This window comes from Caldicoprobacter guelmensis (assembly GCF_016908415.1).
Lineage (GTDB): Bacteria > Bacillota > Clostridia > Caldicoprobacterales > Caldicoprobacteraceae > Caldicoprobacter > Caldicoprobacter guelmensis.
The window spans coordinates 1-56959 of the sequence record NZ_JAFBDW010000008.1; the positions used below are offsets into that span (position 1 = coordinate 1).

At 39.7% G+C, this 56959-nt stretch carries 59 protein-coding genes; 21 read left to right on the forward strand and 38 right to left on the reverse strand.

Going from position 1 to position 56959, the window contains the following annotated elements; all coding sequences use genetic code 11:
* Positions 1-259, forward strand: a 259-nt coding sequence (locus JOD02_RS10230; protein ID WP_394355761.1) for an RNA polymerase sigma factor, incomplete at its 5' end; no start/stop codon positions are given.
* Between the two features lie 193 nt (positions 260-452).
* On the opposite strand, the gene JOD02_RS10235 is transcribed toward JOD02_RS10230, so the two are convergent.
* The 16 genes from JOD02_RS10235 to zwf form a co-directional block, all read right to left on the reverse strand.
* A complete protein-coding gene (locus JOD02_RS10235) occupies positions 453-887 on the reverse strand; it encodes a PPC domain-containing DNA-binding protein (RefSeq protein WP_204489289.1) in 435 nt (144 codons plus the stop codon).
* Positions 888-956: 69 nt separating this feature from the next.
* Positions 957-2483: a xylulokinase gene (gene xylB, locus JOD02_RS10240; RefSeq protein WP_204489290.1), complete on the reverse strand. Its 1527-nt coding sequence runs from the start codon at positions 2481-2483 to the stop codon at positions 957-959.
* Between the two features lie 28 nt (positions 2484-2511).
* A complete protein-coding gene (locus tag JOD02_RS10245; protein WP_204489291.1) occupies positions 2512-3954 on the reverse strand; it encodes an NAD-dependent succinate-semialdehyde dehydrogenase in 1443 nt (480 codons plus the stop codon).
* Positions 3951-4343 carry a dimethylsulfonioproprionate lyase family protein gene (locus JOD02_RS10250; RefSeq protein ID WP_204489292.1) on the reverse strand — a complete coding sequence of 131 codons (393 nt, stop codon included), beginning with the start codon at positions 4341-4343 and terminating at the stop codon, positions 3951-3953. The genes JOD02_RS10245 and JOD02_RS10250 overlap by 4 nt, the downstream gene beginning before the upstream one ends.
* Positions 4344-4363: 20 nt before the next feature.
* Positions 4364-5152: an HAD-IA family hydrolase gene (locus tag JOD02_RS10255; RefSeq protein WP_204489293.1), complete on the reverse strand. Its 789-nt coding sequence runs from the start codon at positions 5150-5152 to the stop codon at positions 4364-4366.
* Positions 5145-6110 carry a hydroxyacid dehydrogenase gene (locus JOD02_RS10260; RefSeq protein ID WP_204489294.1) on the reverse strand — a complete coding sequence of 322 codons (966 nt, stop codon included), beginning with the start codon at positions 6108-6110 and terminating at the stop codon, positions 5145-5147. The genes JOD02_RS10255 and JOD02_RS10260 overlap by 8 nt, the downstream gene beginning before the upstream one ends.
* 28 nt (positions 6111-6138) lie before the next feature.
* Positions 6139-7035: a dihydrodipicolinate synthase family protein gene (locus tag JOD02_RS10265; RefSeq protein WP_204489295.1), complete on the reverse strand. Its 897-nt coding sequence runs from the start codon at positions 7033-7035 to the stop codon at positions 6139-6141.
* 18 nt (positions 7036-7053) lie between these two features.
* A complete protein-coding gene (locus JOD02_RS10270; RefSeq protein ID WP_204489296.1) occupies positions 7054-7911 on the reverse strand; it encodes a class II fructose-bisphosphate aldolase in 858 nt (285 codons plus the stop codon).
* 10 nt (positions 7912-7921) lie between these two features.
* Positions 7922-8401, reverse strand: coding sequence for a VOC family protein (locus JOD02_RS10275; RefSeq protein WP_243426509.1), 480 nt, complete (start codon positions 8399-8401; stop codon positions 7922-7924).
* Positions 8401-9093 (reverse strand): RraA family protein, encoded by a 693-nt coding sequence (locus JOD02_RS10280; protein WP_204489357.1) that lies wholly within the window; start codon positions 9091-9093, stop codon positions 8401-8403. Before JOD02_RS10280 ends, JOD02_RS10275 begins: the two co-directional genes overlap by 1 nt.
* 49 nt (positions 9094-9142) lie before the next feature.
* A complete protein-coding gene (locus JOD02_RS10285; protein ID WP_394355762.1) occupies positions 9143-9955 on the reverse strand; it encodes a carbohydrate ABC transporter permease in 813 nt (270 codons plus the stop codon).
* A gap of 49 nt (positions 9956-10004) precedes the next feature.
* Positions 10005-10889, reverse strand: a complete 885-nt coding sequence (locus tag JOD02_RS10290) for a carbohydrate ABC transporter permease (RefSeq protein WP_204489298.1) — start codon at positions 10887-10889, stop codon at positions 10005-10007.
* Positions 10890-10981: 92 nt separating this feature from the next.
* Positions 10982-12373 carry an ABC transporter substrate-binding protein gene (locus JOD02_RS10295; protein ID WP_204489300.1) on the reverse strand — a complete coding sequence of 464 codons (1392 nt, stop codon included), beginning with the start codon at positions 12371-12373 and terminating at the stop codon, positions 10982-10984.
* A gap of 94 nt (positions 12374-12467) precedes the next feature.
* Positions 12468-12812: a TIM-barrel domain-containing protein gene (locus tag JOD02_RS11935; RefSeq protein WP_204489301.1), complete on the reverse strand. Its 345-nt coding sequence runs from the start codon at positions 12810-12812 to the stop codon at positions 12468-12470.
* A gap of 423 nt (positions 12813-13235) precedes the next feature.
* The gene (locus JOD02_RS10305) at positions 13236-14252 is read right to left on the reverse strand and encodes a LacI family DNA-binding transcriptional regulator (protein ID WP_204489303.1); all 1017 of its coding nucleotides are present in this window, start codon (positions 14250-14252) and stop codon (positions 13236-13238) included.
* Positions 14253-14388: 136 nt separating this feature from the next.
* Positions 14389-15867: a glucose-6-phosphate dehydrogenase gene (gene zwf / locus JOD02_RS10310; protein ID WP_243426505.1), complete on the reverse strand. Its 1479-nt coding sequence runs from the start codon at positions 15865-15867 to the stop codon at positions 14389-14391.
* Positions 15868-16155: 288 nt separating this feature from the next.
* On the opposite strand from zwf, the gene JOD02_RS10315 reads away from it, so the two are divergent.
* Entirely contained in the window at positions 16156-16332 is a 177-nt protein-coding gene (locus JOD02_RS10315; protein WP_204489306.1) for an aspartyl-phosphate phosphatase Spo0E family protein, read from the forward strand.
* Between the two features lie 9 nt (positions 16333-16341).
* Here the strand turns inward: JOD02_RS10315 and JOD02_RS10320 are convergent, their stop codons facing one another.
* Genes JOD02_RS10320 through JOD02_RS10330 form a run of 3 tightly spaced genes read right to left on the reverse strand, consistent with a single transcriptional unit; the run spans position 16342 to position 18162 of the window.
* Positions 16342-16539, reverse strand: a complete 198-nt coding sequence (locus tag JOD02_RS10320; protein WP_204489307.1) for a DUF951 domain-containing protein — start codon at positions 16537-16539, stop codon at positions 16342-16344.
* Positions 16539-17414 (reverse strand): mechanosensitive ion channel family protein, encoded by an 876-nt coding sequence (locus JOD02_RS10325; RefSeq protein WP_204489309.1) that lies wholly within the window; start codon positions 17412-17414, stop codon positions 16539-16541. The genes JOD02_RS10320 and JOD02_RS10325 overlap by 1 nt, the downstream gene beginning before the upstream one ends.
* Positions 17415-17448: 34 nt before the next feature.
* Complete coding sequence (locus JOD02_RS10330) at positions 17449-18162, reverse strand: gamma-glutamyl-gamma-aminobutyrate hydrolase family protein (protein WP_204489311.1); 714 nt, start codon at positions 18160-18162, stop codon at positions 17449-17451.
* A 331-nt stretch (positions 18163-18493) separates the two neighbouring features.
* Between JOD02_RS10330 and JOD02_RS10335 the strand changes: the two genes are divergently transcribed.
* Positions 18494-19408, forward strand: a complete 915-nt coding sequence (locus JOD02_RS10335; RefSeq protein ID WP_204489312.1) for a cation diffusion facilitator family transporter — start codon at positions 18494-18496, stop codon at positions 19406-19408.
* A 4-nt stretch (positions 19409-19412) separates the two neighbouring features.
* Here JOD02_RS10335 and JOD02_RS10340 read toward each other — a convergent pair whose 3' ends face one another.
* The 3 genes from JOD02_RS10340 to JOD02_RS10350 are packed head-to-tail and all read right to left on the reverse strand — an operon-like array spanning position 19413 to position 22809.
* Positions 19413-20747 carry a hypothetical protein gene (locus JOD02_RS10340; RefSeq protein ID WP_204489314.1) on the reverse strand — a complete coding sequence of 445 codons (1335 nt, stop codon included), beginning with the start codon at positions 20745-20747 and terminating at the stop codon, positions 19413-19415.
* The gene (locus JOD02_RS10345) at positions 20719-21837 is read right to left on the reverse strand and encodes a DUF58 domain-containing protein (protein WP_204489315.1); all 1119 of its coding nucleotides are present in this window, start codon (positions 21835-21837) and stop codon (positions 20719-20721) included. The genes JOD02_RS10340 and JOD02_RS10345 overlap by 29 nt, the downstream gene beginning before the upstream one ends.
* Positions 21838-21840: 3 nt before the next feature.
* Positions 21841-22809: an AAA family ATPase gene (locus JOD02_RS10350; RefSeq protein ID WP_204489317.1), complete on the reverse strand. Its 969-nt coding sequence runs from the start codon at positions 22807-22809 to the stop codon at positions 21841-21843.
* 262 nt (positions 22810-23071) lie between these two features.
* Between JOD02_RS10350 and JOD02_RS10355 the strand changes: the two genes are divergently transcribed.
* From JOD02_RS10355 to JOD02_RS10375, 5 genes are all read left to right on the forward strand, one after another.
* Positions 23072-24226 (forward strand): MFS transporter, encoded by a 1155-nt coding sequence (locus JOD02_RS10355; RefSeq protein ID WP_204489319.1) that lies wholly within the window; start codon positions 23072-23074, stop codon positions 24224-24226.
* Positions 24227-24309: 83 nt separating this feature from the next.
* Entirely contained in the window at positions 24310-25641 is a 1332-nt protein-coding gene (locus JOD02_RS10360; protein WP_204489320.1) for a hypothetical protein, read from the forward strand.
* 23 nt (positions 25642-25664) lie between these two features.
* Positions 25665-26537, forward strand: a complete 873-nt coding sequence (locus JOD02_RS10365) for a diacylglycerol/lipid kinase family protein (protein WP_204489322.1) — start codon at positions 25665-25667, stop codon at positions 26535-26537.
* Positions 26538-26561: 24 nt separating this feature from the next.
* The gene (locus tag JOD02_RS10370; RefSeq protein ID WP_204489324.1) at positions 26562-27077 is read left to right on the forward strand and encodes a DUF4446 family protein; all 516 of its coding nucleotides are present in this window, start codon (positions 26562-26564) and stop codon (positions 27075-27077) included.
* A gap of 72 nt (positions 27078-27149) precedes the next feature.
* A complete protein-coding gene (locus tag JOD02_RS10375) occupies positions 27150-27443 on the forward strand; it encodes a YkuS family protein (RefSeq protein WP_204489325.1) in 294 nt (97 codons plus the stop codon).
* Here the strand turns inward: JOD02_RS10375 and yyaC are convergent.
* Positions 27435-28046 (reverse strand): spore protease YyaC, encoded by a 612-nt coding sequence (yyaC, locus tag JOD02_RS10380; RefSeq protein ID WP_204489327.1) that lies wholly within the window; start codon positions 28044-28046, stop codon positions 27435-27437. The genes JOD02_RS10375 and yyaC overlap by 9 nt on opposite strands.
* A 169-nt stretch (positions 28047-28215) precedes the next feature.
* Here yyaC and JOD02_RS10385 point away from each other — a divergent pair, with 169 nt between their 5' ends.
* Positions 28216-29352 (forward strand): hypothetical protein, encoded by a 1137-nt coding sequence (locus JOD02_RS10385; RefSeq protein ID WP_204489329.1) that lies wholly within the window; start codon positions 28216-28218, stop codon positions 29350-29352.
* Between the two features lie 2 nt (positions 29353-29354).
* Positions 29355-30059: a CvpA family protein gene (locus JOD02_RS10390; RefSeq protein ID WP_204489330.1), complete on the forward strand. Its 705-nt coding sequence runs from the start codon at positions 29355-29357 to the stop codon at positions 30057-30059.
* 73 nt (positions 30060-30132) lie between these two features.
* Here the strand turns inward: JOD02_RS10390 and JOD02_RS10395 are convergent, their stop codons facing one another.
* The 11 genes from JOD02_RS10395 to rpmH form a co-directional block, all read right to left on the reverse strand.
* Positions 30133-30999, reverse strand: a complete 867-nt coding sequence (locus tag JOD02_RS10395; RefSeq protein WP_204489331.1) for a ParB/RepB/Spo0J family partition protein — start codon at positions 30997-30999, stop codon at positions 30133-30135.
* Complete coding sequence (locus JOD02_RS10400) at positions 31000-31773, reverse strand: ParA family protein (RefSeq protein WP_204489332.1); 774 nt, start codon at positions 31771-31773, stop codon at positions 31000-31002.
* Between the two features lie 157 nt (positions 31774-31930).
* The gene (noc, locus tag JOD02_RS10405) at positions 31931-32761 is read right to left on the reverse strand and encodes a nucleoid occlusion protein (protein ID WP_204489333.1); all 831 of its coding nucleotides are present in this window, start codon (positions 32759-32761) and stop codon (positions 31931-31933) included.
* Positions 32762-32939: 178 nt separating this feature from the next.
* Complete coding sequence (gene rsmG / locus JOD02_RS10410) at positions 32940-33665, reverse strand: 16S rRNA (guanine(527)-N(7))-methyltransferase RsmG (RefSeq protein WP_243426506.1); 726 nt, start codon at positions 33663-33665, stop codon at positions 32940-32942.
* A complete protein-coding gene (gene mnmG, locus JOD02_RS10415; protein ID WP_204489334.1) occupies positions 33649-35544 on the reverse strand; it encodes a tRNA uridine-5-carboxymethylaminomethyl(34) synthesis enzyme MnmG in 1896 nt (631 codons plus the stop codon). Before mnmG ends, rsmG begins: the two co-directional genes overlap by 17 nt.
* 15 nt (positions 35545-35559) lie before the next feature.
* A complete protein-coding gene (mnmE, locus tag JOD02_RS10420) occupies positions 35560-36933 on the reverse strand; it encodes a tRNA uridine-5-carboxymethylaminomethyl(34) synthesis GTPase MnmE (RefSeq protein ID WP_204489361.1) in 1374 nt (457 codons plus the stop codon).
* Between the two features lie 137 nt (positions 36934-37070).
* The gene (jag, locus tag JOD02_RS10425; protein WP_204489335.1) at positions 37071-37688 is read right to left on the reverse strand and encodes an RNA-binding cell elongation regulator Jag/EloR; all 618 of its coding nucleotides are present in this window, start codon (positions 37686-37688) and stop codon (positions 37071-37073) included.
* Entirely contained in the window at positions 37685-38701 is a 1017-nt protein-coding gene (locus JOD02_RS10430; protein WP_204489336.1) for a YidC/Oxa1 family membrane protein insertase, read from the reverse strand. Before JOD02_RS10430 ends, jag begins: the two co-directional genes overlap by 4 nt.
* A gap of 21 nt (positions 38702-38722) precedes the next feature.
* A complete protein-coding gene (gene yidD, locus JOD02_RS10435) occupies positions 38723-38935 on the reverse strand; it encodes a membrane protein insertion efficiency factor YidD (RefSeq protein ID WP_204489363.1) in 213 nt (70 codons plus the stop codon).
* Between the two features lie 13 nt (positions 38936-38948).
* Entirely contained in the window at positions 38949-39293 is a 345-nt protein-coding gene (rnpA, locus tag JOD02_RS10440) for a ribonuclease P protein component (protein ID WP_204489337.1), read from the reverse strand.
* 59 nt (positions 39294-39352) lie between these two features.
* Positions 39353-39487 (reverse strand): 50S ribosomal protein L34, encoded by a 135-nt coding sequence (gene rpmH / locus JOD02_RS10445; protein ID WP_025748740.1) that lies wholly within the window; start codon positions 39485-39487, stop codon positions 39353-39355.
* A 408-nt stretch (positions 39488-39895) separates the two neighbouring features.
* On the opposite strand from rpmH, the gene dnaA reads away from it, so the two are divergent.
* From dnaA to JOD02_RS10485, 8 genes are all read left to right on the forward strand, one after another.
* A complete protein-coding gene (dnaA, locus tag JOD02_RS10450) occupies positions 39896-41227 on the forward strand; it encodes a chromosomal replication initiator protein DnaA (RefSeq protein ID WP_204489338.1) in 1332 nt (443 codons plus the stop codon).
* Between the two features lie 174 nt (positions 41228-41401).
* The gene (gene dnaN / locus JOD02_RS10455) at positions 41402-42508 is read left to right on the forward strand and encodes a DNA polymerase III subunit beta (protein ID WP_204489340.1); all 1107 of its coding nucleotides are present in this window, start codon (positions 41402-41404) and stop codon (positions 42506-42508) included.
* An 11-nt stretch (positions 42509-42519) separates the two neighbouring features.
* Positions 42520-42774 (forward strand): RNA-binding S4 domain-containing protein, encoded by a 255-nt coding sequence (locus JOD02_RS10460; protein WP_204489342.1) that lies wholly within the window; start codon positions 42520-42522, stop codon positions 42772-42774.
* Positions 42746-43864 carry a DNA replication/repair protein RecF gene (gene recF / locus JOD02_RS10465; RefSeq protein ID WP_204489344.1) on the forward strand — a complete coding sequence of 373 codons (1119 nt, stop codon included), beginning with the start codon at positions 42746-42748 and terminating at the stop codon, positions 43862-43864. The genes JOD02_RS10460 and recF overlap by 29 nt, the downstream gene beginning before the upstream one ends.
* Before the next feature lie 100 nt (positions 43865-43964).
* The gene (remB, locus tag JOD02_RS10470) at positions 43965-44270 is read left to right on the forward strand and encodes an extracellular matrix regulator RemB (protein WP_204489346.1); all 306 of its coding nucleotides are present in this window, start codon (positions 43965-43967) and stop codon (positions 44268-44270) included.
* Positions 44257-46173, forward strand: a complete 1917-nt coding sequence (gene gyrB, locus JOD02_RS10475) for a DNA topoisomerase (ATP-hydrolyzing) subunit B (protein WP_204489348.1) — start codon at positions 44257-44259, stop codon at positions 46171-46173. The genes remB and gyrB overlap by 14 nt, the downstream gene beginning before the upstream one ends.
* A gap of 28 nt (positions 46174-46201) precedes the next feature.
* Entirely contained in the window at positions 46202-48631 is a 2430-nt protein-coding gene (gyrA, locus tag JOD02_RS10480; protein WP_204489349.1) for a DNA gyrase subunit A, read from the forward strand.
* 130 nt (positions 48632-48761) lie between these two features.
* Complete coding sequence (locus tag JOD02_RS10485; protein ID WP_204489351.1) at positions 48762-49832, forward strand: branched-chain amino acid aminotransferase; 1071 nt, start codon at positions 48762-48764, stop codon at positions 49830-49832.
* 45 nt (positions 49833-49877) lie between these two features.
* Here JOD02_RS10485 and JOD02_RS10490 read toward each other — a convergent pair whose 3' ends face one another.
* The 4 genes from JOD02_RS10490 to argS form a co-directional block, all read right to left on the reverse strand.
* The gene (locus JOD02_RS10490; protein ID WP_204489352.1) at positions 49878-50192 is read right to left on the reverse strand and encodes a spore coat protein; all 315 of its coding nucleotides are present in this window, start codon (positions 50190-50192) and stop codon (positions 49878-49880) included.
* 24 nt (positions 50193-50216) lie between these two features.
* Positions 50217-50429, reverse strand: coding sequence for a ferritin-like domain-containing protein (locus JOD02_RS10495; RefSeq protein ID WP_204489353.1), 213 nt, complete (start codon positions 50427-50429; stop codon positions 50217-50219).
* Positions 50430-50530: 101 nt separating this feature from the next.
* A complete protein-coding gene (locus JOD02_RS10500) occupies positions 50531-51595 on the reverse strand; it encodes an undecaprenyldiphospho-muramoylpentapeptide beta-N-acetylglucosaminyltransferase (protein WP_204489354.1) in 1065 nt (354 codons plus the stop codon).
* Positions 51596-51605: 10 nt separating this feature from the next.
* Complete coding sequence (gene argS, locus JOD02_RS10505; protein ID WP_207754296.1) at positions 51606-53303, reverse strand: arginine--tRNA ligase; 1698 nt, start codon at positions 53301-53303, stop codon at positions 51606-51608.
* A gap of 386 nt (positions 53304-53689) precedes the next feature.
* Here argS and gltX point away from each other — a divergent pair, with 386 nt between their 5' ends.
* From gltX to JOD02_RS10520, 3 genes are all read left to right on the forward strand, one after another.
* Positions 53690-55150, forward strand: a complete 1461-nt coding sequence (gene gltX / locus JOD02_RS10510; RefSeq protein WP_204489367.1) for a glutamate--tRNA ligase — start codon at positions 53690-53692, stop codon at positions 55148-55150.
* A gap of 229 nt (positions 55151-55379) precedes the next feature.
* The gene (locus JOD02_RS10515; protein WP_204489355.1) at positions 55380-55931 is read left to right on the forward strand and encodes an ECF transporter S component; all 552 of its coding nucleotides are present in this window, start codon (positions 55380-55382) and stop codon (positions 55929-55931) included.
* Positions 55921-56511 carry a class I SAM-dependent methyltransferase gene (locus JOD02_RS10520; protein WP_204489356.1) on the forward strand — a complete coding sequence of 197 codons (591 nt, stop codon included), beginning with the start codon at positions 55921-55923 and terminating at the stop codon, positions 56509-56511. The genes JOD02_RS10515 and JOD02_RS10520 overlap by 11 nt, the downstream gene beginning before the upstream one ends.
* The last annotated feature ends 448 nt before the right edge of the window (positions 56512-56959 follow it).

Consider the following 56959-nt stretch of genomic DNA (forward strand, 5'->3'; position numbering starts at 1 on the left):
CTGTTCAGTTTTCAAGGACCATTCCCCCACCGCCCTCCCCAGAGCGGCGAATTATATACTACCAAATCATCTTACCTTTGTCAATACCCTTTTTTTGTCCCTTGCCAGGGTTAAAGAAGGTGACAAACAAGCCTTTGAACAGCTTTATAACGAATACGCAAAATATGCTATACGTACGGCATTTGCCATCACCAAAAACAGCACCGGTGTGTCCGATGTTGTTCAAGAAGCCTTTATAATCACAAAAGTAATCTTATAGCACAAAAAGAGGGTGGTAAATCATCCTCTTTTTGTGCTATATATTTCCTCTGAAAGTCTCTCTTACATCCTTCCTCACCTTTATCGAGGAAAACTTACGAAAAACTTCCTATCCTAGTTTAATGATAAAATTACCTACATCCCCATCTTATAGTCATCGTCTATAGAATTTGCCTAATAATCATTCATACCTGTTATTTGCGGCTTATAAGCCTTAAAATGTTCTTATCATTAGGTATCCTAATAAGGTCCAGAGATTTAACCTCCATTATCACTATTTCTGCCAAATACAAAACCCTGCAGCCGCTCTCAAGATGACCCGCATATGCCTTTTCATGGTCAGATACCACGGCATGCAAATGTGGCTTTCCATCCGCTATTATGCCGTCTATTGAGGCAAGCTCCAAAGGTTTGTCCTCCCAGCGTTCAAAACGCTCAACCGGTGGATAACTGGTTGTCATCACCATATGTAGTGTGCACCTATCCAGCGTCCCTATGCCGGATACCACTACGGCATCTTTAATCCCTTCCTTGACGATCAGCTCATTTATGCTCTCAAGCACCATGTCACCTTGGTCTAGCCTTAGTATAAATATTCTACCAATTTCCTGTGTTGAAAAGTACTCCATTTTATGATACCTCCCTTTAATTTAAAAAATTTTACCAATATTAATGCCCTCTTTGTTTAATACCAAATATTAACCAAATAGATTAGCCAACCTATTGAAAGCTGGTTTATTAATTAAATACAAGTTTTTATAAACCTCAAATAATGAATCATACAGCTCTTTATTCTTTTTATCAGGCAAGGTTTCTGTCTCTATTTTTAATATCTTCACGGCTTCAAACACATCCGGCCATATACCACATCCTATTCCTGCAATTAAAGCTGCTCCAAAAGCTCCTCCGTGTTCTCCACCGCTTACGGTTACAACCGGTAACTGAAATACATCTGCCTGAATCTGCCTCCACAGCTCACTTTTTGAACCTCCACCAGAAGTCCGAACTTCCGAAATTGGAACATTGCTGCACTCAGTTATTAACTCGGCAACCTGTTTTAAGCTGAACACCACTCCCTCAAGCACAGCCCTAATTATATCTGATTTCTGGTGTTTATATGTTAGGCCAATAAACGTGCCTCGGGCTGAAGGGTCTGCATATGGACAGCGTTCTCCAAACAAATACGGTAAAAATATAAGGCCATTGCTACCAGCAGGGGAATCAGCTGCCAATTTATCCATATCTTTATATACATTACTACTAAAATTTTGCTCATACAGCACGTTCTTAAGCCATTCAAGAGAGGCGCCTGCACTAAGCGTAACCCCCATTGCATGCCATGTGCCTGGATAATTATTACAAAATATCTGCAAGGCACCCCGCCTATTAAATTTGTAACTATTCAGTCCCATCGCAACAATTCCGGCAGTACCAATAATAATACCCAATACTCCTTCCTGTACTAAGCCAGTACCAGTAGTTTGTATTACAGCATCCCCCCCACCGGCTACGACAGGTAATCCTTTAGGAAGGCCGGTACATTCACTAGCAGCATTGGTGATATAACCTGTAATTTCAGTCGATTCAAAACATTTGGGTAAAAATTCTTTTTGAATTCCTAGAATGGATAATAATTTCTCGTTCCAACATCGCCTTCTCACATCAAATAAGCCAGTACCTGATGCATCCGAAACGTCTGTTGCAAAATTGCCGGTTAGCTTATATCTTATATAGTCTTTTGGATTGAGAAACATGCAGGCTTTATCAAATATATAAGGCTCATTTTCAGCCAGCCAAAGAATTTTACTCGCTGTATAACCTGGCAACATGTCATTGTTTATCATCTTAAGTAGGTTCTCTTTCCCGCCCACCATCTCAACTATACGTTGGCACTGTTCAGCGGACCTCTGGTCGTTCCATAATATCGCCGGTCTTAGGACCTTCCCCTGTATATCCAAAGCAACAAGTCCGTGCATTTGCCCAGAGAGACCCATACCAACCAGTTGCTCAGTATCTATATTACTCTTATTTAATACTTGCCGTATGCTTAATGTAACCGCTTGCTCCCAATCTGCAGGATCCTGTTCTACCCAGTTTGCATGAGGCATATAAACGGGGTAACCAACAGAAGAATCGGCTATTATCTGCCCTGTTTCATCAATCAATATACTTTTACAGCTGGATGTCCCCAAATCTACCCCTAAAACATACTTTTTTCGCTTCATACAAAAATTCACTTCCCTACATACGCAATTATAAATATCGTATCCTTATATGTTTTATATGCAGATATTCGTATAATCCTTCAGGACCATGCTCAAAACCAAATCCGCTGTCTTTCCAACCTCCGTAGGGCGCATTTATTACTCCAGCATCCACATTATTCACCGCTACATTACCAGCCTCAATATCTCGGCACAGACGCCTTGCAGTACTGATATCTTGAGTAAACACTATTGCTGCCAACCCATATCGTGTATCGTTGGCCAATTCTACGGCTTCGTCCAGCGTATCAAAAGGCATAACACCCACTAAGGGACCAAAAGTCTCTTCCTGCATAACTAGCATGCTGTGATTCACATCACGCAATATCGTAGGCTCGAAGAAATATCCTTTTTCGAATTTGGAACCTTCTGGCCTTTTGCCTCCACATACAATCTTTGCCCCTTTTTCAATAGCATCCTGTATATGGGTTATAGTCTTTTTTACTCCTGCCAGAGTACACATTGGCCCCAAATCACATTTATCAGTTAAACCATTTCCTATTACAAGCTTTTTAGTAGCTTGCGCAAACCTTTCTATAAACTCCTCGTATATCTCACGCTCCACATATATTCTATTAATGGCTATGCAGATCTGTCCCATATTGCGGAAGGAACGCCTAACTGCCCCCGAAACAGCAGCATCTAGATTACAATCTTTACACACAATCATCGGCAAGCTACCACCTAATTCCAAAGAAACCTTTTTAAGGGTATCAGCACTACCTTTTAAAACCTCTCGACCAACTTCTGTAGAACCGGTAAAGGCAATTTTTTTAACAATAGGACTGCTGATTAATACGGAACCAATCACAGAACCAGGTCCTGTAACAGCATTAAGAACACCCTCAGGAAGCCCAACATCAACAAGGCATTTAATAAACGCTAAAGGAGAAAGAGGAGTTTCAGATGGAAGCTTGGCTACAAGCGTACAACCAGCAGCCAATGCCGCTCCCACCTTCCAGGCCAAAAGCTCGACAGGATAGTTCCACGGAGATATAGCCGCTGCTACACCAATAGGCTGATATATAACCATGCTTTCAAAGTCAGGTTCCTCATTAGCAATGATGCGGCCATATATCCTCTCTCCTTCTTCAGCGTAGTAGCGGAGAATATTAGCACTTTTTATTACCTCCCCTTCTGCTTCAGCAAGTGGTTTGCCCTGCTCCATGGTAAGAACTCTAGCTATATCTTTAGAACGCTTTAGAACCAGTTCACTGGCCTTTCGCAAATATTTTCCTCTTTCAAAAGGCGACAAGCGGCTCCAAGACAAAAATGCAGAATCCGCCGCATTTACGGCATCCTCTACATCAGACTTATCGGCAAGTGGTACATCAGCAAATATCTCTTCAGTAGCTGGGTTAATAACCTCAATAACATCTCCCTTTTTTGATTCAACCCATTTACCACCTATCAACATTTTTTCGTGTATCATTTTTCGCATTCCTCCGGATCCAGTTTTCCTGTTACCCATAAAACAACCAAAGGCATATTTCCTTTCTGATAGGTAGTATGAAATTCTCGTGGAGGCACATACAACGCATCGCCGGCTTTTATAGGAAACTCATCTTCCCCTACAACCATTACTCCCTCACCAGAAATGACATAATAGACTTCCTCTTCATTATGGGAATGACCTGTAGTCGTCCCGGTAGGATAAATAATGGTATAACCCATTTTAAGCCTTCGAGATGGGGATTCCTCAGGATCTATAAGAAAATAAGTATCTCTTAAGACCGCCTTATCGCGATCCTTCACTCTAGCCCTAAGAGACCGCGGGTCAATATCAGGTTGTTTTGATTGAACATTAACCACGTATTTCATTTTAACAAAATACCCCCTTTTTACAACATTTTTTCCAAAGTATCTATATTGATATATTTTGTTGACGAAACATCTATATTTGGATGCCCCTTTATAACCTTTACTGGCAAATCGGGTTCACCAAGTGACGAGACAACTAAATCGGCTTCTGAAAAATCCTCGTGTTGCGAATAAAAGCTTATTGTTATTAGACAATGCATCCCCGCTGCCTTCGCAGCCAGCAAACCATTCCTGCTATCCTCTACAACAAAACATTCTGAACCCTTTAGGTTAAATCTTTCTTTCACCAGATTATAGATATCAGGAGCTGGTTTTTTAGCTTTTACAATATCACCAGCAAAAATACCATTAAACCAGTTCAAACGTTGTGAACCCAAGACAGCCTGTAAAAGCGATACCACACTTTTTTCATTAGAAGTAGAGCAAACCGCCAAAATAATACCTCTTTCATGGGCCTCATCAATTATTCGCCTAATTCCGGGCCTTATAGGTAGCTCCCCTTTGGCGCTCATATCCATAAATATTTCAGTTTTTCGCTTATGTAACTTATTTATAAATTCATCATTAAAACGTTCTGGCGGGTAAATATCAGGATGTCTTTGAAAATATGCCTTCATCCTCTCTTTACCACCCGCAATTTTGACAAGCTCCCCGTATTCCTCTATATTCCACTCAACATCAAGCCCAGCTTCTTTAAAGGCCCTGTTAAACGCCACTCTATGGCCATCCCTTTCGGTCTCTGCTATCACCCCATCGCAGTCAAAAATTAAAGCCTTAAGCTTATTTTGAGTGCCCATCAAATTACTCAAGGTTAAGCTCCCTCCTGTTCACAATGTATTTCGGCATTCTTCCTTCTAAATAGTCAATAACTTGTTTAACTGCTTCTACGGCCATTTTCACGCCCGATTCCTTGGTCAAGGCTGCAACATGAGGCGTTAGTATTACATTATCAAGTTCCAACAATGGATTGTCTGGTTCTAGAGGTTCCTTATGAAAAACATCCAACGCTGCTCCAGCTATCCTTCGTTCTTTTAATGCTTTAACCAATGCATCTTGATCAATTACTTCCCCTCTACTTGTATTGATAATATAGGCAGTAGGTTTCATTAGATCTATTAATTGTTTTGTCACCATTCCGCGTGTCTCAGTTATATTAGGGACATGTAATGTTATAATATCAGCTTTGGAAAATATTTCGTCCAGGCTATTGCAAAATTGGATATCATTGCTATTAAATTGTTGTTTGTCAATATATGGGTCATAACCCAAGATATTCATCCCTAGAGCTTTACACCGAACTAAAACTTCCCGTCCAATTTTACCCAAACCTATTATTCCAACATTTTTACCTACCACTTCCTCAGCAATAAGCTCATTTCTTTTATGCCATTGTTTATTACGGACATAACTATCCATTTTGGGTATCTGCTTCACTAATGCCAACATAAGTGCTATAGTGTGTTCAGCTACTGGCACACTATTTATCCCCGGCAAATTACATACCATTACACCGTATTGCGTGGCAGCCTCCACATCTATGTTGTCGTACCCTGCACCCGTTCTTGAAATAATCTTTAACTTAGGTGCTGCCTCAATAATCCTTCGCGTAATTTTTGCTCTACTTCTTAAAATTATCGCAAATGCATCATGAACTTCATTAATTATGGTCTGCTCGGTGATATCATCTAATATGACAACTTCCACTTTGCTTTTTAATAACTGTAGCGCTTCATCAATAATTTTTTCTGGCAACAATACCTTTTTCATATCCCATCTCTTCCTGTAAATAAATTTATCAATCGTTCAATTTTAAATAACCGGCTTCAATAAAGGCCTTTTCTATTTCTTTTCTTTGTTGCTCATTACAGTCTATAAGCGGATTTCTGACCTCTCCACCTTTGTAACCGAAAATATCACAGCTTGCTTTTACTCCCGCCACGCCATATTTATCAGTCGCATTCTTGCTTAACCTGATCAACTCATCACTTAACCTTTCCGCCTCGGCTATATTTCCCTGTTTAAACATTTCATACAATAAACAACACGCTTCAGGCAGATAATTGGCCATCGACAATACGCCACCAGAAGCGCCTGCTTTCAAGCCTTCCAAAAAATTAGTTATACTGCCTGCCAATACATCGAAATTTTCATCCTTTACCGCAAGATACTTGGATATATTACCGGTCGAGGTATCCTTCATTCCCATAATATTGGGATGGCTTGATAATATCTTCACTACTTCAGGAGATATAGTAACGCCTGAAGCAAATTTGGGGCAATTGTACATAAGCACCGGGATAGATAAAGCATCAGCTATTACTGTATAATATTTTATAAGTGCCGTATCATTCATAAATGAAGCAAAATAATTTGGTGTCAATATCGAGACAAAGTCTGCTCCAATGTCTTCTATACGCTTGCCAAATTCAATAGTTGAATATGCTGACTGCCGTGCTATCCCTGCTATAAGCACCTTGTCTTTTGCTGCATTTTCTTTTACGGTTTTATAAACCAATAGCTGTTCTTCATCGCTCATATGTGCAAATTCTCCATTACTGCCTAGAGGCATGTAACCTCTGACAGGCGTCTGGTTCGCTTTCTGTATGTTAAACGCTAATTTCCCAAGGTCCACTTTTTGATCGGTAAAAGGTGTAACAACAGGTATAAATACACCTGCTAACTTGTCATTCATAACATTCACTCCTTATATTTAAAGCACCCTATTTGTGCTGCCAAATATGTCTATAAAATCCTCAATTCGCTTAGTTATGTTTTGTTCTAAATATTTAATCATCTTAACAGGTTCATAATCATCAGGATTAGCTTTATAATATTCTTCAATGGAATTACGAAAAATGTACTTGAGTTCTGTTGAAACATTTATTTTACTTCCGCCATTAGCTATACATTTTTTGAGTATCTCTTCCGAAAGCCCAGTACCCCCATGAATTGCCAAAGGAACATCGACCCGCCGCGCAATTTCGCTTAAAAGATTAAAGTTTACATTTGGCTGCCTACGATACAAACCATGCGCCGTACCTATAGCAGGAGCCAGGACATCCACCCCAGTAGCATTTACATATTTTTCGCATGTATCAGGATCCGCTAAATAACTTTGGGAATCCTTTACAAATATATCATCTTCCACTCCTGCTATAACTCCAAGCTCGCCTTCAACAGTCACATTCTTAGGCTTAGCCATGGCTACTACTTTTTTTGTCAGCTCAATATTTTCTTCTAATGGCAAAGAAGAAGCATCGATCATAACAGAACTCCAACCGGCTTCAATACAATTTTTAATCATGTCTAAATCTTTGCAGTGATCAAGATGTAAAGCAACTGGCACGGCTGAATCGACAGCTAAAGCTTTAACCCAAGCAACTATGGATTTATATCCATATAACGATACTGTCTTTGCTGATGTTTGTATAATAACAGGGGATTTTTTGTTTTCAGCAGCCTTGATAACAGCTGCCATTGTTGCATAATCAACTATGTTAAAAGCACCTACAGCATATCCATTTTTTTTAGCATCCAAGAGCATTTCTTTTAAATTTACGTATCCCATAATCTCACCTCTACAATTCTTCAACAAGTTCTATACGCTCTCCACTGGGACCATATATAAAAGTGTGTCTTATGCCATTCCAAAAAGTAGGTATTTCCTCTATATAATCAGGAGTAAAATTTACACCCTTAGATTTAAGCAATTTTACAACCTTATCTATATCTGATACTCTCAAAGCTACGTGCTGTACAGGGCCAGCCTGTTGAGATACCAATTTGGCATCCGATGGTTGAACCAACTCGATAATGCAATTACCCTTTTTTACCACAGCAACTGGTATTTTCCCCATTGTGGGGTGGTTAACAATCCCTTGCCATTCCTTATCAAACCCAAGTATTTCAATATAGAATTCCATTGAACGTTCGATATTCTTGGTATAAACTCCTATGTGATATAGACCTTCAATCACAGCACAGCATTCCTTTCTCTCAAATTTTCTAGGAGGATTGAGGCAACGCGTCAAAATGGCGCGTTGCCTCAAAATATTCATCACTTAACAGTATCATCGAGTTCCCATCCTAAAGCCTCATAAAGTTTTCTCCTACCTATCTTGTCATTATTTAATTCTTGCCTCGCGTATTTTGCTACATCATATGCTTTATCCCGTGGTACAACAATCACACCATCACCATCAGCAACGATGATATCACCAGGATGTACAATAACACCACCAACACATACTGGAATATCCTTAGCATCATAACGCAATCTTCCTTGCACCATTGATTGAGACACAAATTTTGACCAAACAGGAACCTTTTGTAAAATCAATTCATCTGTATCCCTTACGCCACCTTCTATTACATATCCTCTTGCTCCCTTCATATATCCATATAAGGAGTTGTTCGAACCCATAAGTCCAGCATTTACTCCGCTTTGATCGATGACAATAACGTCACCGGGTTCGATTTCTTCCATCCATGGATAAATGCAAATATTGTCATAGTACCACTTTACCCATTCTGTATACTCATCAGGCGTCATCTTGGGAATAGGTCCGTCATAAGGTAAATAACGCACTGTCCTAGCTATGCCAACTATTCTAGTCCTGAAAAGAGGTCGCATATCATATGACATACTGCCATACCCATGCATCATGTTCCAATCCATGCCATCTCTTACATCTGCCACTCGTAATCCTTCAAAAAGTTTTAATAATTCCTCTCTTTCGGTTTTTGACATACTCATCGTTTTTCTTCCTCCTTTTTTGTTTTTATTTAAATTTTAATTTTTACCCTTTTATACTTCCTGTCATTATACCTTCTATTAAATAACGCTGGAAAAATATAAAAATTAGTAATAAAGGTAACAAGGAAAGACAAGACATAGCAAATAGGGCTCCCCACGAACTAGTACCCGTCGCATCTACAAACATCCGTAACGCAAGTGAAACTGTAAACTTCTTTGGAGCACTTATATATATCATTTGAGAGAAAAAGTCATTCCAGGTCCAAATGAAAGTAAAAATAGCTACGGTAACCAAAGCCGGCATCGATAAAGGCATAATAAAGTTAATATATATGGAAAATGTTCCACAACCATCAATCCTAGGAGCCTCTAACAATTCATTTGAAATAGTACGCATAAACTGTACAAGCATAAATATGAAAAATCCTTCTACTGCGAAAAACTTAGGTACAGTTAATGGCAAATAAGTATTAACCCAACCTATTTTATTAAACACAATATATTGTGGGATTAACCTAACATGAAACGGCAACATAAGAGTTATCATCATAATTGAAAAAAATAAATTTTTAAATTTAAAATCAAGTTTGGCAAATGCATATGCAGCCATAGAACACGATATGATATTTGCAATAATACTTATCGACGCTATAAAGAGCGAATTTAGGAAAAATTTACCAAAACTTACGCCTGACACACCTTTCCACCCATAGATGTAATTATTTATAGTAAACTTTTTGGGGATAAAACTAGCACTTTGAAATATTTCTACATCTGGTTTAAAGGAAGAACTCAGCATCCACAAAAGTGGATAAAGCATAATTAAACCACACAATATAATTATGAGATGAAACATTATTTTTCTTATTCGCCTCTTTTTCACAATACCACATCCTTTACTACCATCACTCATCATAATATACCCAGTATTTACCTATTAAGAACATAGTAGCCGTAATACCTGCTATAATAACTAACAATATCCATGCTAAAGCCGAAGCATATCCCATAGAAAAGTGACGAAATCCTTTAATGTATAGATATAGAGTATAAAATAGAGTTGAGTCAACTGGCGCTCCTGTTCCTCCGCTAATTATATATGAAGGCGTAAATGCCTGAAAAGCATTTATAATGGTCATAACTACATTAAAGAATACCATAGGGGTAAGAAGAGGTAACGTAATATAGAAAAATGTCTTTATTTTCCCACAACCATCTATTTCTGCTGCTTCATAATAATCTTGGGATATTTGCTTTAAACCTCCTAAAAATATAACCATAGGTGAACCAAATTGCCAAATTGCCAATAAAATTAAAGTATATAAAGCAGTGCTGGGAGTAGCAATCCAATTCATACCTTCGATACCTATAAGTGCAAGTATTTTATTTATCGCGCCTTCTTTATTAAAAAGTTGACGCCACAAAATCGCGACTGCAACACTGCCACCAAACAGCGAAGGCAAATAATATATTGCTCTGTAAACACGAACACCAGGAATATCCTTTTTAAGAACAACTGCTAAAATAAGAGCAAATGTTAACTGAAAAGGTACTCCCAATACTACGTAGGTAGCTGTCACGCGCAAGCTTTTATAAAAACGGGGATCGCGAAATATGTCCACATAATTTTTTAAACCTATCCACTTAGGTGGTGTCATTATGTCATAATAAGTAAACGAAAAATACAAAGACAATATCATGGGAATAACAGTAAAACACAGAAAACCCGTTATCCAAGGAGCTAGAAACGCATATCCTTCCCACGGCCTATTAAATCTATATCCTTTCATAATCTACCTTCTCCTCACAGCACAAGCTTTGTCTCACAAATTTCTACTGTGGAGGTATCAGTTATTGCTGATACCTCCACAATTCTTTAAATTTACTGTTTTTTCGATGCAAGTATTTTTTTAGCCTCAGCAACTAACTCAGCAGCAGCTGCTTCGGGCGTTTTTTGGTTAAACCTCACGCTTTCAGCAATAGTCTGGAATAATGCATCAATTTCAGAAGCGCCAGCAGGCGGAAAAGTAGTGGGTCTAGCAATCTTTGAAACCTTATTAACATACTCTACAATGACCTTGTCTTTATCATCTAACAGCGGTATTATGAATTCGGCCATCTTGGTATTTGCTGGAACACCCTGATCCAATTTGTAAATCTCCATCGAAGATTCCGAATTTACCCAGAAATTGAGCAGTTTTGCTGCAGCCACCTTCTTTTCGGGGGTAGTTTTGGCGGAAATGGCAAAGTGTGCGCCTTCTATATACTCTCCGATTTGCCCATCTTTCATTGCAGGATGTCGAACAATTATTATTTCAGAGTCTGGTACAGCATTGCAATATAGCTTATATTGATTCGCGGGAACACTAGTAGCTGCAATTTTCTTCTTTGCAAACAAGCTATCCTCAAGAGTAGCTTTTGCATATTCAGTAGTGGTAGCAGCATCTGGCACCACGCCACTTTCTCTTAACTCATTCCACATTTTAAACCACGTCACCAAATCTTCTTCGTCATAACCTAAATCACCTTCTGCAGTATACAAATCTCCTCCCCTTTGACGTGCCCAATAACGGAAGAACTGATACGCACCAGAACCATCACCAGCAAACCATCTGTCTTTTTGACCTTTAGCATCTAGGGCTTTTCTAACTTCAAGTCCTAAGGACTTAAAATCATCCCAGGTCCAATCGAAGTTAGGTACTTGTATGCCCAAATCCTTCAAGAAAGTGGCATTAACGAACATCGAGGCTGCAGTCAATCCCATTGAAACCATATAAATAGTACCGTTAACTTTACCACTATTTATAGCCGCTTCTGAGAAATTGCTTAAATCGATAACACCATCTTTAACATACTTATCTAATGGTTCAATCACTCCCCTCCCCACATAATCGCTAGCAAATTGAGGATGCATTCCCATAAAATCAGGAGCTTCACCACTGGCACTCTGTACCGTCAATTTATCCCAATAATCTACCCAGCTAACAGGCTCTCTTACAACTTTTATACCAGGATTTGCTGCTTCAAACCGATCAATAATTTGGTTATACAACTCATGTCGTTTCGTATCTCCCCACCAAGCAGCACGTATTTCTACATTTTGGTTGGAAGTAGAATTGCCTGTTTGTTCTTTACCGATATTTCCTTCATTAGTATTTTCATTTGACTTTGTGTCGTCAGAGGGTGTACTAGACTTCTTTTCCCCACAACCGCTTAGCAACACAATAGATACCATCATCAACACACATAATAGCAGCGCAATAAACTTTTTCATGCATCATACCTCCCTATAGATAATTTTTTATAGACAACAAGTAGAAAGTTCTACTTGTTCGTCCCCACTTTTTTACAACATAATTTAGCATTGATTAAAAGTTCCCTTTCAAACTTACAACCTTCAATAGGCAATAACAATGGTATTGTATCCAGTGGTGCTTCATACTCCATATATTACCCACCATTGTACAATTTTGCTGCCCTAACCTCCTTTCATTGTGCTCCTTTTGGTAAATAAATTTATCTGTCTCAAACATAAACTCATCTTCAATGTCCCAGCCAGTTTCATCATTCGGAAAGTCGTAAAACAGCGGTCTCATCGGAGGTGTATCCTTTTTATGTACCAATATCATCTGTTGCATCATATAAAAGATGTAGCTTTTTTGTAAGAACAAATATTTTTTAGAATTTCGTATGCTTCCTCCCCAAAACTCCATGTCTCATTAGGGCCACAGGTCTCAAAACCTTTTTCATCTGAATCCTTAGCTCCTGAAAATTTTTTAGGTGTAATACACACCTTTATAAAACCATGTAATCTAAAGAGAATAAAAGATCGTTTTATACATCGAAACCTCAAACTCTTAGGCCCCCATTATCTGCATCCTTTCTTCATCGTATTTCAATATCAGACAATTTTCTTTTGCTTGGAAATACCCCATTTTTCCACTCCTTTGGTAACGTTTACTGTATATTTTAAATTTTTAATTTTCAATCATTACTTTACTTTAACTAATATTTTAATGGGGTTAATATATTAGTTAGTGATCTCTGTTATTTAGTTTATCTAAATTGTTTATGTAAATAACACGTTTGTTTAGTAAACGATTACTTAAGCTATACATTTATATTTTTTTGAGAAGTTATACCTTTTTGACGCTATTCCCTTCTATAAGTTGAGGCACAAATATAACTTCCCTACTTCCAATCTTTTTATTTCTTATACGTTCCAAAATCATTTCTCCTGCTTTATTGCCTATGGACCAAGGATCCAATGTAACTATAGTGGGTTGTACGTATAATAAATCCGAATTATCGATATTGCCATAAGCTACGATAGATACATCCTCTGGCACCCTTATATTGTTAGCTCTAAAATATTTCAAAGCCCCTATAGCCATAACATTGTTCATTACTACTATTGCTGAGGGCTTTTCGGGCATGCTAACCATCTTAGCCGCCCCTTGATAACCAGATTCTATCGTAAAATCTCCATCATATCTATAAGGATAATTTTCATCCACACATACTCCAATTTCCGACATTGCCCTTTCAAATCCTTTAAATCTTTCCTTACCAGTACTAACGCTTAGTGTACCATTTATAACTCCAATCCTTCTGTGCCCCATAGATAACAGATAAGTCACCAATTTATATGCACCTTCTATGTTATCGCTATCTATAAAATCTCCTTTGAAATCTTGATTGTATATTCTTCTATTAACTAATACTATGGGTAATCTGTCACTCAACTTCGCTATAAAATCATCATTTTCTCCTGTCGTGTTAAGAATTAACCCATCTACTTTTTTACTTACTAATAGTTTAAGATATACAAGTTCCCTTCTCTTTATATCATTGGTACTACATACTATAAGACTGTAACCCTCTTTATGTACAACTTCTTCTACCGCCTTTGCCATAATGGTAAAATAATTATTGGAGATATCGGATACTACAAAGCCTATGGTATGAGTTGTTGAGTCATTTTTTAAACTTCTAGCTACAGAATTTGGATAATAATTTAACTCTTCTATAGCCCGTAGAACCTTTTCTTTGATCTCCGGACTCACATAATAATTATTATTTATTACCCGTGAAACTGTAGCTATAGAAACCCCTGCTCGCTTAGCAACATCCTTTATAGTAACATCAGCCATATTTGCACCCACACAGTAAATACTTTTATAAGCACTTTGTGTAAACGTATTCTTGACAATTCTTATTATAATGGAATGAAAGTTTATTTGTCAATAGGAGTTTGAATAAAATTTTATTTTACTCAAATATACTATCCTATTCCATCATCCTCCACCTTCTCCCATCCCTTTCTATCAGCTCCTTAGCTGCAGGAGGGCCCCATGTCCCAGCCGGATAGTTTGGAAAATCAGGCTCTTCCTCTGCCCACACTTTTGCAATATTATCCACAAACCGCCAGGCATATTCCACCTCATCCCAACGCGTAAAAAGCGCAGAATCACCTTTCATGGCATCCAACAAAAGCCGCTCATATGCATCAGGGGAGATAGCATCGACAGCACAGTTCTGGCAGAAATCCATTCCTACCTGTATTATCTCGTTTTTAACTCCAGGTTTTTTAGCGTTAAAATACAGTTCAACTCCTTCACGAGGTTGAATGCGTATTAAAAGGGTGTTGGGTTTAAGCCCCTTCAGCTCTTTAAAATAGAGTACTTCGGGCAGTGATATAAACTGTATTACTACCTCTGTAAATCTCTCTGGCAATCTCTTGCCGGTCAGCAGGTAAAATGGCACACCACCCCATCTGAAATTCTCAACCTCAACCTTCATGGCCACAAAAGTTTCGGTATTGGAAAAAGGCGACACCCTGCTCTCCTCTCTATAACCTACAACAGGTTTCCCGTCTATATAACCTCTGCCGTACTGCCCTCTCACCACATCTCGATACACCTTTGCAGGAGTCATCTCCGACAACGATTTTAGCACCTTGACTTTTTCATCCCTTATGGATTCAGTATCCAGCTTTGCAGGAGGTTCCATGGCAATCAGCATCAAAAGCTGGAGCATGTGATTTTGTATCATATCCCTCAGTGCTCCTGCTTTTTCATAATAAGGTCCTCTATTCTCAACACCCACTGTCTCGCTGGATATAATTTGTATGTGGTCTATATATTTATTATTCCACAACGGCTCAAACAAGGCATTGGCAAAGCGTATGGCCATAATGTTCTGAAGCATTTCTTTACCCAAATAATGGTCTATCCTGTATATATGTTTTTCACTAAATACGCCTGTTATGACATTGTTCAAAGCCATTGCAGAGTTTAAATCGCTTCCAAAAGGCTTCTCTATGACCAGCCGCTGCCAGCTCAACCCATCATTTATCACCATATCGGCAGCTTTGAGGTTGTGAACTATCACTTTAAAATGTTCAGGCGCCACTGCCAGATAATACAACCTGTTGCCCTGGGTTCCATAAAGTTTATCCAGCTTAATCAAAAACTCTTTTAAACTCATATATCCATTAGTATCCGTTATATCCAGTTTATGGTAATAAAACCTGGATACAACGGCAATTAAATCTTCATCCGTGCCACTGTTGGGCCTTGAAAACCTCTTTATGGCCTCAATAGCATCTTGCCTGAACTCCTCATCGGTTTTCTCCCTGCGCCCCACCGAAACCACGGCAAAACGCTGGGGCAACTGTCCCGATACAAACAAATTATAAACAGCTGGATAAAGCTTCCGATGAGCCAAATCACCTGTACCACCAAATATGACCAGCAAACAATTCATGTTTTCACCCCAATACATTAACATTTAAATCCTACTTCAAGGGGATAATTTTATATTAAGTATAACCGCCATCCCTATTCCTGAAACTCCTTTTTTGAAGCCGTAAATTTTTCAAAATTTTCATTCTTGCGACAAAATAAACGATACGTTATGTCATTTAAAGGCGAAAAAGCTCATTAATTTTTTGTTAAAACTTTGTAAATAATGCTGTTTTACATCTTGACCTTATCGTATTTTTAAGATAAAATTCGATTCGTTGACCCTTGATAAAGAAAGAGTGAGGATCTTATGGAATTGATAACAGAAATAAATACGTTGCGCCAAGAACTTCACAATGTAATATCAAAAAACCCAAAGCTGTGTAGCGAATCGGTAGTCAAACACAGCCAAAAGCTGGACAAGTTGCTAGAGCTTTACTATTCCCAAATGTTCAACACACTAAAAAAAGGAGGTTCAAAAGAGTAACCCCCTTTTTTATTTTTCCTCTTTTTTATTTATCACTTTTTTAACCCTCTTTTCAAACCTTTCCCTGTCCATCATAACTATCCTGCCGCACTTTAAACATTTTATCTTAAAATCAGCACCTACACGTATTACTTCCCACTGGTCATTGCCGCAAGGGTGTTGTTTTCGGGTCTGAACAATATCACCTACCGAATACTGATTTGGCATCATTTTTCCTCCTTTTCGGACTGAATTATAACCCTGCGAGGATAAGGCACCCCTACATCATTTTCATCAAAAGCCTCTTTGATTCGCTTTTTCAACTCCCGTTCCACTTCCCAATGTTTTAATGGGAGAGTACGAACCACAGCACGAATGGTTATCTGGGAATCACCCATATCCATAACCCCTAAAACCTGTGGTTGTTCAACTATGTTCTTGTTTTCTTGGGCGTATTTATTTGCCACATCCTGTATGAGCCCAATTGCCTTATCAATATCAGTTTCATAGGGCACGTTTATATCCACCACTGCCAACATATTACCCCTTGTATAATTTACCACTTTTTGTATCTGTCCATTAGGGATAATGGTTAAATCACCTTTGAAACCTCGTATCTTTGTAATTCTTAACCCTATCTCCTCTACCGTACCCGTCGTATCGCCTATGGTAACAAAATCCCCCACCGCGTACTGGTCCTCAAACAATATAAAAAATCCGTTAATCACATCCTTCACCAAACTCTGCGCTCCAAAACCTATAGCCAGTCCGCCTATGCCGGCCGTGGCTAAAATGGAAGTGGTATCCACAAATTGACCCAAAAGAGTAAGGCCTGCCACAAAATATACAGTATATTTCAATACGCTATGAGACAAAGCGCGTAGGGTATTTATCTTTCTTACATCTATGCCAATTTTCATCTGAATCTGTGCATTGAAAAATCTATCTATTAAAATTCTTCCTACCTTATACACAATAACCGCCAAAAATAATATGGCCGATATTTTTAAAATTACAAATGCCACATGCTGATAATTCTGAAGTTTAAATCCCTCAACCCAGCTATTTAGTTTGGTACCAACGCTGATCAAAAAATCATACATAATATTAAGCCCTCCTTTGACTCAAAAACTTCTTTTATTTACTCTTCCTGCATGCCTCTACAAAAGCCTTAAACAACATCAACATGTTCTTGTGATACTTATACATCCTCTCTGGATGCCACTGGACCCCTACCGCAAAGGTATGTTCTTTGGATTCGATGACCTCAATCACTCCGTCATCGCTTCGGCCGGCAACATAAAAAGGAGGGGCTACTTCTTTTACAGCCTGATGATGAAAACTGTTTACCCGTATGTTCTGGTGCCCCATTATACGGCTTATAATAGAATCGACTTCAAGCCTGACTCCATGACAGGGTTGCCATCCAGGTGCTGTCTGGCGGTGGTTTACGACAATTTCGCACTTCATCTGAGCAACTATATCCTGATAAAGCGTCCCACCCATTGCAACGTTCATTACCTGAATACCCCGACATATACCCAGTACGGGCTTATCATTAGACATAGCCCATGCACAAAGCCTTATCTCAGCTTCATCACGGACCGGATTTACCTGCCCTAAAGCATAATGAGGAAGCTCACCGAAATAATGAGGATCTACATCTCCACCTCCTGTAAACATGATGCCATCCAGCCTCGATGCCAAAAAACAAAGATCTTCAATATCAACATAAGGCAGCATTACAGGCATTCCGCCAGCCGCATATATGGCCTGACAGTAATCGTTATGTAACCGTAATCTGTCAGCTGCAATGTCGTAATCACAGGTAATGCCTATCAAAGGCTTCATAGCATCTACACTCCCATCATAAATATATCTTCTTACTATGCATTCCGCAATACCTCTTTACTTTGTAAATCTTCATTATAGCACCACTCTTTAACTCAAAAAGCTTCTTTATACAAAAATTATTTTACCATATTTTTACGCTTCGTACCTCACTTCTTGAAAACGCGTAAGTTCAATAATTATTCTCAATTGATAATGAGGGGCATTATCTTTTATTGGGTATTAAAATAATTTTTATTGATTTTTCAAGATTTTATGTTGCATTTATCGGTAAAATGGAATAATATAATAGTAATTTCGTTCTTAATTGAAAATGGAAGGAGTTTTGATCATGGAAAACATTCGATACGATGAAGGCCAAAAAGCCAATAAAGTAGGTATTATTACCAACATCCTTTTAACGCTGATAAAGTTATTAGCAGGCTTTATAGCCCATAGCACCGCCATGATAGCCGATGCCGTTGAATCGGCTTCAGATATATTGACTACTATCATTGTAGCTCTGGGATTGAAAATAGCAACCAAACCAGCTGACCCTGAGCACCCGTATGGACATGAAAAGGCTGAAGCTATATCAGCAAAATTCGTTGCAGGATTCTTGCTGATAGCAGGCCTGGCAATTGGCTGGAAAGCAGTACAACATCTCATTACAGGCGACGTAGAACCCCCCGGTGCGCTTGCCCTTTACGCCGCCATCTTAACCATAATCATCAAGGAAACTCTGTTTCAATACACCATCTTAACCGCTAAAAAGATAAACAGTACAGCGCTTAAAGCCAATGCCTGGCATTACCGGTCGGATGCCTTGACCTCTATAATAACCCTAATAGGTATTGGTGCAGCTAGGTTAGGCTATGCTGTCGCCGACCCAATAGCAGCCCTAGTGGGTACCATGCTAATTCTGAAGATGGCATACGAGATATATGCAAGGTCCATTTCGGAACTGATGGACTCCTCAGCTTCTCAAGAAAAAGTGGAAGCCATACGCCAAATTATACTTTCAGTCCCCAAGGTGAAAGGGATAGACCTTTTAAAGACACGTAGGCATGGCAATATGATATACGTAGATGTAGACATAGTCGTTGATCGCCATATGAGTGTGCTCGATGGCCATAACATCGCCGATGAAGTAAAAAACGCTGTAACATCAAAGATTGAAGATGTAAAAGACGTCATGGTGCACGTAAATCCTTGTCATCCAACTTCTCCCAATTCCCCATGCCAAAATTGCGATAAATCGTGTTAAAATATTAACCACCAAAGCGGTTATCTATCATTTTTGCCAGATCGTTGAGTTTATCTTGGTCAATGAGCTGACCAGCACTATTGCCGTATTTCACAAGGTTGTATAGCGGAACCAACACCTCAGCCTGACGCCCCTTTGCCTCGTCCCACCCTTTTAAATCCTCTTTTATCTCATTGGGTGTCATATAATCTTTGGGATGATATCCCAGGTCCATGCAACTAATCAAAAACCGCCTATAAAGATACCGTACCTTCTCGACAACATCAGATAAGTCTTCCCAGCGAGGTTCCTTCTTAATCAAAGAGGCCAACCAATCTTTCCACCTATTGACATATTCCTTGCTCAAGGTTTTAATGTCCGTTACCTTTTCTTTTACATCTACATATCCGGCATCAGCCTCTATCCAGTCGTCCTGCTTTATTAACTCTACCAATAGCTTAATGAGCCTCTTTGTTATTCTATACAACATTATGACAAGCGCAACCACCAACGCAACTACAAAGGCTATCGCTAACACATAAGCCAAAATCTCAAATAGGTAGTCAAAGATATTTGGAGCCCTAGGCTCTGCCTCAGGGAGCATATCCAACATCCCTTTATCAGGCGGCACTTCTCCTCCTAAATCATCCATAGGCACAAGATTGCTTAAAAATAATATAACCTTGAGGATCAACAGCATTATGGAATTAACCAACCACAAAACCACCTGTTTAAAACGATTAAGGTTTGTCAAAATGATTATCACTAAAAAAGTAATGACAATTAACAATCGATTGTGGATTAAAACCGTCACAGGTAGTGAAGGCTCGTCTTCTTTAGACAACGTTGCAGTTTTAAGCTGCTGCACATTAAACACGATAAGGCTTATACCGATATAGACAAAGCCCATCCACTCAATTAAGTCTGCATAGGACATGAGCACCGTTGAATGCTTAAAAAAGAAGTATGATATAAAATAAATCAGTATTCCCACCCATAGGGCAACAGGGGGGAAAACCCCCTCCCATCCGCGCTCAACAAGGAATACGCCTCTGAAAAGCAGTATACTCCCTAGGATATAGGAACCCCACAGCAAAAGGCCCCCTCTAAAAGCGACATATGCTACCAAAAATGTAATGATAATACCTGGCAGTACAGCCGTAATCCTGGGCTTCTTTCTTAAAATAGACCTCAAAAGGATTCCTATAATATAACACACCGCCAAAAAGGCCGCCCACCCAAACGCCAGAGGTTCAGGAATGGTAAAAACTGCTAACATCAAAATAAGAGGAAAAAAGGCAATTAGCTCTATTACCGCCTGTATAATTCGTTTAATAAGCATCAATATTCGATTTCTCATGACCTACACTCCTTATATCCTCTTGGGGATGCAACCATAAGAACCTTACCGTATTGCCGTACTCTTCCAATTTCTTTATCTGGTTCTCCATTCTGGGACTTATATAAGAAGTGATAATGAGAAAATCCATCCCAGTTATCCCAGATGCCAGGTCTTGTTCCAAAAATGTAAAGAATGTTACACTCCTTGCGATGATAAGTTTCGCCAGGACTTCGTAAATTAAAGTAAGATGTTCCATACTGCATCTTGGCTCAATGCGCACAGGTTCGCCTGGCTTATCTATAAGGTATCCATTGCTCCCAAATCCTACCTCTATTCCCCGGGAAATAACATGGTACGCAATCGAAGCTGCGTAGGATATACCCTTTTCAATCCTTTCAGGTTCAGTAACAGCACTCCACATATCATCGGAAATATCAACATTTAAATATATCATCAATTTCGGATTTGCAGTAAAATCTAGCTTGTTAACCTTTATCTTGCCTGTACGAGCAGTAGCTTTCCAATTGATCCGGTTTAAAGGATCACCATATGCATAATCCCTCACCCCTGCTACCATAAAAGGGTCTTCTACTATCCAACGCTTAACGGTCACATCTCCCTGCCAGCTGTGAGACGGCAGAGAAATTTCCTCCATGCGCAAGGGCTTGGGATATACCAATAACTGTACTGATAGTTGAAATTCTTTCGACACTTCCTGGAAACCAAACAAGTCACCACAAGTCATGGTAACCGAATTGAGATAATAACATCCTCTTTTCAAGCACCTAACTTTATGTCTTCTAATGATTCGGGTATACGGCATTAAACTAAATATACTCCTGTGAAACTGTTGATGCTGGATATCCAGATTAAACTGTTTTTGAAACTTTAGATTGGCACTGATTTTAGATTCTATCCGGAGCCACGGGACAGGCAAGAGCTTTTCATTGGATATAACCTCAATCATTTCCACCTCTTGTCCCTCAAACACAGCCGGCACACTGAAATACCGATGATATTTGACGTTCTTAAGCCCCCACCTTCTGAAAATCAATCCCTGTATCACCACAACAACAAGAGTTGTAAATATAAACCATTGGATAGACATGGTTTACCCTTCTCTCTTCCATAGTTGCTCTTCAGTAGGCACTGGAACCTGCCGCAATATTTGCTCAATGATTTCATCTTGCTGACCGCTCTTGGCAGCAATTACATTCCTTAAAATCATCCTATGCCTAAGCACCGGCTTTGCCATCGCCTTTACATCATCAGGAATGACATAGTCCCTTCCCTGAAGTATTGCATACACCTGTGATGCCCTAAGGAGAGCCTGGCTTCCGCGGGGACTTACACCTAAATGCACGTCATTGTGTTTTCTGGTCATCTCGATGATATTCACTATGTACTTGAGAATATCATCGCTTACATAGACGTTTACACAATCTCTTTGGGCAGCAATAATCTCCTCTCGACTGACAACAGCGGAAATTTCTTCAAATGGATTTTTTTCTTTAAACCTCTTCAATATTTCAATCCCCTCTGCAGTAGATGGATAACCCATCTGGACCTTTATTAAAAACCGATCCAATTGGGCCTCAGGCAAAGGAAATGTTCCCTGAATCTCTATGGGGTTTTGGGTGGCAATGACCATAAAAGGCTGCTGCAGCTTCATGGTCTCCCCGTCAATGGTAACCTGCCTCTCTTCCATACATTCGAGGAGGCTGGACTGGGTTCTGGGCGTGGCCCTGTTTATCTCATCGGCCAGCAGTATATTTGTAAAAATCGGACCAGGCCTGAATTCAAACTCACCGATCTTTTGATTAAAATAGTTTATACCACTCAAATCGCTGGGCAGAAGGTCAGGCGTGAACTGAACCCTTTTAAAAGTACAATCCAGTGATTTTGCCAAGCATTTGGCAAGTAAGGTCTTCCCCATTCCCGGCACATCCTCTAAAAGCACATGTCCCGAAGAAATCAAAGCTATCAGCAGAAGGTCTATTATATTCTCTTTCCCTACAATTACCCGCTGTATATTTGATTTCACCTTTTGTGCCAATTCATAGATATGAGCAAATCGCATTTGCTAATCATCTCCTTTTTCGGTGTCAATTTATTATATTCGCCACAGCTCACTTAATTCCTTGTACATTCCTCACCATGTTTTAAACTTTTTTTATCTCAGAAACCCATTAAATGGCTAAAAATTCTGTTGACCACCAACCACATGGTTTAAAAAGAAAAATACCGTCTGGTCATGTTTTACTAGATTTTGGGTATAGTTAGCGGTATAATTAAAATTACCAACTTAACAAAGTACTAAAATGTAATTGTTGGGGGTAACAATGAACAAATATTTTTACCGAATACCGCTGTTTTGCATTGTAACCAGCTTATATTGGTTTTCAATGTATTCCTACGTGCCTATCTTATCACCTTATGCCGAATCTCTAGGAGCATCCTATAGGATGATAGGTGTCATCGTAGGGTCATACGGTTTTACGCAAATGCTTTTAAGGATTCCCTTGGGCATCCTTTCTGATAGAAGAGGCAATCGGAAATTGTTTATAATCATGGGCGTTGCCATTTCCCTAATAAGTGCGGCTGGCTTGTGGTTTTCCACATCTCCTCTAGGATTGTTGGCCTTTCGTGGTTTGTCAGGCATAGCTGCCTCAGCCTGGGTGGCATATACAGTCCTTTTCCCAACTTATTTTGCTCAGCAAGAGTCTTCTAAAGCCGTCGGAATTATAAACTCCTTTACCACAATAGGCCAAGTATCGGCCACGCTGATAGGAGGCTATATGGCGCAACGCTTTGGGCCACGCAGTACCTTTTTAGTAGCGATCATAGGCGGCCTCATTGGGTTACTATTGAGCTTGTTCGTAGTAGAAAACAAAAATATAGATCGTCAACCCTTTACCATTCCACAGCTTCTTTCGGTGTCAAAAAATCGTGAATTATTGTTGGTATCTGGACTTGCAATACTGGTCCAGTTTATAACCTTTGCAACCACTTATGGCTTTACTCCAGTGGTGGCAAAAAACATAGGGGCCAGTGATGCACAGCTAGGAATTCTGGTCACCGTCTCCGCTCTTCCTGCAGTATTTTCTTCAGCTGCCAGTGGCTCTTTCTTCACAAAGCACTATGGCGAAAAAAGAACTATTATTGGGGGGTTTATAATTATTTCTCTCGCCTGTGCATCAATCCCATTTATCAAAAACATACACTTGTTATACATATCACAGGCCTTTGGAGGAATAGGCCGCGGGCTTGTATATCCTTTGCTTATGGCGCTGAGCATAAAGTCGGTGGATGACTCCAAAAGAGCTACGGCCATGGGCTTTTTCCAGGCTATATATGGCATAGGAATGTTTTTAGGACCGGCTTTTACAGGTTTTGTAAGCAATGTGTGGGGCTTGTCAATAGGATTTGCATTGACCGCTGTATTAGGATTTTTAGGCGCTTTGATTGCAAAAGGATTCATAAAACAAGCAAACTAAAACCATCCTTGTCCATTGGGATAAGTTGTGTTAGACTAATTAAAAAAGCATTGCCTTAGGGCTTAACAAAGGGGGGATAATTGGTGCTAAAAAAGCTCTTAGTATGGGGTATGGTTTTTACTTTTATGTCTCTGTTTGTAATTCCCGTATATGCTATACAAGTACCAGTAGAAATATCCAGAAGAAGGGCATACCCTATCCAAAGCAATGATATAACATTAGTATCATTTCAGGCAACTTTGAGAGTTGAACCAAATTTTACTACCGTCAATGCATCCATGGTCATAAGAAATGACAGTTCCTCAGAGGCAAACATCACAATCGGTATACCATCTAAGTATGATGACATAGTAACCATCAAACAGCCGGCAGTGTCAGTTGAGGGTCAAAATCAAAAGCTTATTACAATACGCTCCACTCAAAACCAAGAAATATCCGATATGTTTTTGCCCCCCAACTGGATTACCTTTGCAGTTAAATTAGCCCCTGGCCAATTTAAGGTCATAAAATCTACTTTTACAATAAATAACAGATATGATCAGGCTGAACTTAGAACCATATATTTCCCTTTAAGGCTTCTTAACCTTTGGAATAAACCCCTCAATTACGTACAGATCACAGCAGACCTGGATTTTTATCCCCCCTATGCGTTTGAGCCTAACCCCTCTATTCCTCCCTCTGAATATGATACACAAGGCAGATTAGTATGGCGCTTTTTAGATTTAAGGCAAGCCGAAGACCTTCAAATTCACTTTTACCCTGTGGAGTTGGCTGTGGCAAGTTATTTAAAACAAAAATTACAGGGCAATCCAGATATAATTAATATAATAAACTTATATGAAAAAATGGACTATGACGATGCTATATTGTCTATTGCCAATTTTCTGGAAGCAAATCCTTCCTTTGAATTAAACAAAGAGTTGAAATATTTGAAAGCCCTGTGTCATATGGAACTTTTTCAGCCAGGGATGGCCCTTGAAATATTTAACCAGCTTGAACCCTCCCCTGGGTTTGAAGAACCCCTTTCCAATGTAATACGCAATAAGATAATTTATGACAAGGTATACCTGTTAAAGATTATGGGAAAAGAGCAAGAAATTTTGGACTACCTCAAAGAGATCCAACCTTCTTTAACAAACAACGAGATTTTTATAAAATGGGTAGAGGATGAGATCAAAAGACTATCTCCCCCGCCGCCTCCCTCTGAAGAAAAGAACGAAATAAATGAGCCTATAGATGAGCAAAATCAATCTCAAGACAGCATTAAGGGTCAAGATTATGATGTTAAATATATTCGCATATTAGGCTACAACGTTCCGATAGAGCTAATTTTTATAGGTACTTTGATACTGATTGTGTTAATATATATTATACGCAAACGGAAAAAACGAAGGAAAAAGAGATATATATTTTAAGAAACAGGGGAGTAAGTAAAAATATGAAAGAGCTACTGTTTATTGTAAATCCAATCGCAGGAAAGGGAGCGGCACTAAACAGTGTCCCTTTAATTGAATCTTTTTGTAAACAACGCCATTTTAAATATGAAATAGTAAAGACCCAATACAAAGGCCACGCTACCGCTTTGGCAAAAGATGTAAGTTCTTCGTCATATGACGCCGTTGTGGCGGTGGGCGGTGATGGTACCGTCATGGAAGTCGCAAATGGACTGGTGGGCTCATCAATCCCTATGGGCATTCTGCCTACAGGAACAGGGAATGACCTTTCAAAAAGCCTTAATATTCCTTCTAAAATCGACCAAGCATTGTCCATTATTGCGTACGGCAAACCTAAATATATAGATGCAATTTCCTACGGCAACGGTTATTTTTTCAATGTGGCCAGCGTAGGTTTTGATGCCGAGATAGCCCGGGACATACAAAAGATAAAGCGCTGGATTCCTGGGAAGGCGGCTTACTATGTGTCAGTGTTCCTTAAGTTTATCACTTATAAACACAAAGACGTCGTGGTTGAAATTGATGATACCAAAATTAGTACTAAAATACTGCTTTTTGCCGTTGCAAACGGCACCTATTATGGAGGTGGAATGCTTGTAAATCCAAAGGGTTCGATAGACGATGGGTACATTGATGCTATATTGATAACGCCTGTGCCACGATTTAAATTTCCCTTTTTATTCTGGAAATTCGTCTCGGGGAAATACCTGGATTTACCTTATGTTAGGACTTATAAATGCAAAGAAGTAAAGGTATTCAGTAAAGAAAATCTACCGGTAAACGGCGACGGGGATATTATCACAACAACTCCCGTTCAATTTTCCGTATCAAGTCGCGCTATACTCGTACTTTGCTAGATATTTTGAAAGGGAGAGAGCAATATGGATTTGTACGTCATAGTAGAAAAATATAATCTCTTGATCACAGGCATTTCGGCTGGATTAGCTATACTCGCTTTTTTAATCGTAATAGTTTATTCCATAAAAACTAGAAAAATTATAAGAAAATACAAACGCTTGATGAGAGGTGTAGACAACAAAAATCTTGAGGCATTACTCATGCATTACCTTGATCGCGTCAAAAACAACGAGCTTAAAATCCAGGATTTAGAATATCTGTATAAAAATATAGAAAAAGAACTAGAGTCCTGCATACAGAGAGTAGGAATCATAAGATATAACCCATTCGAGCAAATGGGCAGCGACCTCAGCTTTTCAATCGCCTTTTTAGACAAAAATAACAATGGAGTGGTGCTGACAGGGCTATTTACCCGAAACTCGTCTTCCATCTATGCAAAACCTATTGAAAAGGGAACTTCTATCTATCCTTTGTCCCAAGAAGAAGTTGAAGCCATAAACAGAGCTATAAACAAATCATCCATCGTTAAAACCAAATAATCGTAAAGCTTTAAAAAACTAAAGAATAAAACACCTCCGTACAAGAAAAAATATTAGCGGAGGTGTTTTTTAATGAAAGTCATAGCAATTCAAAAAGGCCTTGAGCATATTAAAAACCAGCTAAACATGCTGGGATATAAGACGGTATACTATGATGAAGCCAATTTGCCCATCGATGCCGTAATATACCTTGAAGAAAACAACGACAATACATTGCTTAACATCAACCATTATTTGTCTCAACAGTACACCATGCTAAAACCCAATTATAACCGCTCAGGCGCCATCTTAATAAATGCAAAAAACAAGAATATCGATGAAATTGTACAAATAATAGAAAGGCGTGCGTACGGCCCTTTATTTTAACAAAGCAAATGATTCCGCCAGCTTTGAAAAGCTTAAATACATTCCTTTACTGATAATATCAGCCATGTTCATGACCAACCCCAATCTCGTATTCTGCAGTATGAGATATTCTGCAAAACCTCCCACATTTACTATACCTATTATGTACATATCTCCGACTTTAGGCAGTTTCTTATTAACACCTGCTCCTGGAACAATAGGCCCCTTATCCACTATTATGCACCCTACTCTTTCGTAGTTGCCAAGGCATGCATCAACGGCTATTATAAAAGGACGTCTATAATTTGATTTTATCACATCAATTGTATTTTGTAAATTTTTAGCATGAACGGGATTTTCAAGGGTGCCGTATATAAACACATTGGGCCATCTTAACATCGAACCTAGTTTGTATCCCACCAAAGGGCCAAGGCAATCTCCTGTTGATCGATCAGTACCTATGCACAATATAATAACGCTGCTATTTTCAGAGCTGTAGGTTTCCTTAAATGTAAAAATAAACCTCTCAATAAACATCGCCAGTGCATTGGGGTTTTTAATGTCTATTATCTTACTTTCCAGCGCTTGCACTGCTCCATCTTCCCTGCCCTTCTCTTTTTTCATTTTTCCCCTAATTTTAAAAAAACATTCATCAATATAAATGTGTATGCAATTTCATCCCAACATATACTTTTAACAATGAGAATATAAAATACTCCCATCAAAAAGCAGGATTTTTTCATTTTTTGACGAAATATCAAAAATGAGGATCTTTTAAAAATTGGAGGGAATGATGATCAGGAAAAAAGTAGCATTGTTCGTTACATTAATTAGTATTATTGTTGGTATAATAACGCGCAATCATTTGCAGGAACTGTTTTTTCATAAACACAAAAATCTACAGAGCAATGATTTATTAAATAAACCCTTTTTGATAGAAGAGGGGGCAAGTGTACACTTTTTTAAAAACGGCTTTGCCGTTTCAGGTACTAATACTAAATTTTTTACACACGATGGTAAAGAAATGAACCTACCTTTTAAACCGGAAGACATGGTGCTGGTAGGCGATTCTCCTAACATCGATAAGTCCACTTTCCGGTATGTTCTAATAAACAACAAATTTATATATGATACAGCCACCATGCCTTTTAAGCTCGTATATACCGCCGGAGAGGGAAGCGAAGGATTTGACATGCGAGAAATGGGTGATGCGCTCCTAATCATATTAAAAACCGAAGACAAACTTTTAAGGCCTTTTTTCATTCAAAAAGATAACATATATGCCGTAGATTTAAATGGCATAGAAAATTCGCATTACTTAGATGTATCTTATGATCCTATTACCAGGGGGTTTTCTATTCTTGCTTTAGCTACCGATACCCCTTATCCGTCTAGCCGGGTTTTTAATTTTTTAAATGGTAATTCTCCCCAAGGTATGCTATCATTAAATGACCTATTGTTTTATAAAATTTATAGGACCCAAAAAACCATCATTTTGGTTGGCATACACCAGATAACATGTTACAATATAGATGGTTCAATAAAATGGAACATCAACGCTCCCAACACCTATCTCCATGAGGCTGTCCCTTTGGATAAGGGTTGGGTGTTATATTTCCCGAAATCAAGATTTAATGGGGCTAATGCGCTATATGTGTATAGTGATGGTAACAGAGAATTTCTTGAACTTCCGCATGAATTAACGAACTTACAACCATACAAAGACCAACAGTTTATAGCACTCGACAAGAATGGCAACTTGGTGACCATAAACAAGAGTGGTAATATACTTAAAACTTTTGCTTTTGATATACAACCAAGAAGAGTCTACTGGTCACCTTATGCCTCTAATTATCTTTATGTACTAAGTAGGGATAACATGGTATATATATATTCTTTAAATAAAGCAGATTTTCGAAAGGACGAGTGAGTATGAATCATATTGATTACATAATATTGTTTGTCATGCTAATATTTGCGTTAATGGGAGCATATAACGGTTGCGTGGTTTCAGGTCTCGGTCTTCTATCCTCCATTTTTTCATGGATAACCTCATTTATATTTTATCCCGTGCTTTCGAAATTTATTGTATATCACCACCCTAATTTAATAAAAACCCTCATATATTATACTGAGGGGGCCTCCAAAATTCAATCAATAGAAGAACAAGCACTCTTAGTATCATCCTTAACGCCAGAACAAATAACGAATATAGTAGATCGAGCGCAATTGCCTCCCCCCTTTAATCGATTGGTACTGGCCAATATACTAAATAGGGCTCTGCCTCATCTCTCTACTGTTGGAGAATATTTTAATTATAGCATTGCCTATATAATTCTTAACATAGTATGTTTTATAGCACTGTTTTTGATAATCAGGATGATTTGTCAAATAGGGATATCCATAGCAAAAGAGGTCTTTGGGTTACCCAGTTTAAAAAAATATGATGGACTTGCAGGTGCCGGAATAGGAATTTTAAGAGGTATGTTTTTTGTGTCTCTATTATTTTCATTAGTACCAGTTATATTGACATTAGCGCCTGTTGATATAATCTACTCTTTAATAGAAAATTCATTAATGGGTCGATTTTTCTTTAAATCAAATATATTCACAAATTTAATAAGGGGGACCATATAAATGGTGAACCCTTAACCATATTAAAAATGTTTCACGTGAAACAATTTTGAAATGTTTCACGTGAAACATTTGGTTATGACATCAACTTATTTATTATCCTCTCGAGATCGCTATCGCTGTAGTACTCCATCTGAATGATTCCCTTTTTCTTGCCGGGAGTAATTTGAACTTTAGTCCCAAAACGTTCTTCAAGAGCTGCTTCAAGTTCTAATAAATAACCCGGCTTTTTCATAACTTGCTTCTTATCGCCTTTTTTTGTCCCATCTATACCATTCTTAATATCTCTTACTACTTTTTCTACCTCTCTAACGCTCAAGCCATCCTCCACTATCTTCTTTGCAAGCATCAACCTTGCTTCTTCATCTTCAACGGCTAACAAAGCTCTTGCATGGCCAGCAGATAATCTGCCATCCTCCAAATAACTCTTTATTTCCTCGCTCAAAGAGAGGAGCCTTAAGGCATTAGCCACTGCAGACCTGCTCCATCCTATCCTCTCCGCAACTTGTTCTTGAGTAAGACCATATTCCTCTATCAATTGACGTATTCCCTGTGCCTCTTCTATCGGGTTCAAATCCTCTCGCTGCAAATTTTCAATCAAAGCAATCTCTACAAGCTCCCTCTTATCAACATCCCTCACAATAGCCGGTATATGCGTTAAACCCGCAAGCCTAGCTGCCCGCCATCTTCTTTCCCCCACAACAATTATGTATCTCCCGTTATGAGGTTTCACTATAATAGGCTGAACAACGCCATGTTGTTTTATAGACTGTGCAAGTTCCATTATCTTTTGTTCATCAAAGCGCTTCCTTGGCTGATTAACATTAGGATCAATATCAGTTATTTTTATTTCTTTAACTGTTTCTTTCTCCGAAAAATCCGTTTGCTCATCATAGGTTTGAAGTAAAGCATCCAGTCCTCTTCCCAATCCACGCTTTGCCAACTAAATCGCCTCCTTGTTATTCTCAATAAACTCCTCTGCAAGTTCGCAATAAGCAACAGCGCCTACACATTTAGGGTCATACAATGTTATTGGAAGTCCATGACTTGGAGCCTCTCCTAGCCTGACATTCCTGGGAATGATGGTTCTATAAACTTTATCTCTAAAATGTTTTTTCACATCCTCCACGACCTGAATGGAAAGATTAGTCCTAGCATCAAACATGGTCAACACTACTCCCTCAAGCTCCAATGATGGATTCAATTTCTTTTTCACTATGTTTATTGTGTTAATTAGCTGGCTTAGGCCTTCAAGGGCATAATATTCGCACTGAATTGGCACCATTACCTTATCAGAAGCAGTCAAAGCATTGATAGTGAGAAGCCCTAAAGAAGGAGGACAATCGATAAATATGTAATCATATTCATTTTTAATGGGTTCAATAGCCCTCTTCAAAATGGTTTCTCTCGCGATCATAGGTACCATCTCTATTTCAGCCCCGGCAAGTTGTATATTTGAAGGTATGAGATCTAAATTTTCAATTTTGGTAGATATTATGGCCTCCCTGGCATCAACACCATTTATCAAGACATCATAAATAGAACAATTTATCCTGTTCTTATCAATACCCACTCCACTGGTGGTATTGCCCTGCGGATCTATATCTATGGTCAACACCTTCTTACCCAAAGCCGCTATACATGCACTCAAATTCACATTCGTCGTGGTCTTGCCCACCCCACCCTTTTGATTGGCAATGGAGATTACCTTAGACATGAAATTTACAACCCCTTCATTTAATTTTTAAACTTAAATCTTCAATCTATATTATATTAAAACATCATTCTAATTTAAAGGGTAACAAAAATAAAATACGGCACCACCAAATTTCTTTGGCTAGGCCGTATTTTACTTTGAAAAAATATAAACATTTTTATATAAACTTTGGTATTTTTACAATTATTTCCACGCTATCCTCTCTATCGATTTGAGTCATCTCTGGATTAAGACCGTATTCCTTTATCATATTTACAGCCTTTTTAATAGTGTTTATAAAAATTCTTACATCATTATTGGTTTTCTGTTTTAACCTGGTACGCTTTACACTGTTAAGCTTATTGGACTGAAGCTTATCCAATACTTTTTCCACCAACATCTCTGTCTCTTTTACGTTGTACTTCTTACTTATGACCTGCTGAAGTACCTTCAACTTCATATCATCATCTGGCAACCTCAACAAAGCCCGGGCATGCCTTTCTGATAAATTATTTTCCAGCAACATCTTTTTTATATTATCTGGGAGCTTCAAAAGGCGCATCTTATTGGCAATGGTGGATTGATTCTTTCCTATTCTTTTGGCCAATTCCTCTTGAGTAAAACCATGGTCATGTATCAAACAGGCATACCCCATTGCCTCATCTAAATAATGCAAATCCTCCCTCTGAAGGTTCTCAATCATAGCCACAATTGCTGAATCACTCTCGTTAACATTTAAGACTATCGCAGGTATGTAATCCATCCCTATCATTTGACAGGCTCGTAAGCGCCTCTCACCAGCAATCAGCTCATAAGCATCAGAACCGACTCTCCTCACAGTGATAGGTTGCAGCACCCCATACTGTTTTATGGACTGGGATAGTTCCTCCAATCCCTGCTTTGAAAATTCTTTCCGCGGTTGATAAGGATTTGGCCTTATTTTTTCAATCGGTATTTGCTGAACCATCATACAATTGTCCGATACGCCTTTTTTTATAACCCTCAACATCTCTATCGCCCCCATTCAATTATTTATACTATTCGCCATAAATTGTTAAATTCCTTCTTATTTGTTTAAATTTTTTTAAAAATTTTTATTTATTATATTATATCTGCAGTTTCCTTTCTTTATTTCTATATTTCTTCATATTTCTTCATATTTATTCGCCGAAACAAAAAAATCGCCATCACAATGGCGATTTTTGAGGTTTCCCGGGTGCCCGAGGATAATTATCTGGAGTCTTCCTATCTTTCCTTATAACCACTATGTTATGCGTTTTCTCTGAAAAAGGGACATCAATACCTTTTATCCCAACAAAGCTCCCACCTAAAATATCAATTGCATTTTTTGATTTCTCAAGCTCTTCCAAAGCTCCTGGTCCTTTATATGATAAAAAAAGCCCTCCCAGGCGTAAAAAGGGTATACAGTACTCACACAGTATTCTGAGAGGAGCAACCGCCCTCGATACCACTATATCGAACGCCTCTCGGTATTGAGAATGCCCCAACACCTCCGCCCTTCCATGAACAGCCATTACTTTATCAAGCTTTAAAGCCCTTATCACTTGATTCAAAAAAGCCACTCGCTTTTTCGACGAATCAAGCAACACCATATTCAGTTCAGGAAGGACTATTTTTATAGGAATGCCGGGAAAGCCAGCACCTGATCCTACATCTAAAACCCACCCTTTTTGATGAAAACTATCCATCGTCAATACGGAAAGAGAATCCAGGAAATGCTGTATCACAATCTCCCTAGGTTCAGTAATAGCGGTCAAATTTACTTTCCGGTTATATTCCATTAAAAGATATATATAATTCCTAAACTGCTCCACTTTCACATCATCTATATCTATACCCCATTTACTAAGGCCAGCCTTAAGAAGCTCCATTTCGCTACCGAGGTCTTCCATCGACATTTTTCCTCCTCATCTTTTCCATATAAATCATCAAAACCGATATATCTGCTGGTGACACCCCAGAAATCCTAGAAGCCTGCCCTATGGAACGAGGCCTTATATCTTTAAGCTTTTGCCTCGCCTCATTCCTCAGCCCAGGTATATCATCATAGACTATGTCTTCCGGTATCAGCTTATTTTCCATCTTTTTAAACTGTTCAGCCTGTTGAATCTGCTTCTTTATATATCCCTCATACTTTATCTGGATCTCCACCTCTTCTTTTTCCTGCCTCGTCAATTCAGGATTTGCAAAGCCTAGTTCTTCAAAATCGTCATACTCAATCTCTGGCCTTTTTAATAAATCATACAGGGTAATCCCGCTCTTTATAAGTGAGCTACCCTTTTTCTTTAAAAAATCAAGCATCTTATCAGTAGGGCCAACAATTACCTCTTTTAACCTCGCCAGCTCCTTATCTATTTTCTCCTTCTTTCGCATGAACAAATCATATCTTCTATCATCCACCAATCCAATCTTCCTACCAATTTCAGTAAGCCTCAAGTCAGCATTATCCTGCCTGAGAAGCAAGCGATATTCAGCACGAGAGGTCATCATCCTATATGGCTCATTGGTACCCTTGGTAACCAAGTCGTCAATCAAAACCCCTATATATGCTTGGGAGCGATCCAAAATCAACGGCGGCTGCCCTTTTATATACTGCGCTGCATTTATACCAGCTACTATCCCTTGAGCTGCAGCCTCTTCGTAACCCGAACTTCCATTTATCTGCCCTGCAAAAAATAACCCTTTTATCTCCTTACTTTCCAGCGATAACTTGAGTTGAGTAGGGTCAATACAATCATACTCAATGGCATAAGCAGGCCGCATAATCTGAACGTTTTCCAATCCTGGGATAGTTCTATACATGGCAATTTGTACATCAATTGGCATACTGCTTGACATACCCTGGACATACATCTCAAGGGTATTAAGCCCTTCAGGCTCTATAAACACTTGATGGCTCTCTTTATCCCTGAATTTGACCACTTTATCCTCTATGGAAGGGCAATACCGTGGCCCAATGCCTTCTATAACACCCGAATACAGGGGGGAACGATGCAGATTGTTTAAAATGATTTCATGAGTACGTTTAGTGGTATATGTGAGCCAGCATGATACTTGTTCTCTTTTTATAGTATCATGCAAGAACGAAAAGGGAATTATGATTTCATCTCCTGGCTGTTCCTTCATCTTTGAAAAGTCTATGGTTTTGCGATTGACCCTGGCTGGGGTTCCCGTTTTAAACCTTCTTAACCTAAACCCCAAGTCCTTCAAACACTGAGACAAATAATTTGCAGGAAAAAGGCCAGAAGGACCGCTGTTCACAGAATACTCCCCTATAATAACGCGAGACTTTAAATAAACCCCTGTAGCCACCACAATCGCGCGACAGGCGTAATACTCACCAGTGCTCAAAACAACGCCTTCTACAGCCCCTCCTTTAACCCTTATAGAAACCACTTCACCCTGCTTTACATCAAGATTTTCCTGCCGTTCCAGTGTCTGCTTCATCTGAAGATGATAGTTCCTCTTATCTGCCTGAGCTCTTAAGGAATGAACCGCTGGTCCTTTGCCGGTATTTATCATTCTTATTTGAATAAAAGTCTTATCGGTATTTATGCCCATTTGTCCGCCCAAAGCGTCTATTTCTCTCACCAAGTGTCCCTTGGAGGTACCGCCTATGGAAGGGTTACAAGCCATAAGGGCTATACCTTCCAGGCTTATGGAAAAAACAGCCGTCCTGCAGCCTAACCGCGCTGCAGCAAGAGCCGCTTCACATCCTGCATGCCCAGCTCCTATCACAATTACGTCATAATCTCCCGCATAAAATTCCATAGCCACACTCAACCCCTATTTCCCTACGCAAAATTCTGAAAATATTTTTTCGATCAAGTCCTCTGTCACCGCTTCTCCAGTTATAGCTCCTAATGCATCACAAGCCTCTCGTATATCAATCGATACCAAATCCACAGGTATACCGCCCTCTAAGGCCTTCATGGCCTCCACAACGTGCTCTTTTGCCCTCATCAATGCCTCCTGATGTCGCAGATTGGTTATAAAAATCCCATCGTCTGACTCTACTTTCCCTTCCATAACGGCATCATATATACACCTTTCTATATCTTCTATACCCTTATTCAAAATCATAGAAGCGCGTATAACCGGCACATTCAATTCAATGTCATTCAAATCCAAAACAATGGGCTTATCAATTTTATTGACCACAGCAATGACTTTTTTGTCGGCTATTTCAGCCATAATCCTCTTGTCCTCATCATCAAACGGCCTGGATGCATCCAGTACCCACAAAACCAAGTCTGCCTCTTCTATGCTTTTTCTTGACCGCTCAACTCCTAGTTCTTCTACAATATCCGTAGTCTCCCTTATACCCGCTGTATCAAGTATCCTTACCAGGAGACCATTTATATTTAGCGATTCCTCGATCACATCCCTGGTAGTACCGGGTATATCAGTAACGATGGCGCGATTCTCTTTAAGTAAGGCATTGAGAAGAGAAGACTTGCCTACATTGGGCTTACCTACAATTACTACCTTAATGCCATGCCTGATTATCTTCCCTTGTTCAGCTGTACTCAGTAAATAATCAATCTCCTTCATCACCTCATCAAGGTCTTGCAAATAATTCTCTCTCGGCAATTCCTCTATATCCTCTTCGGGATAATCGATGGTTACTTCTATATGAGCCATGACATTCAACAGCTTTCCCCTTATACCGCGAATTTTCTCAGATAAAGCACCTTCCATGTGTTTTATCGACGCCCTAGCTTGAATCTCAGTTTGGGAATAAATAAGCTCCATTATTCCCTCAGCCTGCGCTAGATCAATTCTACCATTTAAAAAAGCCCGTTTGGTAAATTCTCCTGGCTGCGCCAACCTGGCCCCACATTCAATGACAAGCTTCAATATCTGTCTGAGAGGAATTATTCCACCATGACAATGTATTTCTACTACGTCCTCTTTAGTATAGGAATGAGGTGCCTTCATAACCACCACAAGCACCTCATCGATAACTTGTCCCTGGCCATCTACTATATGCCCATAATAAAACCGGCGATCCTCCAAACCGGTTAGCTGTTTCCCGCTTTTGGTTCTAAATATCCTGTTTAATATCTCCTGCGATTTACTTCCGCTCATCCTGACGATACCTATGCCACCCACGCCGATTGGAGTTGAAATAGCGGCTATCGTATCTTCCATTTCCACTGCCATAATCCATCATCCTCTTTTTTAGCCAATATAATTATCTGTTTTAAAGCAATTTGGCCCCAAAATTTCTCCTTACTTTGAACATAAATATTAACCCAGCAACTTTTTACTGGGTTAATATAAAATATAACCAACTATTTCAGCTTTATAACCACTTTTCTATAAGGCTCTTCTCCTTCGCTATATGTCATCACATAAGGATGGTTCTGAAGAGTAGAATGTATAATGCGCCGTTCATAAGGATTCATCGGTTCAAGGACAATGCTCTTCTTTGTACGCTGTACTTTATCAGCCAGTCGCTTGGCCAACTTCCTTAAAGTCTCTTCTCTTTTACTTCGATATTCCTCCGTATCTATGATTATACGCTTACTATTGCTTGTACCTTTATTTACAACAAGATTTGTAATATACTGAAGCGCATCCAGCGTTTCTCCCCTACGGCCTATCACCAACCCCATATTTTTACCGTTAAGCCTTACCATTATTTGAGATTCTTCTTCTGTTATCTCTATCCTGGCCTCAACCCCCATTAATTCCAAAACCCTGGACAAAAAGCTTTTTATCTCATCCTTAACGTTCCTTTTAACAGTGGCCCGAATCCTTGCTTCCCTACCACCTATTATCCCAAACAGCCCTTTTACAGGCTGTTCAAGGATTTCAATTTCAAGATTATCCCTTTGAACCCCCAACTTGGCCACAGCCATCAAAATAGCCTCTTCGATAGTCCTACCGGTGGTCTCCACGCTTTTCACGGCTTTACACCTTCCCCTTCGGATGAATTTCTCCTATTATACATAATTTGTTGGACTATTTGAAATATATTATTGGTAACCCAATATACACCAAATGCCGCTGTATACATGGCAGTAAACCATACCGACAATATAGGAAAAATTGCAGCAAAACCGCCCGTTTGCTGGTTTGTCGCTGATGTGCTTGTCAACTTTGTTTGATAATAAGAGGTTAAACCTGCAAGGACAGGGAGTATAAAAAGGCCATTCCATTGATCCGAAAACAGATCAATAGGTCTTCCTACCACGCTCACAAGGGGAGAATCGGCAATCCATACGTTTTTAATCCACAGGAATCTGTAAGCACCGTATTGAGAATTGAGAAAACTGTATATCTCCTTATCGCTTATGCTTTTGATTGTTTCCAAAAGCAGCGAAACATTTTCCGCCCCTGCAATTTCCTTCATTCGCTCAACGATTGGCAAATCACTTCTAATAAACAATTGAGGGATGATATCTATCATCCTTTGTTTAACAGCACTAGAGGACTCTACCGCTTTTGTAATTTGATCTAAAACAGGTACTACAGAAGGGTCGTGATGTCTAATAACATCTATCAAAAAGCTTCCCAGCTCCATACTGGAGATTTGTCTTAAAGCTGCAAACAAAGCAAAAAATATGGGAATCTGTATCAATAAAGGAAGACAACCCCCCAATGGATTTACGCCATACTTTTGATACAGTTCAGCCGTCTTTCTATTCCTCTTATCAGGGTCATATTTGTACTTTTCGTTTATTTCTTTCAATAAAGGCTGTATCTCATTCAGCTTCTTGGTCGAAGCTTTGGCCTTCAAATCTAACGGCAACAAAACAAGCCTCATAAGTATCGTAAATAAAACCACCGAAAGGCCGTAATTATTGGTGATATTATTTATAAGCCGCAATATATCTGCTAAAAAATTCACAAACGAACCCCACAGTCCCGGATTAGCAGCCTCTGCAATTACCAATACACTTGACATTAAATGACTCATTACATTCACTACCCCCATCAACTACTCTAACGGATCATATCCTCCCGGATGAAACGGATGACATTTTAATACTCTTTTTATTCCCATAAACAGACCTTTTAAAACTCCATATTTTTCAACTGCTTGTACAACATATTCAGAGCATGTAGGATAAAAACGACAACTGTTTGGGAGCAAAGGCGAAATCGATCTTTGGTAACACCGTATAATACCTACCAAAAGGCTTCTCATCAACATAGTTACCACATTAATCCATCTCCTTGAAAAGCCCAGCCCTTTTTAAAAGATTGTCTACTGCCTCTTCTAGCTTAGAAAACTCCACCTCACCAGCATCCTTTCGTATTACGAAAATTAAATCAAAACCTTCTTTTATACTCGGAATTCTCCTACGATATATCTCTCTCAATTGACGTCTTATTCTGTTTCGCCTGACAGATTTACCAAACTTCTTGCTTACCGAAAAACCCGCACGAGTAACAGGAAGGCCCGTCCGACGATACACCAATACCAAGTACTGATTAGCAAGCGACTTACCTTTTTGATAGGTATAGTTGAAGTCCCTTCGTTTTCTCAACCTGTAAATCTTTTTCACTTTTATCCTCCAACAAACTACCGCTTAATGTCAGAAAAGGCCACTTACCAGCGGCCTCATTATGCTGTCAAAACCTTCCTGCCCTTCTTCCTCCTCCTCTTAATCACCATACGACCACTCTTCGTGCTCATTCTCTTTCTAAAACCATGCACTTTCTTACGTTTTCGATTATTAGGCTGGTACGTCCTCAGCATACCTTTCAACCCTCCTTCCTGCTAATTTATCCTTCCCTTTTCTTAACCTTACAACTGTTGAATACGATAGTATTATAAGCGAAACATCTCCAGCATGTCAAGAAAATCAAACACTTCGACGTTGATTATCCACAAATATTCTGATATTATATTATTGCCTGTTGATAACTTTGGGATATATAATTAAGGAAAGAATCCCTTAAAGTTATACACATGTTGTGGATAACTCTGTGTATAACTTATGAATTTTTCACGGCTATGCTTAAAAAATAAGGGTTTTCCAATTGTGAGTAGTGTGGATAATTTGCTCTATTTTTTGTTTAAAACCGTCTAGCAGATATTATTATTGATAATTTTGGAAAAAATATTACTTAGAAAGTTTTCCCAAAACTTTAGGAGGTTTTTTTGATGAGCAAAAATATTGCAGACCTGTGGGCCAAAGCTCTCCAATACATGAAAGCTCAATTATCCGATGTCAGTTTTAATACCTGGATCAGGGCTATACAGCCGCTTATTTTGAAAGACAACGAGATTGTTCTGAGCGTACCCAATGAATTTACTAAGAATATCCTCCAATCCAGATATATAGAGACCATAGCCGGTTCCTTAAAGGAAGTGGCAGGGATACCTATTTATGTTAAATTCATTCTTGAAAACGAAATAGAAGCTTATATTGAGAGCGCAAACAATAAAGATATAGACAACTCCCAGACGCACAGTATATTAAATCCAAAATACACCTTCGATACCTTTGTAGTAGGCAACAGCAATAGATTTGCCCATGCCGCATGCCTTGCAGTAGCCGAAGCGCCAGCAAAGGCATACAATCCTCTTTTCATATACGGTGGTGTAGGGCTGGGAAAGACTCACTTAATGCATGCCATAGGACATTACATCTTAGCACATAATCCTAAAGCTAAAGTACTTTACGTTACATCGGAAAAATTTACAAATGAGTTAATAAATTCCATACGTGATGACAAAAACGTGGAATTTCGTAACCGCTATCGCAATATAGACGTTTTATTGATAGACGACATCCAATTTATTGCTGGTAAGGAAAGAACCCAGGAAGAGTTTTTCCATACTTTCAATGCCCTGCACGAAGCAAACAAGCAGATAATAATATCCAGCGACCGGCCACCAAAAGAAATTCCCACACTTGAGGACAGGTTACGCTCCAGGTTTGAATGGGGCTTAATCGCCGATATACAGCCACCTGACCTTGAAACTCGAGTGGCAATCTTAAAGAAAAAGGCTGAGCTGGAAAACATAGAAATCGACGATGAGATACTGCTATTTATCGCCAAGCGCATTGAATCTAATATAAGAGAACTAGAAGGAGCATTGATCAGAATTATGGCCTACGCTTCTCTTACAAATAATAAGCTAAATATATCCATAGCTGAAGAAGCGCTAAAGGACATATTGTCCACCGCCCAGCCCAAAGAGATAACCATACCACTAATACAGCAGGTAGTGGCTGACTACTTCCACCTGAAGGTAGACGACTTTAAATCCAAAAAGAGGAGTCGACCAATAGCATACCCCAGACAGATAGCCATGTACCTGTGCAGAGAACTTACTGATCAGTCTCTGCCAAAAATTGGAGAAGAGTTTGGAGGGCGCGACCATACAACAGTTATACACGCATGCGAAAAAATTCAAGAAGACATACAAAAAGATAACCAACTTAAAAGAACCATCGACGAACTCAAAAAAAAGATCAGGGAGGGCTAAATATACACAACCTGTGGACAAGATAGCTAAAAATTCAAGGGTATATCCCCACCCCTATCCACATATGACATGTGGATTTTGTCCATTTCGACACAAAAATCCACATATCCACAACTTTTATTACTATTATTACTAATCTACTTCAAATAAACAACTACAACCAGGAGGTACGCTATGAGGTTCAAGTGTTTTCAAAAAGACCTTTCCAATGCCATAGCAGTAGTACAAAGGGCAATTCCAACCAAGAGCACCATGCCTGTATTACAAGGCATACTAGTAGAAGCTAAAGATAATTTTGTCAGGTTAACGGGCACAGACCTTGATATTACGATTGAGACGCGCATAAACGCGGAAGTTATAGAAGAGGGTTCCGTCGTCATGCCTTCGCATATATTTGGAGATGTCATAAAAAAATTCCCTGAAGCTGACATAACGTTGCAGTTAAATGAGAGATTCCAAATGGATATAATATGCGAAGATAGTATATTTACTACCCTCCAAGGGCTAGAGCCCTACGAATACCCTGAAATTCCGCAGATTGAGAAAAGAAAACAGATAAAATTGACACAGGATACTTTCAAGAAAATGATCCAACAAACCGTCTTTGCCGTAGCCACTGATGAAACCAGGCCCATCTTGACTGGTGCTCTAATTGAGGTGGAGAATGGTCGTATTACAATAGTTTGCCTTGATGGGTACAGGCTGGCACTAAGGAGGGAGTTTATTTCTGAAGATACAGAAAATGCCAGTATAATTGTACCGGGTAAATCTCTCAATGAAATTAGCAAAGTCTTAGAAGATGAAGAACTTGATTTGTATATAAACGTAGGAGAGAAGCATGTGCACTTTGATTTGGGGAATACGCAGGTCATCTCCCGGTTACTAGAAGGTGAATTTGTAAACTACAAACAGATAATACCCTTTGAGTATAAAACCAGGGTTAAAATTGACAGGCTTCTTTTCCAGCAGAGCCTCGAGAGAGCGTCATTGATGGCGCGAGAGCTTGAAAACAACCTGGTAAAGCTAACCGTACAAGATGACAAGTTGATAATTACTTCCAATTCGGATATAGGCAAGATATATGAGCAAATTCCAATAATTGTGGAAGGTAGGAATATAGAGATTGCTTTTAACGTACGGTACCTGCTAGATGTGACGCGCGTTATAAAGGACAACGAGATCTGCTTGGATTTTACTACAAATGTCAGCCCATGCATTGTTCGTCCTTTAGAAGGAGAAGCCTATTGTTATCTTGTGCTTCCTGTTAGACTACACAGTTAGGAGATGAAAACATGCAGGATATTATGATACATACTCAATATATAAAGCTTACCCAGTTTTTGAAGTGGGCTAATATAGCTGCCACTGGTTCTGAGGCAAGCCACATGATAAAGAGCGGTATGGTCAAGGTAAATGGAGAGGTGGAACTAAGGAGGGGTAGAAAATTATATCCTGGCGATTGTGTAGAGGTTGAAAGAGCAGGCGTATATCGCGTTATCGGGGGAGGAAGTGCTGAGGGTGCATCTAAAGGAGTTAACCCTGAGTAATTACAGAAATTACCAAAATCTCAGTTTAAAATTTGATAATAGGAGAATACTATTTGTTGGCAAAAACGCACAGGGTAAGACCAATATATTGGAGTCTATATTCCTTACATGTAGCGGGCGTTCTCACAGAACACCTAGGGACAGTGAGCTCATTAGATGGGGACAGGATACCTGCTATATAAAGGTGTTGGTTGAGAAAAGAATGGGGTATAACTCAATAGAGGTCTTTTTAAGCCACAAAGATAAAAAGAGGATAAAGGTAAACGGCGTAATGATACAAAAACTGGGTGAGCTTATGGGGCATTTTAATGCCGTGATATTTTCTCCGGAGGATTTAAAGCTGGTAAAAGAAGCTCCTTCGGAACGGCGTCGGTATATGGATATAGAGATATCCCAAATTAGGCCCCAGTATTTCTATTACCTTCAGCAATATAACAGGATACTTAATCATCGAAATAACCTTTTGAAAGAAATAACTAAAAGTTCGCAAGCGAAAAAAATGTTGGAGGTATTTGATGAGCAACTATCGGAAGCTGGAGCTTTCGTAATAAAACAAAGGTTCGAATTTGTAGATAGCCTTTCAAAAATAGCCAGGGATATTCATGAAAGGATTTCTTTAGGAGCTGAAAGGCTTAATATAGAATACAAGCCGTCAATCAAGGTGAGCAGCCTGGACACAGCCAATATAAAGAAAGAGTTTTTGGCTGCCCTTGAAAGGAATAGAGAAGAAGATATACAACGTGGTAGTACGGGGATTGGTTGTCATCGAGATGATATCGGGTTTGAGATAAACGGTGTGGATGTTCGGGTGTTTGGTTCTCAGGGTCAACAGAGGACGGTGGCGTTGTCGCTTAAACTCTCTGATATTGAGCTTATGTATAGAGAAACGGGGGAATACCCCGTTCTATTGTTGGATGATGTAATGTCAGAGCTTGATGATTGGCGCCAAAGGAAGTTGTTTGAAGAGCTTGGGGATGTCCAGGTGTTTATCACAGCTACTGATTTAAATAGTATACCGCCGTGGGAGCTAGAAAAATTTCATGTTTACGAGGTAGAGGAAGGTAAAGTAACAAGAAGGCAAATTTATTGATAAAAATGGGCGATATTTAAAAATAGGGCTTTAAAATTGAGTAAAAAACGGTTATAATAGGGCCATAAGCGTGATTTTAGGCTGTATTGGAGGAATAAGTATGATATTACACCTTGGAGGAGACGTAGTGGTTTCAACTAAGAACATTATTGCCATCTTTGATATAGATACCATAAATGCGTCCCGAATAAATCGGGAATTTTTGCATATTGCGGAGGAAGAGGGGTTTGTTAAAAGAGTATCAGATGACCAACCTAAAACCTTTATACTGGCAGAAATTGATAAAAAAACGGTGGTGTTTTTGTCACCTATTTCTTCTTCTACCCTTCTTAAAAGGAGTTTGTTTATAGATGGAATTGCTTTAGATAGCAAAGAGGCGGAGGGAACATGGGATGGAGCAAAATAAGAGAAACAATGGAGCCGTATACGATGAGACTCAAATACAGGTTTTGGAAGGGTTAGAAGCAGTTAGAAAAAGGCCCGGAATGTATATAGGGAGTACAGGCATCAAAGGCCTCCATCAGCTTATTTACGAAGTTGTGGATAATAGCATTGATGAGGCTATGGCTGGCTTTTGTGATTACATACATGTTATAATTCATAAAGATTTGTCGGTTACCGTTGCAGATAATGGTAGGGGTATCCCCGTTGGTATCCATCCTCAGGTGGGCAAACCGGCAGTTGAAGTGGCACTTACCGTTCTTCACGCTGGAGGAAAGTTTGGCGGGCAGGGTTATAAAGTTTCGGGCGGGTTACATGGAGTAGGCGTTTCGGTAGTAAATGCCCTCTCGGAATGGCTAGAGGTAATTGTAAAGAGAGATGGGCATGTATATAGGCAACGGTATGAGCGCGGTAAAACCGTCTCAAATCTAGAAGTGATTGGCGATACAGATGAAACTGGGACTATAATAACCTTTAAACCCGATGCTGAGATATTTGAGGAGATAAACTTTAGCAGCGAGACAGTGGCTAATCGGCTGCGTGAACTGGCTTTTTTAAATAAAGGGTTGCGTATAGTGTTTGAAGATGAACGGGAAGGAATAAAGAAAGAATTTCATTACGATGGAGGAATAGCATCTTTTGTTAAGTATTTAAACAAGAATAAAAATATCTTGCACCCCGAGCCCATATATATTTCAGGTGAGAAGAATACTACCTTTGTGGAGGTAGCGCTCCAATACAATGATTCATACATGGAAAATATATACTCATTTGCCAACAATATTGCTACCCATGAAGGGGGTACTCACCTCATAGGCTTTAAGTCGGCCTTGACCCGTGCGCTTAATGATTATGCTAAAAAATATAACATATTAAAGCAAAATGATGAAAACTTGACAGGAGAAGATACCAGGGAAGGCCTGACAGCGATTATAAACGTAAGGCTGGTGGAGCCTCAATTTGAGGGGCAAACCAAAACAAAGCTGGGTAATACCGAAGTACGTGGGCTGGTAGACAGCATAGTCTATGAGGGTTTAACTGTGTTTTTGGAGGAAAACCCTTCTATTGCCAGGGCAATAATCGAGAAAGCCATAAGCGCAGCAAGAGCCAGAGAAGCGGCTCGCAAAGCACGAGAGCTGGTGAGGAGAAAAAGCGCTATAGAGAGTACATCGCTGCCTGGAAAGTTGGCCGACTGTACAGAAAAGGACCCTGCTCTCAGTGAGATATTTCTTGTGGAAGGAGATTCGGCAGGTGGTTCTGCGAAACAGGGTAGAGACAGGCGTTTTCAGGCCGTGTTGCCCTTAAGGGGTAAGATTTTAAACGTTGAAAAAGCTAGGCTTGACAAGATACTGGCAAACGAAGAGATAAAGGCTATGGTAACGGCTTTTGGGACGGGTATCGACAATGAGTTTGATATAAACAAGCTTAGGTATCACCGCATCATATGTATGACTGATGCTGATGTGGACGGGAGCCATATACGCACGCTGTTGCTTACGTTTTTCTACCGCTATATGAGGCCTCTTATAGAGAATGGCCATGTGTATATAGCCCAGCCACCTCTTTACAGGGTGACCAAGGGCAGGGATGAGTATTATGTTTATAGCGATGCTGAACTGGATAAGCTGCTCAATGAAATAGGCCGTGAGGGTATTGAAATACAGCGCTATAAAGGTTTGGGTGAGATGAACCCTGAGCAGCTGTGGGAAACCACCATGAACCCTGAGACAAGGACCATATTGAAGGTTAAGATGGAGGATGCCATAGCAGCTGATGAGATTTTTACTATTCTCATGGGTGAAAAGGTTGAGCCTCGACGTGAATTTATTGAGAAGAATGCAAAGCTGGTAAAGAATTTGGATATATAAAACTTTGAAGTAGAGGGGAAGATTTGGTATGGACCTTGCTAGGCAGAGAGTAATAGAGGTAAACATAGAGGAGGAAGTTAAGAAGTCTTTTATAGATTACGCTATGAGTGTCATAGTAAGCCGTGCGCTTCCCGACGTCAGGGACGGTTTAAAGCCTGTACACAGGCGAATACTGTATTCCATGTTTGAACTGGGCCTTACACCGGATAAGCCGTACAGAAAATCTGCTAGAATCGTAGGAGATGTGCTGGGTAAATATCATCCTCACGGAGATGCAGCGGTTTATGAAGCTATGGTGCGCATGGCACAGGATTTCTCCATACGCTATCCTTTGGTGGATGGCCATGGCAATTTTGGTTCGATAGACGGTGATTCGCCTGCTGCAATGCGTTATACCGAAGCAAGGTTGTCAAAGATTGCCATGGAGCTCATGGCCGATATAGGCAAAGAGACAGTGGACTTTATGCCAAACTTTGATGAGACTTTAAAGGAGCCTACTGTACTTCCTTCTAAGTTTCCAAATTTGCTGGTTAATGGTTCATCAGGTATTGCAGTGGGAATGGCTACCAATATTCCCCCTCACAACCTTGGTGAGGTTATAGACGGTACTATTGCCCTTATAGACAATCCTGACATTACCATAGAGCAGCTCATGAAATATATAAAGGGACCGGATTTTCCAACTGGTGGTATAATTCTTGGCCAAGAGGGTATAAAAGAGGCTTATGCTACAGGGAAAGGGCGTATAGTGACTAGAGCAAAAGCGGAAATTGAAGAGATGAATAATGGTAGGTCCCGTATAGTTGTTACCGAGATACCTTATCAAGTAAACAAGGCTAAATTAATTGAAAGGATCGCAGAGTTGGTACGTGACAAGAGCATAGAAGGTATATCTGATATAAGGGATGAATCGGATAAATCGGGAATGCGAATTGTAATAGAGCTTAAGAAGGATGCTAATCCCACTGTGGTTTTAAACTATCTATACAAACATACCCAGATGCAAGAGACGTTTGGGGTTATTATGCTGGCTTTGGTTGATGGGCAGCCCAAAATCTTGAATCTCAAGGAGATGCTCACTTATTATATACTTCATCAGAAAGACGTCATAACCCGCCGCACGCGTCATGACCTTGACAGGGCACAGGCAAGGGCTCACATACTGGAAGGCTTACTCGTTGCTCTGGATCACATTGACGCGGTGATCTCGCTTATTCGCAACTCCAGGACCGTTCAAATTGCAAAAGAAGGTCTAATGGAGAAATTTTCGCTGACCGAAAAACAGGCTCAGGCCATACTCGATATGCGTCTGCAGCGGCTGACCGGTTTGGAACGAGAAAAAGTTGAGCAAGAGTATGCAGAGCTTCAAAACACTATAAAGTATCTCCAAGACGTTTTGGCCAACGAGCGCATGGTGTATAACATCATAAAGGAGGAATTATTGGCTATAAAGGAAAAGTATGAAGACGAGCGAAGGACTAAAATCTCCTTAACGGCTGAGGAAATAGAGGCCGAGGATTTAATCCAGGAAGAGGATGTAGTGATCACCTTGACCCACTATGGGTATGTAAAGAGGACCCCACTTAGTGTATACAAAATCCAGCACCGTGGAGGGCGGGGTATTGTGGCCCTTCAAACCCGGGAAGACGATTTTGTAGAGGACATATATGTCACTTCAACCCATGACAGGCTATTGTTTTTCTCCAGCCATGGTAAAGTTTATGAGCTTAAGGCTTATGAAATACCCGAAGCTGGAAGACAAGCCCGAGGAACTCCCATAATAAACTTGATACAAGTGGCATCGGGTGAGAGGATACAGGCTGTCATCCCTATAAGAGAAGCAGATGATAATAGATATATCATGATGGCAACTCGCAATGGCTATGTCAAAAAGTGTGCTTTGGATGAATTTTTGAATATACGTAAAGGGGGTCTTGTGGCGATTACACTTAAGGAGGATGACCAATTGATACAGGCCCAGCTAACTGATGGCAATAAGGAGATAATAATGGCGTCTCATAAGGGAATGGCTATCAGGTTCCATGAGTCTGAAGTGAGGCCTATGGGAAGAACAGCTATGGGAGTAAAGGGTATGGAGCTTGAGGAAGGAGACCATGTAATTGGTATGGAGCTCGTGAGAGAAGGGGCTTATGTGCTCTCGATAAGCGAAAACGGATACGGGAAAAAGACGCGTGTTGACGAATATAGGGTACAAGGTCGAGGTGGGAAAGGTATCATCACCATGAACATCACTAAAAAGACGGGGAAATTAGTGGCTTTAAAAGTGGTTACAGACGATGATGATTTGATGATCATCAATTCCGAAGGGACAGTTATACGAATAGACTCCAGAGAAGTTGCCAACACTGGCAGGAACACCCAAGGAGTTATACTGATGAAGCTGGATGAAGGTGCCTCAGTGGTTTCTGTTGCAAAGGTAAAACGTTCGGAGGAATGATGGGGTTGATGTACCTGCTAATAATTTAAAAAATGAATTTGATATATATGGAAATTGGGAAACAGAGGTGATATAATTTACCAATGATAATTTTTATACATCAAATCAAAACAATGTGGGAGGCATATTTATGAGTGGTATTCAGTTTATAAGGAACCAAAATCCAAAGCCAAAGCCCAAAAGCGATGAGCTTAAATTTGGCATTATGTTTACTGATCACATGTTTGTCATGGACTATAACACGGAGAAAGGGTGGCATGACCCTAGGATAGTACCTTATGGTCCTATAAGCCTTGAGCCGTCTGCTATGGTATTTCATTATGGCCAAGCCATTTTTGAAGGTTTAAAGGCGTACAGGAATATAAGGGGAGAAGTGGTTACATTCCGTCCCATGGATAACATTGCGAGGTTAAACAGGTCGGCTGAGAGGTTGTGTATTCCCCAAGTGGATGAACAGCTTCTATGGGAAGGTTTGAAGATGCTGCTTGAGATCGAAAGAGATTGGGTTCCTGATGCAGAAGGGACAGCACTTTATATAAGGCCTTTTATCATTGCCACTGACCCTTATCTTGGCGTAAGGCCGTCAAATACTTATAAGCTGTTTATTATACTCTCCCCTGTGGGCGCATACTACGCTGAAGGGTTTAAGCCTGTGAAGATATATGTTACCGACAAGTATGTGCGAGCTGCCAAAGGCGGTTTAGGATATACAAAAGCTGCTGCTAATTACGCTGCCAGCCTTTATGCTGCTGAAGAAGCTAAGAAAAAAGGATATACGCAAGTATTATGGTTGGATGCATGTCATCATAGGTATGTAGAGGAAGTTGGTACCATGAACATCTTCTTCAAAATAGATGGCGTGATTGTGACGCCAACGCTTGAAGGGGGCAGCATACTGCCGGGTATTACCCGCGACTCTGTCATCACCCTTGCCAGGTCCATGGGCTATAAAGTAGAAGAAAGGTTGATTTCCATAGAAGAAGTATTTGAAGCTCATGAAAAAGGCGAGCTTGAAGAAGTATTTGGTACGGGTACTGCTGCTGTAATATCTCCTGTGGGCGAACTTAACTGGAATGATAGGATTATACAGATAAACGGAGGGCAAGTGGGAGAGTTCTCTAAACTGATGTATGATAAACTGACGGGTATTCAATACGGCAAAGAGGAAGACAGATTTGGCTGGGTAAAGAAGATTTGTTAACAGATTAATAAAAAAGGGGTTAAATACCCCTTTTACTTTTTTATTTTATCCTTGATTTTGTATCTTTTGTTCCAGCTGCTGGCGCCTGCTTTGCATCTGGCTTGAAATCTGCTGGTCAACTTCTTGTTTGGCGGCCTGGCTGGGATGGGCGGCTTCAACGGTGTACCAGCCGCGGTGGTGCATGGCTTCAAAAAACAGCTTTGCGTGTTCCTGCTCTTCTTGTTGAATGTGCTGTAGGGCTTCAATTATATTTTGGTTGACCGATTCCATAACAGTAGTGTTGTAAGCGTCTGAGACGTATTTTTCGGTCATTATGGAATCGTAGAGCATGTCTCTTTCAGTCAATTGATTTTGAGACATAATTTTTTCCCTCCTATTATAGTGTTATTGCTGTTTTGGCGGGTTGAAACCACCTTGTTGAAGTAGCATTTTTATGGTATTTGCATGCTGTTCCTCTTGTTTTGCTACCATATCAAAAAGGTATTTAATTTCCGGGTCTACTGCCTGTGCAGCATATGCCCTGTATTTGTTCATGCACATGTATTCGGTTTTGAGCTGGTCTTCTAATAATATCTTTTCTTTGTTTGTAAGTTCCATGCCTTCTTATCCTCCTTTCTTTGGGGTTAGGGTTGCTAAATAAAAAGAGCTCCTTTTCATACAAGGAACTCTTTATTTATTGTGATGTTATTTATGCGAAATTATGCATATTTGTTGATGACCTCTAGGACATTTTTAGTACCGGATGTATGATCTTCGGTAGACATGGCTTTTATATATTGATGGCGCTTGTTGTAAAGGTCTAAAATGGAGAGGTATAGTGAATCTTCGGTCATGTCTTCTTGTAGGAGAACCTTGCTGTAACCCTTTTTTTCAAATGATTTGGCATTCAATATTTGATCCCCACGGCTGGCTCCCAATGGCAACGGGATCAAGAGGCAGGGTTTTTTAAGAGCTAAAAATTCGTGGATGGAATTGGATCCGGCTCGTGATACCACTATATCGGCCAGCGCCATGATATGAGGTAACTCTTTATCCAGGTATTCAAATTGGACATATCCCGGAATACCTGCAAAACTTGGATCTATATTTCCCCTACCACATATGTGTACTATTTGAAAACGGGTTAGAAGCTTTTTGACTATTTTTCGTAAACAGTTATTTATGGCTAGTGACCCCGAACTACCTCCCATTACCATTATTACCGGCTTTTCCTGTGTAAAACCGCATAATTTCCTGCCGGTTTCAATATTACCCTGAAACAGTTCTTTGCGTATCGGAGTGCCGGTATATACAGCCTTGTTTCCTTTAAATTCGGATACAGTTTCAGGAAAGGTAGTGCAGATAACCTGTGCGAATAAAGAGGCTATTTTATTGGCCAGGCCAGGAGTGATATCTGATTCATGTACTATGACTGGGATACGGTTTACCCACCCGCCTATTACAACTGGGACGGATACAAATCCTCCTTTTGAGAATATGACATTAGGTTTTATCTTTTGTATTATATGCAATGATTGGCCTATGCCGTATGCCACTTTAAAAGGGTCAGTAAAGTTCTTGATGTCTAGATACCGCCTTAGTTTGCCTGATTGCACGGCATGGTATATAACGTCGCTATGTTTTGAGATGAGGCTGTACTCTATCCCGTTTTTTGTGCCTATATAATGAATTTCCCAGCCTTGGCGTTTAAGTTCCGGAATAAGTGCTATATTGGGGGTCACGTGTCCTGCCGTGCCCCCGCCGGTTAGTACTATTCTTTTCATATGCCTCCTCCTACACCCTTTCAAGGGGTTTGAGTCCTAAGAGTCTAAGCCCGTTAGCCAACGTAATTCTTGTGGCTTTTACCAGGGCTAATCTTGCTGCTTTCAGTTGTTGATCATCTACTAGTATGGGGTGTTCATGGTAGAAGCGATTGAAGTCTTGTGCAACGTCCACCAAATAGCGGGCTATTATAGAAGGTTCAAGCTGCGTCAAAGCTAACATGACTTTTTCAGGAAACTGGTACAAAGTCTTGCATAGTTGATATTCTTCTTTTGTCTGAAGCATATCAGGATTAAAGTTATTGGGGTCATCGTAGGCTTTTCGAATGACGCTACAACACCTAGCGTGAGTGTACTGTACATACGGTCCGGTTTCTCCGTCGAAGTTTAAAACCTCATCCCAAGAGAAGGACACGTCTTTAATTCTATTACTATACAAGTCGCTGAATATGACAGCGCCCACGCCCATATGGCGGGCTACCTCTTCCTTATTTTCCAGTTCGGGGTTTTTGCTTTGGATTATTTCGAGGGTTTTTTTAATGGCTTCAGACAATATGTCTTCAAGCAATACAACTTTTCCTTTGCGTGTGGATAGCTTTTCTCCACCCAGACTTACGAGGCCAAAGGGGACGTGAATGAGGTCCTTAGCCCATTCGTACCCCATAAGCTCTATAACCTTGAACCACTGTTGGAAGTGAAGGCTTTGTGCCGCACCTGTTACATATATACATTTATGGAAATTATATGTTTTTTTGCGGTAGATAGCGGCGGCTATGTCACGTGTAGCATATAGGCTACTGCCATCTTTTTTCAGTATCATACAGGGGGGCATTCCGTATTCTTCTAAGTCTACGATTAACGCCCCTTCGCTTTCTTTGAGCAAGTTTTTTTGCTTGAGTTCTTCAATCACGGCGTCCATCTTATCGTTGTAAAAGCTTTCGCCGGCATACGAATCAAAATGGACACCAAGGAGGTCATATACTTTCTGGAATTCTTTAAGGCTTATATCTTTAAACCATTGCCATAACCTTAATGCCTCGCTGTCTCCTTTTTCCATGCGCGCAAACCAGCTTCTTGCCTCATCTTCCAGCTTGGGGTCCTTTTCGGCTTCTTCATGAAATTTTACATATAGGCGCATGAGTTCTTTTATGCCTTGAGCTTCTACCTCCTCTTTCTTACCCCACAGCTTATACGCTACTATGAGTTTGCCAAACTGTGTTCCCCAGTCACCCAAGTGGTTTATGCCAATACACTTATATCCCATGAATTCAAAGATTTTGCGCAATGAGTTACCGATCACTGTAGAGCGGAGGTGACCAACATGGAAAGGTTTGGCAATGTTGGGCGCAGAGTAATCTATTACGATGGTCTTACCTTCTCCGATGGGTTGAGAACCGTATTTTTCTTGCTCTGATAATATGCGCTTTAAAGTTTGTTCTATGAATTTAGGTTTGTTAAAAAAGAAATTGAGGTATCCAGATACGACCTCTGTTTTGTCAATAAATTCCATATTTGAAATTTTCGATGCCAGTTCCTGAGCTATTTGCATTGGGGGCTTTTTTAAGATTTTACTCAGCTTAAAACACGGCAATGCTATATCGCCCATTTCAGGGTTGGGCGGATATTCAAGCAAGTCGTAAATCTGTTCACGGCTCAGTTGAGCAAGTTGTTCATGTATGGCTTGTGCGATAGTATCCTTTATGTCAAACAAGGCCACTACCCCTCTTTCTTTGGTTTTGTATGCTCTCGAAAAGTCTGAGGGCTTTATTTTAGCGTGTTTGCAGGTTCAGTCTTTGCAAACTTGCCCTACAAAAATCAATCGATTGTACCTATGTTACTCAGCTACTTTTCGAGAGTGTTCGGTTTTGTGTAAAACTGAATTTTCTCTATATTCTTATTAGTTTATATATTACCATAATGTCACAATAAATAACAATAACCATCGGCAATTTCTTGATTTAAGAGGAATATCAGCTTGACAGGTTTTCTATAATAGTATTATACTACATTTGAGCATGAAATTGGTAATAAAAAGGTTTTTTTATTGTGATAACACACGAAAGGGGGAAAAGGCGTTTCTTTAACGCCGTAAAGCGGATGAGCGAAGTTAGGACGCGATTTGCGCCTAGTCCTACAGGGTATATGCATATCGGCAATTTGAGGACAGCGCTTTATGCTTATTTGATCGCCAAAAGCCAGGGTGGGAAATTCATATTGCGTATAGAAGATACTGATCAAGAGAGATATGTAGAAGGGGCTGTAGACGTAATATACAAGACGTTGAAGATTGTAGGGCTTGATTATGATGAAGGGCCTGATATTGGGGGCCCTTATGGCCCTTATATACAAAGCCAGCGCAAAGAGATTTATCAGCAGTATGCCAAAAAATTGGTCGAGATGGGTGGCGCCTATTACTGCTTCTGCCCAAAAGAGAGGTTGGAGGCTTTGCGCGAGGAGTGTCAAAAAAGGGGAATCCCGTTTAAATATGATGGATACTGCAAAAACCTCAGCAAGGAAGAGGTTGAACGTAGAATTCAAAATGGAGAAAAATATGTCATACGGCAGAGCATACCTCCAACTGGTACCACTTCATTTCATGATGAGGTATTCGGCACTATAACGGTGGAAAATTCCACACTAGATGAGGGTGTGCTGATCAAATCAGACGGCATGCCTACATATAATTTTGCTAATGTAATCGATGATAGCCTGATGAAGATAACTCATGTGGTGAGGGGAAGCGAGTATCTTTCGTCTACTCCCAAATATAATCTCCTTTACCAGGCGTTTGGATGGGATATTCCCACCTATATTCACTTACCACCTGTAATGAAAGAGGCTGGTAAGAAGCTCAGCAAGCGTGAAGGAGATGCCTCTTTTGAGGATTTTTATAATAAAGGTTATTTGCCAGAAGCCATAATAAATTACATTGCGCTTTTGGGCTGGAGTCCCGGGAATGACAGAGAGTTTTTTACGTTGGAAGAGCTCAAACAGCATTTTTCGATAAAAGGGCTTAATAAGTCGCCTGCTATTTTTGATATTAATAAACTGCGATGGATGAATGGCGAGTATATAAGGAAAAAGAGCTTGGAGGAGTTTTGCGAATTGGCTTTGCCGTATTATAAAAAGGCTATAAAGGCGCGTGGTATAGACTATATGAAGTTGAGTCGACTGTTGCAAACACGTATAGAGACGTTAAACGATATAATAGAGAGCGTTGATTTTATAGATGAACTTCCTGATTACGATGTGCAGCTGTATGTACACAAAAAAATGAAGACCAACTTGGAAAATTCATTGGAGCACCTCAAAAAGAGTTATGAGGTATTGGAAAAACTTGATAAGTGGAATGAAGAAGAGGTCCATCGGGCGTTGATGGAGCTTATACAACAGCTGGGGGTTAAGAATGGCCAGGTATTGTGGCCCATACGTACAGCCCTGTCGGGAAAGCAGTATACACCGGGTGGAGCTATAGAGCTGTTGGATTTGCTGGGCAAAGAAGAATCTTTAAAGAGAATAAGAATAGGCATAGATAAACTGGAACAAGCAGTTGCATGATTTCAAAAAATAAAAACAGGCAAGGAATGTCTTTTAAACGACGTGCGTATTGACTTTTATGCTCAATTTGGTAGAATAAAAATGCAAAAGGGTACCATGAAGGTATCCAGTTAAACGATAGTGTATAAAAATTGAAGTTGGTTAAAATGCCGTCAAGAAGGCGGTTTTCATGATTTTTCATGGAAACCGCCTTTTGTTTTTAAAATTTTGAAAGAAAGGAGATGTTTTTATGAGTCAGACACAAAAAATTACATTGTCAGGCATATTTATAACTCTGGGCATACTTCTCCCTATCGCATTTCATGCCGCAGGCACCAATGCAGGAAAAATCTTTTTACCCATGCATATTCCTGTTTTGCTATCAGGTTTTGTGGTAGGTCCCCTGAATGCTCTTATAGTAGGCATTATCACGCCGATTTTAAGCTCATTGTTAACAGGTATGCCACCGATGGCTCCTGTTCCCACGACTATTATGATGGCTTTTGAGTTAGGTACATATGGATTGGCGTGTGGGTTGTTTTATCGGAAGTTCAAGTGGCATGAGGTTTTGGCTTTGATAACGGCTATGTTTTGCGGTAGAATAGTGCTGGGATTGATAACGGCCGTGTTTGTATACATCCTGGGGTTTAAAAATTTGGGTAATCCTGTTATATATGTATGGGGTGGGGTGGTTACAGGTTTGCCAGGTATGGTTATTCAAGTGGTTCTAATTCCCGGGGTTATCATTTTGCTAAAAAAGAGCCATGTTTTAAAAGAGGGAGGCAAAGGCGTTGAGTCATAAAGAATATTTTGACGGCATCGCCCATAAATGGGATGAGATGGCATATCATGACCCTCAAAAGCTTTTACGAATTTTTGAGTTTATAGGCCTTCAGCCAGGCCAGACGGTGCTCGATGTGGGTACTGGAACCGGCGTACTGATACCATATATCTATGATAGAGTAAGGGATAGCGGACAAATTGATGCAATCGACTTATCAGAGGCCATGCTGGAACAAGCCAAAAAGAAGTATACTTATCCAAACGTGAACTACATATTAGGGAATGTATGCGAATTTCCCATGGATATTCCAAAATATGACTGCATTATTTGCTATTCGGTGTTTCCTCATTTTACAGATAAAGAACATGCTATCAAGCATATGGCGAAAGGTCTAAAGAAGGGTGGAAAACTAATAATTTGTCATTCCGAATCCCGTGAAAAAATAAACGACATACACAGTAGAGAAGAGGGCGTTATAAAAGATGACGTTTTACCTCCTGCAACAGTCGTAGCACATATGATGAAGAGTGCAGGAATAACGGTATTTAAACAGATTGACGATTGCGAAATGTATTTTGTTGGAGGAATAAAAGTATAAAGGAGAAGGTTTTCTGTTTTGTTCCATCCTATGTTGACAAGAACAAAAAGGTTGTGTTAATTTATATTTGCTATTTTGAGCAGCTAGTTTAACGAAGGTTAAACAAGAGGTCTCCATCTTCTGTAAGGTTATAAGGTGGAGATGAATTGCTCTCGACAAGAAAAGAAAAAGGGCTATAATGTTCCTGTAGATTTGCCTGAAAGTCAAAGGTAAAGCTCACGTAGGGCTGGAAGGTCCCGAATTCACGCTTGCAGATATTGTAAGAGCAGTCGATGGAGCAAGAAGCTCTATCCTCTATAGGGTGGAGTAGTTCACAAGTAGACGGTAATGTACTAAAAGCAAATTAAAACCTCAAAAAAGGGTATTGACAAAGGTAAGATGATTTGGTAGTATATAATTCGCCGCTCTGGGGAGGGCGGTGGGGGAATGGTCCTTGAAAACTGAACAG

Bases quoted from the DNA above. Each gene is read 5' to 3' on its own strand.
- JOD02_RS10235 (WP_204489289.1), bottom strand. From the start codon at position 887: ATGGAGTACTTTTCAACACAGGAAATTGGTAGAATATTTATACTAAGG.
- xylB (WP_204489290.1), bottom strand. From the start codon at position 2,483: ATGAAGCGAAAAAAGTATGTTTTAGGGGTAGATTTGGGGACATCCAGC.
- JOD02_RS10245 (WP_204489291.1), bottom strand. From the start codon at position 3,954: ATGATACACGAAAAAATGTTGATAGGTGGTAAATGGGTTGAATCAAAA.
- JOD02_RS10250 (WP_204489292.1), bottom strand. From the start codon at position 4,343: ATGAAATACGTGGTTAATGTTCAATCAAAACAACCTGATATTGACCCG.
- JOD02_RS10260 (WP_204489294.1), bottom strand. From the start codon at position 6,110: ATGAAAAAGGTATTGTTGCCAGAAAAAATTATTGATGAAGCGCTACAG.
- JOD02_RS10265 (WP_204489295.1), bottom strand. From the start codon at position 7,035: ATGAATGACAAGTTAGCAGGTGTATTTATACCTGTTGTTACACCTTTT.
- JOD02_RS10270 (WP_204489296.1), bottom strand. From the start codon at position 7,911: ATGGGATACGTAAATTTAAAAGAAATGCTCTTGGATGCTAAAAAAAAT.
- JOD02_RS10275 (WP_243426509.1), bottom strand. From the start codon at position 8,401: ATGAATATTTTGAGGCAACGCGCCATTTTGACGCGTTGCCTCAATCCT.
- JOD02_RS10280 (WP_204489357.1), bottom strand. From the start codon at position 9,093: ATGTCAAAAACCGAAAGAGAGGAATTATTAAAACTTTTTGAAGGATTA.
- JOD02_RS10285 (WP_394355762.1), bottom strand. From the start codon at position 9,955: ATGTTTCATCTCATAATTATATTGTGTGGTTTAATTATGCTTTATCCA.
- JOD02_RS10290 (WP_204489298.1), bottom strand. From the start codon at position 10,889: ATGAAAGGATATAGATTTAATAGGCCGTGGGAAGGATATGCGTTTCTA.
- JOD02_RS10295 (WP_204489300.1), bottom strand. From the start codon at position 12,373: ATGAAAAAGTTTATTGCGCTGCTATTATGTGTGTTGATGATGGTATCT.
- JOD02_RS11935 (WP_204489301.1), bottom strand. From the start codon at position 12,812: ATGGAGTTTTGGGGAGGAAGCATACGAAATTCTAAAAAATATTTGTTC.
- JOD02_RS10305 (WP_204489303.1), bottom strand. From the start codon at position 14,252: ATGGCTGATGTTACTATAAAGGATGTTGCTAAGCGAGCAGGGGTTTCT.
- zwf (WP_243426505.1), bottom strand. From the start codon at position 15,867: ATGAATTGTTTGCTGGTCATATTTGGTGGTACAGGTGATTTGGCTCAT.
- JOD02_RS10315 (WP_204489306.1), top strand. From the start codon at position 16,156: ATGGAATTGATAACAGAAATAAATACGTTGCGCCAAGAACTTCACAAT.
- JOD02_RS10320 (WP_204489307.1), bottom strand. From the start codon at position 16,539: ATGCCAAATCAGTATTCGGTAGGTGATATTGTTCAGACCCGAAAACAA.
- JOD02_RS10325 (WP_204489309.1), bottom strand. From the start codon at position 17,414: ATGTATGATTTTTTGATCAGCGTTGGTACCAAACTAAATAGCTGGGTT.
- JOD02_RS10330 (WP_204489311.1), bottom strand. From the start codon at position 18,162: ATGAAGCCTTTGATAGGCATTACCTGTGATTACGACATTGCAGCTGAC.
- JOD02_RS10335 (WP_204489312.1), top strand. From the start codon at position 18,494: ATGGAAAACATTCGATACGATGAAGGCCAAAAAGCCAATAAAGTAGGT.
- JOD02_RS10340 (WP_204489314.1), bottom strand. From the start codon at position 20,747: ATGAGAAATCGAATATTGATGCTTATTAAACGAATTATACAGGCGGTA.
- JOD02_RS10345 (WP_204489315.1), bottom strand. From the start codon at position 21,837: ATGTCTATCCAATGGTTTATATTTACAACTCTTGTTGTTGTGGTGATA.
- JOD02_RS10350 (WP_204489317.1), bottom strand. From the start codon at position 22,809: ATGCGATTTGCTCATATCTATGAATTGGCACAAAAGGTGAAATCAAAT.
- JOD02_RS10355 (WP_204489319.1), top strand. From the start codon at position 23,072: ATGAACAAATATTTTTACCGAATACCGCTGTTTTGCATTGTAACCAGC.
- JOD02_RS10365 (WP_204489322.1), top strand. From the start codon at position 25,665: ATGAAAGAGCTACTGTTTATTGTAAATCCAATCGCAGGAAAGGGAGCG.
- JOD02_RS10370 (WP_204489324.1), top strand. From the start codon at position 26,562: ATGGATTTGTACGTCATAGTAGAAAAATATAATCTCTTGATCACAGGC.
- JOD02_RS10375 (WP_204489325.1), top strand. From the start codon at position 27,150: ATGAAAGTCATAGCAATTCAAAAAGGCCTTGAGCATATTAAAAACCAG.
- yyaC (WP_204489327.1), bottom strand. From the start codon at position 28,046: ATGAAAAAAGAGAAGGGCAGGGAAGATGGAGCAGTGCAAGCGCTGGAA.
- JOD02_RS10385 (WP_204489329.1), top strand. From the start codon at position 28,216: ATGATCAGGAAAAAAGTAGCATTGTTCGTTACATTAATTAGTATTATT.
- JOD02_RS10390 (WP_204489330.1), top strand. From the start codon at position 29,355: ATGAATCATATTGATTACATAATATTGTTTGTCATGCTAATATTTGCG.
- JOD02_RS10400 (WP_204489332.1), bottom strand. From the start codon at position 31,773: ATGTCTAAGGTAATCTCCATTGCCAATCAAAAGGGTGGGGTGGGCAAG.
- noc (WP_204489333.1), bottom strand. From the start codon at position 32,761: ATGTTGAGGGTTATAAAAAAAGGCGTATCGGACAATTGTATGATGGTT.
- rsmG (WP_243426506.1), bottom strand. From the start codon at position 33,665: ATGGAAGACCTCGGTAGCGAAATGGAGCTTCTTAAGGCTGGCCTTAGT.
- mnmG (WP_204489334.1), bottom strand. From the start codon at position 35,544: ATGGAATTTTATGCGGGAGATTATGACGTAATTGTGATAGGAGCTGGG.
- JOD02_RS10430 (WP_204489336.1), bottom strand. From the start codon at position 38,701: ATGAGTCATTTAATGTCAAGTGTATTGGTAATTGCAGAGGCTGCTAAT.
- rpmH (WP_025748740.1), bottom strand. From the start codon at position 39,487: ATGCTGAGGACGTACCAGCCTAATAATCGAAAACGTAAGAAAGTGCAT.
- dnaA (WP_204489338.1), top strand. From the start codon at position 39,896: ATGAGCAAAAATATTGCAGACCTGTGGGCCAAAGCTCTCCAATACATG.
- dnaN (WP_204489340.1), top strand. From the start codon at position 41,402: ATGAGGTTCAAGTGTTTTCAAAAAGACCTTTCCAATGCCATAGCAGTA.
- JOD02_RS10460 (WP_204489342.1), top strand. From the start codon at position 42,520: ATGCAGGATATTATGATACATACTCAATATATAAAGCTTACCCAGTTT.
- remB (WP_204489346.1), top strand. From the start codon at position 43,965: ATGATATTACACCTTGGAGGAGACGTAGTGGTTTCAACTAAGAACATT.
- gyrB (WP_204489348.1), top strand. From the start codon at position 44,257: ATGGAGCAAAATAAGAGAAACAATGGAGCCGTATACGATGAGACTCAA.
- gyrA (WP_204489349.1), top strand. From the start codon at position 46,202: ATGGACCTTGCTAGGCAGAGAGTAATAGAGGTAAACATAGAGGAGGAA.
- JOD02_RS10485 (WP_204489351.1), top strand. From the start codon at position 48,762: ATGAGTGGTATTCAGTTTATAAGGAACCAAAATCCAAAGCCAAAGCCC.
- JOD02_RS10490 (WP_204489352.1), bottom strand. From the start codon at position 50,192: ATGTCTCAAAATCAATTGACTGAAAGAGACATGCTCTACGATTCCATA.
- JOD02_RS10495 (WP_204489353.1), bottom strand. From the start codon at position 50,429: ATGGAACTTACAAACAAAGAAAAGATATTATTAGAAGACCAGCTCAAA.
- JOD02_RS10500 (WP_204489354.1), bottom strand. From the start codon at position 51,595: ATGAAAAGAATAGTACTAACCGGCGGGGGCACGGCAGGACACGTGACC.
- gltX (WP_204489367.1), top strand. From the start codon at position 53,690: ATGAGCGAAGTTAGGACGCGATTTGCGCCTAGTCCTACAGGGTATATG.
- JOD02_RS10515 (WP_204489355.1), top strand. From the start codon at position 55,380: ATGAGTCAGACACAAAAAATTACATTGTCAGGCATATTTATAACTCTG.